General features: G+C 58.4%; 58 protein-coding genes (1 of these 58 only partly in view). 21 read left to right on the forward strand and 37 right to left on the reverse strand.

Going from position 1 to position 57,196, the window contains the following annotated elements:
• Positions 1-132: 132 nt before the first annotated feature.
• The 4 genes from ASD60_RS23155 to ASD60_RS23170 all read right to left on the reverse strand — a co-directional run bounded on the left by ASD60_RS23155 (position 133) and on the right by ASD60_RS23170 (position 3,865).
• On the reverse strand, positions 133-2,835 hold the full coding sequence (locus ASD60_RS23155; RefSeq protein ID WP_056856204.1) for a bifunctional DNA primase/polymerase: 2,703 nt from the start codon (positions 2,833-2,835) through the stop codon (positions 133-135).
• A complete protein-coding gene (locus ASD60_RS23160) occupies positions 2,832-3,035 on the reverse strand; it encodes a TraR/DksA C4-type zinc finger protein (RefSeq protein WP_056856205.1) in 204 nt (67 codons plus the stop codon). Before ASD60_RS23160 ends, ASD60_RS23155 begins: the two co-directional genes overlap by 4 nt.
• Positions 3,028-3,516 carry a phage regulatory CII family protein gene (locus tag ASD60_RS23165; protein WP_056856206.1) on the reverse strand — a complete coding sequence of 163 codons (489 nt, stop codon included), beginning with the start codon at positions 3,514-3,516 and terminating at the stop codon, positions 3,028-3,030. Before ASD60_RS23165 ends, ASD60_RS23160 begins: the two co-directional genes overlap by 8 nt.
• Before the next feature lie 139 nt (positions 3,517-3,655).
• On the reverse strand, positions 3,656-3,865 hold the full coding sequence (locus ASD60_RS23170) for a Cro/CI family transcriptional regulator (protein ID WP_056856207.1): 210 nt from the start codon (positions 3,863-3,865) through the stop codon (positions 3,656-3,658).
• A gap of 118 nt (positions 3,866-3,983) precedes the next feature.
• On the opposite strand from ASD60_RS23170, the gene ASD60_RS23175 reads away from it, so the two are divergent.
• The 12 genes from ASD60_RS23175 (at position 3,984) to ASD60_RS23230 (ending at position 10,367) form a co-directional block, all read left to right on the forward strand.
• Positions 3,984-4,781: a LexA family transcriptional regulator gene (locus ASD60_RS23175; RefSeq protein ID WP_056856208.1), complete on the forward strand. Its 798-nt coding sequence runs from the start codon at positions 3,984-3,986 to the stop codon at positions 4,779-4,781.
• A 145-nt stretch (positions 4,782-4,926) separates the two neighbouring features.
• Positions 4,927-5,127, forward strand: coding sequence for a hypothetical protein (locus tag ASD60_RS23180; protein ID WP_056856209.1), 201 nt, complete (start codon positions 4,927-4,929; stop codon positions 5,125-5,127).
• Complete coding sequence (locus tag ASD60_RS23185; protein WP_056856210.1) at positions 5,124-5,495, forward strand: hypothetical protein; 372 nt, start codon at positions 5,124-5,126, stop codon at positions 5,493-5,495. The genes ASD60_RS23180 and ASD60_RS23185 overlap by 4 nt, the downstream gene beginning before the upstream one ends.
• 10 nt (positions 5,496-5,505) lie before the next feature.
• A complete protein-coding gene (locus tag ASD60_RS23190; protein ID WP_056856211.1) occupies positions 5,506-5,787 on the forward strand; it encodes a phage antirepressor KilAC domain-containing protein in 282 nt (93 codons plus the stop codon).
• Complete coding sequence (locus tag ASD60_RS23195) at positions 5,784-6,167, forward strand: hypothetical protein (RefSeq protein ID WP_056856212.1); 384 nt, start codon at positions 5,784-5,786, stop codon at positions 6,165-6,167. The genes ASD60_RS23190 and ASD60_RS23195 overlap by 4 nt, the downstream gene beginning before the upstream one ends.
• Positions 6,164-6,406, forward strand: a complete 243-nt coding sequence (locus ASD60_RS23200; protein ID WP_056856213.1) for a pyocin activator PrtN family protein — start codon at positions 6,164-6,166, stop codon at positions 6,404-6,406. Before ASD60_RS23195 ends, ASD60_RS23200 begins: the two co-directional genes overlap by 4 nt.
• Before the next feature lie 59 nt (positions 6,407-6,465).
• Entirely contained in the window at positions 6,466-6,807 is a 342-nt protein-coding gene (locus ASD60_RS23205) for a hypothetical protein (RefSeq protein WP_056856214.1), read from the forward strand.
• A 49-nt stretch (positions 6,808-6,856) separates the two neighbouring features.
• The gene (locus tag ASD60_RS23210) at positions 6,857-7,666 is read left to right on the forward strand and encodes a DUF2303 family protein (protein ID WP_056856215.1); all 810 of its coding nucleotides are present in this window, start codon (positions 6,857-6,859) and stop codon (positions 7,664-7,666) included.
• An 80-nt stretch (positions 7,667-7,746) separates the two neighbouring features.
• Positions 7,747-8,247 carry a hypothetical protein gene (locus tag ASD60_RS23215; RefSeq protein WP_056856216.1) on the forward strand — a complete coding sequence of 167 codons (501 nt, stop codon included), beginning with the start codon at positions 7,747-7,749 and terminating at the stop codon, positions 8,245-8,247.
• A complete protein-coding gene (locus ASD60_RS23220) occupies positions 8,244-8,789 on the forward strand; it encodes a hypothetical protein (RefSeq protein ID WP_056856217.1) in 546 nt (181 codons plus the stop codon). The genes ASD60_RS23215 and ASD60_RS23220 overlap by 4 nt, the downstream gene beginning before the upstream one ends.
• A 166-nt stretch (positions 8,790-8,955) precedes the next feature.
• Complete coding sequence (locus ASD60_RS23225; RefSeq protein ID WP_056856218.1) at positions 8,956-9,153, forward strand: hypothetical protein; 198 nt, start codon at positions 8,956-8,958, stop codon at positions 9,151-9,153.
• The gene (locus ASD60_RS23230) at positions 9,120-10,367 is read left to right on the forward strand and encodes a site-specific integrase (RefSeq protein WP_056856219.1); all 1,248 of its coding nucleotides are present in this window, start codon (positions 9,120-9,122) and stop codon (positions 10,365-10,367) included. The genes ASD60_RS23225 and ASD60_RS23230 overlap by 34 nt, the downstream gene beginning before the upstream one ends.
• Positions 10,368-10,452: 85 nt before the next feature.
• Here ASD60_RS23230 and ASD60_RS23235 read toward each other — a convergent pair whose 3' ends face one another.
• Together ASD60_RS23235 and ASD60_RS28540 are read right to left on the reverse strand one after the other, a co-directional pair.
• Positions 10,453-10,974 carry a hypothetical protein gene (locus ASD60_RS23235; protein ID WP_056856220.1) on the reverse strand — a complete coding sequence of 174 codons (522 nt, stop codon included), beginning with the start codon at positions 10,972-10,974 and terminating at the stop codon, positions 10,453-10,455.
• On the reverse strand, positions 10,932-11,219 hold the full coding sequence (locus ASD60_RS28540; protein ID WP_082557653.1) for a type II toxin-antitoxin system TacA family antitoxin: 288 nt from the start codon (positions 11,217-11,219) through the stop codon (positions 10,932-10,934). Before ASD60_RS28540 ends, ASD60_RS23235 begins: the two co-directional genes overlap by 43 nt.
• Positions 11,220-11,687: 468 nt before the next feature.
• On the opposite strand from ASD60_RS28540, the gene mutS reads away from it, so the two are divergent.
• Positions 11,688-14,255, forward strand: coding sequence for a DNA mismatch repair protein MutS (gene mutS / locus ASD60_RS23240; RefSeq protein WP_177336600.1), 2,568 nt, complete (start codon positions 11,688-11,690; stop codon positions 14,253-14,255).
• Between the two features lie 141 nt (positions 14,256-14,396).
• Positions 14,397-14,720: a ferredoxin FdxA gene (gene fdxA, locus ASD60_RS23245; protein WP_056856222.1), complete on the forward strand. Its 324-nt coding sequence runs from the start codon at positions 14,397-14,399 to the stop codon at positions 14,718-14,720.
• Between the two features lie 482 nt (positions 14,721-15,202).
• Here fdxA and rpoS read toward each other — a convergent pair whose 3' ends face one another.
• The 8 genes from rpoS to ASD60_RS23290 form a co-directional block, all read right to left on the reverse strand.
• Positions 15,203-16,210, reverse strand: coding sequence for an RNA polymerase sigma factor RpoS (gene rpoS, locus ASD60_RS23255; RefSeq protein ID WP_056856224.1), 1,008 nt, complete (start codon positions 16,208-16,210; stop codon positions 15,203-15,205).
• A gap of 104 nt (positions 16,211-16,314) precedes the next feature.
• Positions 16,315-17,172, reverse strand: coding sequence for a peptidoglycan DD-metalloendopeptidase family protein (locus ASD60_RS23260; protein WP_056856225.1), 858 nt, complete (start codon positions 17,170-17,172; stop codon positions 16,315-16,317).
• A 211-nt stretch (positions 17,173-17,383) separates the two neighbouring features.
• The gene (locus tag ASD60_RS23265; protein WP_177336601.1) at positions 17,384-18,019 is read right to left on the reverse strand and encodes a protein-L-isoaspartate(D-aspartate) O-methyltransferase; all 636 of its coding nucleotides are present in this window, start codon (positions 18,017-18,019) and stop codon (positions 17,384-17,386) included.
• A 41-nt stretch (positions 18,020-18,060) separates the two neighbouring features.
• A complete protein-coding gene (gene surE, locus ASD60_RS23270) occupies positions 18,061-18,810 on the reverse strand; it encodes a 5'/3'-nucleotidase SurE (protein WP_056856227.1) in 750 nt (249 codons plus the stop codon).
• The gene (gene truD, locus ASD60_RS23275; RefSeq protein ID WP_056856228.1) at positions 18,798-19,856 is read right to left on the reverse strand and encodes a tRNA pseudouridine(13) synthase TruD; all 1,059 of its coding nucleotides are present in this window, start codon (positions 19,854-19,856) and stop codon (positions 18,798-18,800) included. The genes surE and truD overlap by 13 nt, the downstream gene beginning before the upstream one ends.
• Positions 19,853-20,326, reverse strand: a complete 474-nt coding sequence (gene ispF / locus ASD60_RS23280; protein ID WP_034149878.1) for a 2-C-methyl-D-erythritol 2,4-cyclodiphosphate synthase — start codon at positions 20,324-20,326, stop codon at positions 19,853-19,855. Before ispF ends, truD begins: the two co-directional genes overlap by 4 nt.
• Before the next feature lie 41 nt (positions 20,327-20,367).
• On the reverse strand, positions 20,368-21,216 hold the full coding sequence (gene fghA, locus ASD60_RS23285) for an S-formylglutathione hydrolase (RefSeq protein ID WP_056856229.1): 849 nt from the start codon (positions 21,214-21,216) through the stop codon (positions 20,368-20,370).
• An 8-nt stretch (positions 21,217-21,224) separates the two neighbouring features.
• Complete coding sequence (locus ASD60_RS23290) at positions 21,225-22,337, reverse strand: S-(hydroxymethyl)glutathione dehydrogenase/class III alcohol dehydrogenase (RefSeq protein ID WP_056856230.1); 1,113 nt, start codon at positions 22,335-22,337, stop codon at positions 21,225-21,227.
• Positions 22,338-22,444: 107 nt separating this feature from the next.
• Here ASD60_RS23290 and ASD60_RS23295 point away from each other — a divergent pair, with 107 nt between their 5' ends.
• Positions 22,445-23,341, forward strand: a complete 897-nt coding sequence (locus ASD60_RS23295; protein WP_056856231.1) for a LysR substrate-binding domain-containing protein — start codon at positions 22,445-22,447, stop codon at positions 23,339-23,341.
• A 170-nt stretch (positions 23,342-23,511) separates the two neighbouring features.
• Here ASD60_RS23295 and ispD read toward each other — a convergent pair whose 3' ends face one another.
• From ispD to rpsB, 23 genes are all read right to left on the reverse strand, one after another.
• Positions 23,512-24,219, reverse strand: a complete 708-nt coding sequence (ispD, locus tag ASD60_RS23300; protein WP_056856232.1) for a 2-C-methyl-D-erythritol 4-phosphate cytidylyltransferase — start codon at positions 24,217-24,219, stop codon at positions 23,512-23,514.
• Positions 24,216-24,494: a cell division protein FtsB gene (gene ftsB / locus ASD60_RS23305; RefSeq protein WP_056856233.1), complete on the reverse strand. Its 279-nt coding sequence runs from the start codon at positions 24,492-24,494 to the stop codon at positions 24,216-24,218. The genes ispD and ftsB overlap by 4 nt, the downstream gene beginning before the upstream one ends.
• Before the next feature lie 171 nt (positions 24,495-24,665).
• Positions 24,666-25,955, reverse strand: a complete 1,290-nt coding sequence (eno, locus tag ASD60_RS23310; protein ID WP_056856234.1) for a phosphopyruvate hydratase — start codon at positions 25,953-25,955, stop codon at positions 24,666-24,668.
• 156 nt (positions 25,956-26,111) lie between these two features.
• On the reverse strand, positions 26,112-26,957 hold the full coding sequence (gene kdsA, locus ASD60_RS23315; RefSeq protein WP_008057333.1) for a 3-deoxy-8-phosphooctulonate synthase: 846 nt from the start codon (positions 26,955-26,957) through the stop codon (positions 26,112-26,114).
• A gap of 4 nt (positions 26,958-26,961) precedes the next feature.
• Positions 26,962-28,593, reverse strand: a complete 1,632-nt coding sequence (locus ASD60_RS23320; RefSeq protein ID WP_056856235.1) for a CTP synthase — start codon at positions 28,591-28,593, stop codon at positions 26,962-26,964.
• 274 nt (positions 28,594-28,867) lie between these two features.
• Positions 28,868-30,214 (reverse strand): tRNA lysidine(34) synthetase TilS, encoded by a 1,347-nt coding sequence (gene tilS / locus ASD60_RS23325; protein WP_056856236.1) that lies wholly within the window; start codon positions 30,212-30,214, stop codon positions 28,868-28,870.
• A 133-nt stretch (positions 30,215-30,347) separates the two neighbouring features.
• Positions 30,348-31,295, reverse strand: coding sequence for an acetyl-CoA carboxylase carboxyltransferase subunit alpha (locus tag ASD60_RS23330; protein ID WP_056856237.1), 948 nt, complete (start codon positions 31,293-31,295; stop codon positions 30,348-30,350).
• A gap of 139 nt (positions 31,296-31,434) precedes the next feature.
• Positions 31,435-34,956 (reverse strand): DNA polymerase III subunit alpha, encoded by a 3,522-nt coding sequence (gene dnaE / locus ASD60_RS23335; protein ID WP_056856238.1) that lies wholly within the window; start codon positions 34,954-34,956, stop codon positions 31,435-31,437.
• A gap of 77 nt (positions 34,957-35,033) precedes the next feature.
• Positions 35,034-35,660 (reverse strand): ribonuclease HII, encoded by a 627-nt coding sequence (gene rnhB / locus ASD60_RS23340; RefSeq protein ID WP_056856239.1) that lies wholly within the window; start codon positions 35,658-35,660, stop codon positions 35,034-35,036.
• Between the two features lie 11 nt (positions 35,661-35,671).
• Positions 35,672-36,802 (reverse strand): lipid-A-disaccharide synthase, encoded by a 1,131-nt coding sequence (lpxB, locus tag ASD60_RS23345; protein WP_056856240.1) that lies wholly within the window; start codon positions 36,800-36,802, stop codon positions 35,672-35,674.
• A 2-nt stretch (positions 36,803-36,804) separates the two neighbouring features.
• On the reverse strand, positions 36,805-37,581 hold the full coding sequence (gene lpxA, locus ASD60_RS23350) for an acyl-ACP--UDP-N-acetylglucosamine O-acyltransferase (protein ID WP_056856241.1): 777 nt from the start codon (positions 37,579-37,581) through the stop codon (positions 36,805-36,807).
• The gene (fabZ, locus tag ASD60_RS23355) at positions 37,578-38,018 is read right to left on the reverse strand and encodes a 3-hydroxyacyl-ACP dehydratase FabZ (RefSeq protein WP_007907157.1); all 441 of its coding nucleotides are present in this window, start codon (positions 38,016-38,018) and stop codon (positions 37,578-37,580) included. Before fabZ ends, lpxA begins: the two co-directional genes overlap by 4 nt.
• 108 nt (positions 38,019-38,126) lie before the next feature.
• Positions 38,127-39,182, reverse strand: a complete 1,056-nt coding sequence (gene lpxD, locus ASD60_RS23360) for a UDP-3-O-(3-hydroxymyristoyl)glucosamine N-acyltransferase (RefSeq protein WP_056856242.1) — start codon at positions 39,180-39,182, stop codon at positions 38,127-38,129.
• A 3-nt stretch (positions 39,183-39,185) separates the two neighbouring features.
• On the reverse strand, positions 39,186-39,689 hold the full coding sequence (locus tag ASD60_RS23365; RefSeq protein WP_008057318.1) for an OmpH family outer membrane protein: 504 nt from the start codon (positions 39,687-39,689) through the stop codon (positions 39,186-39,188).
• Positions 39,690-39,734: 45 nt separating this feature from the next.
• A complete protein-coding gene (gene bamA / locus ASD60_RS23370; RefSeq protein ID WP_056856243.1) occupies positions 39,735-42,122 on the reverse strand; it encodes an outer membrane protein assembly factor BamA in 2,388 nt (795 codons plus the stop codon).
• 74 nt (positions 42,123-42,196) lie between these two features.
• Entirely contained in the window at positions 42,197-43,549 is a 1,353-nt protein-coding gene (gene rseP, locus ASD60_RS23375) for a sigma E protease regulator RseP (RefSeq protein WP_056856244.1), read from the reverse strand.
• 53 nt (positions 43,550-43,602) lie between these two features.
• Complete coding sequence (ispC, locus tag ASD60_RS23380; RefSeq protein WP_056856245.1) at positions 43,603-44,793, reverse strand: 1-deoxy-D-xylulose-5-phosphate reductoisomerase; 1,191 nt, start codon at positions 44,791-44,793, stop codon at positions 43,603-43,605.
• On the reverse strand, positions 44,790-45,596 hold the full coding sequence (locus ASD60_RS23385; RefSeq protein WP_056856246.1) for a phosphatidate cytidylyltransferase: 807 nt from the start codon (positions 45,594-45,596) through the stop codon (positions 44,790-44,792). The genes ispC and ASD60_RS23385 overlap by 4 nt, the downstream gene beginning before the upstream one ends.
• Positions 45,596-46,351 carry a polyprenyl diphosphate synthase gene (gene uppS, locus ASD60_RS23390; protein WP_056856247.1) on the reverse strand — a complete coding sequence of 252 codons (756 nt, stop codon included), beginning with the start codon at positions 46,349-46,351 and terminating at the stop codon, positions 45,596-45,598. The genes ASD60_RS23385 and uppS overlap by 1 nt, the downstream gene beginning before the upstream one ends.
• A gap of 13 nt (positions 46,352-46,364) precedes the next feature.
• A complete protein-coding gene (gene frr / locus ASD60_RS23395) occupies positions 46,365-46,922 on the reverse strand; it encodes a ribosome recycling factor (RefSeq protein WP_008000041.1) in 558 nt (185 codons plus the stop codon).
• Complete coding sequence (gene pyrH, locus ASD60_RS23400) at positions 46,919-47,662, reverse strand: UMP kinase (protein WP_003198235.1); 744 nt, start codon at positions 47,660-47,662, stop codon at positions 46,919-46,921. The genes frr and pyrH overlap by 4 nt, the downstream gene beginning before the upstream one ends.
• 210 nt (positions 47,663-47,872) lie before the next feature.
• Complete coding sequence (gene tsf / locus ASD60_RS23405; RefSeq protein WP_056856248.1) at positions 47,873-48,736, reverse strand: translation elongation factor Ts; 864 nt, start codon at positions 48,734-48,736, stop codon at positions 47,873-47,875.
• A 192-nt stretch (positions 48,737-48,928) separates the two neighbouring features.
• On the reverse strand, positions 48,929-49,666 hold the full coding sequence (rpsB, locus tag ASD60_RS23410) for a 30S ribosomal protein S2 (protein ID WP_008057307.1): 738 nt from the start codon (positions 49,664-49,666) through the stop codon (positions 48,929-48,931).
• Between the two features lie 371 nt (positions 49,667-50,037).
• Between rpsB and map the strand changes: the two genes are divergently transcribed.
• From map to ASD60_RS23440, 6 genes are all read left to right on the forward strand, one after another.
• Positions 50,038-50,820, forward strand: coding sequence for a type I methionyl aminopeptidase (map, locus tag ASD60_RS23415; protein WP_056856249.1), 783 nt, complete (start codon positions 50,038-50,040; stop codon positions 50,818-50,820).
• Between the two features lie 41 nt (positions 50,821-50,861).
• Positions 50,862-53,564: a [protein-PII] uridylyltransferase gene (locus ASD60_RS23420; RefSeq protein ID WP_056856250.1), complete on the forward strand. Its 2,703-nt coding sequence runs from the start codon at positions 50,862-50,864 to the stop codon at positions 53,562-53,564.
• A gap of 159 nt (positions 53,565-53,723) precedes the next feature.
• Complete coding sequence (gene dapC / locus ASD60_RS23425) at positions 53,724-54,926, forward strand: succinyldiaminopimelate transaminase (RefSeq protein ID WP_056856251.1); 1,203 nt, start codon at positions 53,724-53,726, stop codon at positions 54,924-54,926.
• Positions 54,927-55,055: 129 nt separating this feature from the next.
• Positions 55,056-55,418 (forward strand): ArsC family reductase, encoded by a 363-nt coding sequence (locus ASD60_RS23430; protein ID WP_056856252.1) that lies wholly within the window; start codon positions 55,056-55,058, stop codon positions 55,416-55,418.
• Positions 55,419-55,450: 32 nt separating this feature from the next.
• Positions 55,451-56,485 (forward strand): 2,3,4,5-tetrahydropyridine-2,6-dicarboxylate N-succinyltransferase, encoded by a 1,035-nt coding sequence (gene dapD, locus ASD60_RS23435; RefSeq protein ID WP_056856253.1) that lies wholly within the window; start codon positions 55,451-55,453, stop codon positions 56,483-56,485.
• A 137-nt stretch (positions 56,486-56,622) separates the two neighbouring features.
• On the forward strand, positions 56,623-57,196 hold the 5' end (the start) of the coding sequence (locus ASD60_RS23440; RefSeq protein WP_056856254.1) for an aminotransferase class V-fold PLP-dependent enzyme. Its footprint extends 632 nt past the window's final position; only the first 574 of its 1,206 coding nucleotides appear in the window; its start codon is at positions 56,623-56,625; the stop codon falls past the right edge of the window.

Here is a 57,196-nt window from a genome sequence, read left to right on the forward strand (position 1 = left end):
GCACGCGACACCAAACCCAACACACCCAACACACTGCCCGCAAACCCTTGGAAACAAAGGTCTTAAACTGTGCTGGGTCGCCAAAACCAACCCGACACACACTCGACACACCCAACACACTTTTAGGCGCACTCATGCTGCAGCCGCCTTGACGTGTTCCCAGTTGTCCACGTTCCAGCCGGCCAACTTAGCCTGGGCGCGCCAATCGCTGACCGTCTTGCCCAGATCGGCCGCCTTCAGTGATGGGGGCTGGGAAGCGCCGGGATCGTTCGGAAAGAAGAACGCACCAAACCGCCGATTGCTGCCTTCAGTCCAAGGAATCGATCGGGTCTTATCGACTTCGGAACCGATGAACAGTGAAAACTTCGTCTGGCTCATCACGTGTTCTTTGTTGCGGTGGCACCACTCCAGGAACAGCGAGTAGAGATCGGTCGAAAGGCACACGCCCCACAAATCACGCCCCAGCTCGCCGTACTTCCAAAGGTTTAGGAACGTCTGCCAGCCGGCCCGACTCAATGCCACCAGCCGTTCACGTGCCGCCGTACTCGGTGGCCGGGTACGCTGGTCAAAGTCGCCGAGGTCAATCGACAACAGCCAGCCATACAGCGCCGCGACTCCGCCGTTCTTCAGCTCGTGGCCGATAGCCTTCTGGCGGTCTGGCGGCAGGGTTAGCTCGGGCCACATCACCAGCATCCGCCGGTCGCTTTCGCTGATGGGCCACGGCATGATCTCGTTACTCAGGAACACCGCGTTCATGTGGTTGGCTTCTTCCCAGCCATTAATGAACTTCGACTCCATTCGCACCGTCTTGCCGGTGATCAAATGCTTGATCTTGCCCACCTGGTTGTACCGCTGATCGCGGCTGACAACCTCTTCAAACACCGACCAGAGCTTACGGCTTTGCCAGGCATTGAAGTTGCTTTCGAGCTGGGTCTGTCCAACGGTGGCCGCGTACTGACCGTACAGCATGCCCATCGCATCGGCGAACAGCAGGCTCTTACCCGACCCCTCCATGATCGAGTGCATCAACACGGCCGTGTCCATCTTGGCGCCGAGGTGCTGCAACGGGTACGCCATCCAGCGCGTCAACCACCGCGTGGCATCCTGATCATGGTTGCAAAGGAACGAAATCAGCCAACGCAGGCTCTCACAGGCGGCCTCATCATTGATCGGTTCGAGTGGCAGGCCATCGAACGTGTTGATGTACACGCTCGGATCTTTGGTCATCGTCGGGTCAAACACGATATGGTCAACATCAACCACCCGACGCTCGCTGCTGTTCAACCACAATGGGTAGGTATCACCGAGGGCCATCTTCACCGCGCCCTCGGCCACACGCCGTTTTTTCTCCCGGTCCCAAACGTCCTTCGTGCCATCGATGTACACGTAACGCTCGGTCGGCGGCATGCCAAAAGCACCACCTTTCTTGCCCGACATCCGTCGCGCCTGTTCGATTTCGCGAACATGGTCATCAGAAATCAACTTGCGCCGCTCGGTGTCTTCCAACCACTGCTTCGCCAAGGGTTTGCCGACGCGCGCTTCAAAAGCTGACTTCTTCATCACCCGCGATTGGTCGAAGTCCCAAACATGGGTCGTTCCTTCCACCAACGCAAACCGGCGCAGGACATGATCAAGCGTCAGCACCTCCCCCGCGCCCCCATCAGGAGCCGGAGCGGCCTCGCTGATGGCGTCGTTCGCGCAGCTCGGCTCGGGCATGACATCAGATGGGGTCGGGGGAAGATCACGCGGATCAGGACGGGATGAATGCTGCATGCCCAACATGCGCGCAGCATCCCTCACCGCCTTCGACTGATCCCCGCCGTGCTCGAGCAAACAGAACACCTCAAAGGCGTCGTTCTGATGTCCGTTCGCCAGTGGATCGGCGCCGTGGTGCGAGTAGACCTTGCCTTCATCGCTGATCGTCACGCCCGGCAGACCGGTACTGCTCTGCGGGTACAGCCACTTGCTGCCCCGCTTGATATAGCCGTGGGAGCGAAGCAGCTCTTGCACATCGTGGCAACGATTGAACTCATCGATCACCGATGGCCGATTACCCGTTGCAGGTGCTGGACGCTTGACGACCTTCGCGTGCGGCGCGGCAGGTTTGATCGCCCAAGGGCACGCCCCTTCGGCATCACGCTTGAAGATGTCCCAACCCTGCCAGATATTCAGCAAGTCAGCATTCAGCGTCGGTAGACCATCAGTGGCGCTCGGCGGCGTGCGCCAGATGTAAGGCTTGCCGGTGCCCGGGTGAATCGAAGGCGGGAACACATCCTGCACCAGCCCAGCGCGCAGCTCGAACACCGTGAAACGCTTGTACTCTTCAGCCTCGGCGCGTGCCGCAGCATCACCGGCCTCATCGCCCTGCTCTTTTGCCGCCTTGGCCTTAACCATCAGGCCTTTGTGGATCGAACCATCAGGATCTTTTTCATTGGGCCACGACAGAGAATGCCGGGTCAGCTCAACGCCGTCCGGCACTTTGAAAACCACCCGGAACCGAGCGGGGTTACCGACAATAGTCGGATACACCACCGCCATGGCATCCAGATCGACGCCCAACAGTTCATACAACACATGCCGCGTCCACTGAACGTCATCAACGTCCAACGAGCAGACACGGCTTGGCCCAAGCACGACGCCAAGGTTGTGGTGAGGGTTTCGCTGCCAGAAAGCTTCAGCCTGGGCGGCATCAGTGATAAATCCACCCGGCTTGTTCCACCCCTTACCCTTGGGTCCTTTCTCACCGGGCTCAATAGAGACCAGTGCCAGGCCAAAGGTATCGATGTAACGTTTTGCCCAATTGGCGATGGCTATTCCTTTGCCCGGTTCACTCATCGCCGAGCCTCCCGCAACCCCTGACAGTCAATGCAGGTTTGGCAACCCGCAATCGTCTGCTGTCGAAGTAACGGGATAGATTCGTCGCAGTCCACGCAGAATTCCGCGCTGACGCGATTCGAAGGCGCAAGACGGCTGCGCTGAAGCGCAACGTCGAGCAGGTATTGCGCCTGTTCATTGGCGCGATCGATGTCATCCATTGACACGGTCCTCCATCGCCTGACGTGCACCGGCCATGATGCCGAGTACTTCGCGGATCACGTCCATGCCATGCTTTTCAAGATCAAGGACTTCGTGAAGCTCCCAAACATTGTCGGCAGCGCCGTCGTGCATCTTGGCTACGAACTCACCCGTCTCGCCGAGCAATTTGCCGACGGCTTTCAACGCATCGCGGGTTGCCGGTACCGGTACCGGGCGATACCAGACCGCACCCGCCGGGCGCATCAGCGCATCGAGCAAGCGTGAATCACCCGTCAACCGAATCACGTCTTCAAGTTCGTCCGGGTTCAGCCAGCGACGCTCTTCATCAAGCTTGAGCTTCTTTTGCAGGGTGTCGTTGTCCAACACCATGTCAAAGGCAAGGGCGGTGATTCCGCCCTTGTAGTCACGACCAGCGCGATAGATCGCCTGGCGCAAAGGAAGGACCGGACCCGCGTCCGGCAATAGATCTGTGCGACTCATAACCGTAAATCCCCCGTTTACGGTGTAGCCATAAGACGGGGTAATCCCTATCCTACGACCACGACCGATGTACATGTGCTATGTGTCGTCGTAGCTGGGCTGGGGGATCTTTGGTGAGAGGCCCCAGCCTGGCACCTTTTTAAGCAGCCTTGGGCTTGCGGCGCGATCCGATTGGTCGAATCTCTACCGCCGAACATGCCCCTTTCTCATCAATCCGCACGCGGATATCCCGAGCCGAATTGAGCATTTGAGATACAGCGCTTTGCGATACCCCAATGAGTAACGCCAGCTCTGGTTGAGTCTTTCCCTCGGCAAAATCCTCCAGAGGGATACCTATTTCGTTAGCCATCCACGTTTCCTCGAATGGGCGTTGCGGTATGGATATTAGTGTTACTTCTTTTAAACGGCAAGATAAAAAGACGTATAGCTGTTTTGAAAAAATAAGTCGCCCTTATAAATTGAGAGGCATGATTACTCTCAATCCCTTTGTTGCCGACGACGAGACCAAAAAAGCCGAAGCTGCACGCCTGAAAGCTATTTATCAGGATCGCAAACGGAAGGACTCGACTCTTACCCAGGAAAAAATCGCCGATCTGTGCGAATGGTCTGGGCAAAGCGTCGTCAGCCAGTATTTAAATGGCCGAATCCCTCTGAACCTCGGCGCACTAATCAAATTTGCGAACGTGCTGGGCTTTTCGCTTGATGAGGTCAGCCCCCGCTTGGCTGCCTTTGCCGAAATGCCTCGCCTCCGGTCATCACAGGCACCAGCAGAAAGCCCCCGAAATGCTGATTGGGAACTGCATCCGATTGAGGTGTGGGACGACGACACCCCACTCGGCCCCGATGAAGTAGAGCTGCCGTTTTTCAAGGAAGTGGAATTGTCTGCGGGTAAAGGATCCGAGGTAATGCTTGAGACAAACGGTCGAAAACTACGTTTCGGAAAGCGAACCCTCAAAAGGAAAAGCATCGACCCAGCAGCCGCAGGATGCGTCCCAGTCACCGGAAATAGCATGGAACCAGTACTCCCCGATGGCAGTACTGTCGGCGTAGATACGGCGAACACAACCATTCAAGACGGCAAGATGTATGCGATTGATCACGATGGTCAGCTACGTGTGAAACTTCTCTATCCTCTACCAGGGTCAGGCCTTCGCCTACGCAGCTATAACACCGAAGAGCACCCTGACGAGCGATATGACGGCGATTATGTGCAACAGCACATACGTGTTATCGGCAAAGTATTTTGGTACTCAGTGATGCTCTGAGCCCTCCAGCATCGAAGGCCCTAGCGGGCCTTTTTTTTCGTCTACTAATTTTATTTCGCTGCTTTTATAAGTGTTACTGTTGACTTATTAAATCAGTGATACTAATTTTGCACTGGTATCTACCTCTCACCAAAGAGCACGAGCCATGCAAACCACACAGCACAGCAACACGCGCTGCCCCGTCTACCTGCACCCGTCCGCGTGCAGTACTCGCGCCGCCGTCGAAGCCATCCAGCGCCAAACCGGCCTGCTGGTGATCACCACCGCGAAAGGCCGTAGTGCAGCAGTTGAGCCCACCAGCACCGCCACCGATAGCTCGTGGCCTTTCGGGGGTGACGCAGCATGAATAGCTACCTCATTCCCCTCGCGAAACAAGAGTTATTGCACCAAGTGCTGCAATGCGGCGGCGCTGCCGTGTGCCCGCTCCAGCGGCCAGAGCAAACCATCCACGCGAAATTCGAAGTCGAGCTCACGGACACCACGGCAGTCATCAACGTTGACCTCGGCGGCCACACCGGCGAACTGACCCTCAAACGGGCGGATCGGGCCAACCACCTGCACCTGCGGGATTTCATTCAGGACATCGCCAACGGCCGAATCGAGTCTGCCCAATCCGCGCCACCAGGACAGATCGGCCGTTTGGCGCAAATCGATCAAGCCTTGGTCGACTCGGAAGCGTTGCTAGACCGTGTTCGCAAACTGATTGCCGCCTGAGGACAGCGCCATGAACCGCACCCTGGACGAAACGGCCGCCGTGCTCGGCCTCAAACCCCGGAAGTTTCGCGAGCAACTGCGCGCACTCCGCGTGCTGACCCAAAGCGGCGATCTCGCAAGCCAGCACCGCGATCGTGGCTACCTGTTCTCCGATCCCCGCAGCCGCTGGAATGACAACATCAAAGCCTACAGCCACTACGCCGTGATCATGGTCACAGAGCGCGGCGTGGACTGGCTCGCGAAGCAGCTGAGCATCGGCATCAAGACACATAACAAGGACGCTGCTGCATGACTACCAACTACTACAACGCCTACACCCAAGCGCTCGGCGCCCTTCGACTGATTCCGATCTACCTGGACAGCGTAGGTGTTGTCAGCCGCGCAACGCTCATTGGTGCCGCAAGCGAAGCCATTGACCTGCTCGGCAGCATCCCGTGCCGCACTATCGAACTGGCCGAAGTGTTCCGCTGCGTCAATAACGTCATCCAAGACGGCCAAGTGGCCTACGTGACACCGACCAACTCACCCGAGTACCCGTTCGGCGCCGTCGTAACAGACGCCAAAGGCCAGATCTGCGCAGCCGCCATGGGCAAGAGCAAAGAAGGCCTCGCCGAATTAATCCGCCTCAAGTTGGTGCCCCAATCGGAGGGGTTCGGGGAGGACGCAGCGTGAGCAACACACTCGACCAGCTGCGCCGACAGTTCGCCACGCCCTGCCCGACCTTGTCAGCAGTACGCGAACAGTACTTCACGCACATCCGCACCGACCGCTATCTGCTGGAAGAGATCAAGGCCGGCCGCATCGCGCTTGTCGTGAAGCGCCTGCACGACTCGGCACGAGCAAAGCGCGTGGTTTACCTGCACGACCTGGCCGCCTTCCTCGACGCCCAAGCGGCGAAGCAAGCAGCCTGATTCAACGGTGGCCCCTGCCGCTCGGGGGTAAACAAAACAAACCCAATGAGGCACAGCACATGAAAGCCACAGACACGAATGATTTCTTCAACTCACTCAACGCTGGCGTCTTTGCCCAGCAAATCGGCCAGGCCCTGTCGAACGTCGCCGCCGGCGTTATCGACTACGGCAAGGCCGGTGAAGTGACCATCAAGTTGAAGATGAAGCAAATCGGTCAGAGCAACCAGGTTGCCGTCAGCCACACCCTCGACTTCGCCCAGCCCACCAAACGCGGCAAGTTGCGCGAAGACTCCACGCTGGATACGCCGCTGTATCTCACCCCACAAGGGTTGACGCTGTTTCAAAACGATCCGACAGCCCAGCTCTTCAAGAGTGAAGACACCCCAGTAAACGCTCGCTAACACGCGGCTGCACGCGCCACCAAATCCTCTCACCAAAAAGGAAGCATCAATGCCACTCGCTAAAGACGCACTCGAACACATTCTGGCTCAAGCACACGCAGCCACCGCCCTGCCCCATACACTGGTCCCCGTCACCGCCTTACCTACCGACGTCAAAATTCATAGCTTGGAAGTGTTCCAAGCCCTCCGCTCTCGCTTTCGGGGCACGCTCAACACCAACAGCCTTAGCGACTTCGCCACCTACACCATTTCCCGTAATGGTCCGGAGGCGCAAGGCTTCGTCAATCAAGACGACATGAGCTGCAAGGTGTTCTTCAACCTGGGCGACGAAATCACCCCGGGCCACGCGGACGATGTTGCGATCCTGAAACTCAAACCCACTGCTGCGTACAAGGCACTGCAAGAAATTGCGGGCAAGAAGCTCAGCCAGCGCGACCTGGCCGAATGGATCGAGGATTGGCACCTGAACCTCCAAGCCACACAGGAGGGCGGCAAGTCCATGACCATCAGTGCGGCCGTGGCCAGCGTCCGCAACATCACCATCAAAGCCTCGGCAAGCTCCACCAACAGCGAGCACAACTTCGGCGCATCCCGTAGCGCTATGGACAGCATCGAAGCAGCCAGCGCCGAGAGCCGTATCGAGGCGCTGCATTTTTCGCTGACCCCATACGAAGGCCTGGGCACCCGCGTGTTCACCTTGAAGCTCAGCATCTTGACCGGCGATGACAAACCAACCCTGAAGCTGCGCTGGGCCGGCGAAGAACAGCAGGTCGAAGAGATCGCCCAAGAGTTCAAAACGACACTCGCCAAAGAAGTTGGCGGCGCCGCCACGCTGACCCTAGGCACCTTCAGCGCATAACCACCACTCCACGTAGCAACACTCGCCGCCGGCCTCTCACCAACGATCCCGACGGCGGGCTCTACCGAGGAACACAGCACATGCAAACACAACACCTGATCATCATCGCCACCGGTTCAGCGCTGGGGCTGCTGCTGATGACCCACTTCATCCGTAAAGCGATTCGAAAGGCCTTCGCGCGAGGCGTCACATCCCAAGCCACGTACCACCGGAAACGTGTAGCAGCGTTAACCGCAGACATCACTCGCCTGGTCAATGTAGGCCTTGACCGAGATGAACGCCATCAGCGGGAAATCAGAGCGCTGAAAGCTGATCACCTCGCCACCTACAACCTCTCGCAGCATGCAGTCGTCCCAATCTTTACCGAAAAAGATCAGCAACTCCTCTTGCAAGTGCATGCGTCACTGTCACTGGCTAAACAAACCTGGCGCGTAATGCCCGGCACTGAGCCTATGCAAGCAAAAGCTGAGCGCCAAGCAGCAGCTGCACTGGAACTTGCGGCCCGCATCATGAATACCATTGAGCCAGCACCGGTTTACGAAATGCCGCAGAACGCCGTTCTGCCAGGAGCCGCCGCATGAGCTGGATCCTCACCCACAGCGGCCGCCAGTTCAACCTGCTGAAGCCAACCGCCGCCATGATCAGCCCCCACGATATTGCTCACGCTTTGGCTGGCCTGTGCCGCTTCAATGGGCACACGCACACCCACTACAGCGTGGCCCAACACAGCATGATCGTGTGCGACCTGGTACCGCAAAAGGACCAGCTCGCCGCCCTCATCCATGATGCTACCGAAGCCTACCTGGGCGACGTGACTCGCCCGCTCAAGGAATTGATTCCAGAGTACAAAGCCATCGAGCAACGTGTCTGGCACGCAGTCTGCGAGCGTTTCAACATTGAACCGGCTTTACCCGAGAGTGTCGTCCGCGCCGATCTGGTGGCCCTTGCCACTGAACGCCGCGACCTGATGCCCGAACACGCCGGCGAATGGCATTGCCTGAAAGGCATTCCAACAATGCCCGAGCGCATCACCCCGCTGCCCGCCAAAGAAGCGAGCATTCAGTACTTCTCCCGCCTGATGGAGTTGATGCAGGGTGATCACCGCCGGAGGATGACGGCATGATCCAGCTTCGGCGAACAGCTCGGATACGCCAAGGCCAAATGCCGCCCCTTGATCTGAACGTCATTTGCGACAAATGCGATAAGTCGCGAGCACATGGCAACCACCAACGATGCAGCAAGTTGCGCCAAGCCGAAGGCATCTCACGACGCGCAGGGGAGCAAGCACCATGAGCCTTCCACGCTGGGTAATGATCAACCGCGCATCCGAACTCACTGGCTACAGCGAAGACGCCATACGCCACAAAGTAAAGAACGGTACCTGGGCTCAGGGCCGAATCTGGCGAAAAACACCAGACGGCCGTATCGCAATCAACATGACGGAGTACGACAAGTGGGCCGAGAGCGCACCGCAGGAAGCGGCATAGAAGCCGAGCTGGCCAAGCACAAAGGACTCGAACTCCATGGCGGATACATCCGCGTCGTGTTCATGTGGCGGCGAATCCGATGCCGCGAATCCCTCGGCCTACCGGTAACCAAAGCCAATATCAAACACGCTGCCCTACTCCGGGCGGCAATTACTCACGAGATCAAAACAGGCCGCTTCGACTACAGCCGACACTTCCCAGATTCAAAGAACGCAACCAATTACAGCAGTGTGAAGGACGAACGCCTTGACGCCCTAATGGCACGCTACAAGCCATTGAAGGCCGTTGACCTCACTCCGATGACGGAAGAGAAGTACAGCTACGCGCTCGACATCTGCACCGAACTGCTGGGGCCTGACCGATTGGCGGGCATACTTTTACCTGAAGATATACAGCTACTCAGGACCCAACTGATCGCCACCCGAGCCCCCTCAACCGCAAATCATTACCTCGCCACGTTTGCCGGCTTCCTTGCATGGTGCGAAAACAATAGTTACTGCCGCAAAGGCCTGTCCGCAGCATGCACACGGTTTGCGATGATTGGCCGCGAACCGGATCCATTGACCAAGGGAGAATTTGAACAGTTGATAAGCAAGGGCTGCCTCCATATGCAGGACGCCGCCGCGATCACCCTCGCCGTTTACACAGGCCTTCGCCCGGGCGAGCTATGCGCACTTGCCGTCGAGGACATCGACCTAGTCGCTGGGCAAATCAATATCACCAGGGCAATCACAGCAGACGGCACATTCAAAGTCCCCAAGACCGGTAAGCCTCGGGCAATACTTCTGATGCCGCCAGCGATCGCAGCCTGCAAAACTCTGATGGAGTTAGTTGCCGATCACGCACGACGCGACATCGAGGTCTACATGAACCGACATGAAAGCCGCAGGGAAATGGTAACGCCTCTGCTATCCCCTACAACCCAAGCCAGAAAGAAAGTTATCAACCCTTGGTTCGTCCCCACATCGTGGAACACTAAATGGGCCGCCATTCAGCGTCGATCTGGAATTCGCCCGCGCAGGCCGTATCAAACGCGCCATACCTATGCCTGCTGGTGTCTGACAGCTCGCGGTAACCTTGCATTCATCGCGAAACAAATGGGTCACAAGGACTTCACCATGCTGGTGGAGGTTTACGCTAAGTGGATGGATGATGAGTCTGAAACCGAACTCGTCCACATATGGAAAGGAATTCAAAGGGTTGCTCAACAATAGACCGGTGCTAACACAGCCATCTTAAGCAGCAAATATGGGATACATAGAAACCCCCGCCGGCGAACCGGCGGTTGTCAGGGGCCTGCTAGCGCAGGGAAAGCATCATTGTAAGCGGCGACAGATCAGGGCACTGCTGAAAACCTGCGTGTTTCGCATAGAACTCAGCGAGCTTATCGTCGAGCGGATGAACCAGAACAGCCGAAGTACCAACCGAGTCCGATGCGAGAATGCACCGACGGATGGCGTCTTGCAGGAGGTCAACAGAGTAACCATAACCCTGAGCGGCCATGCTCACGCCCATACGCCCAAGAATGGTAACTGGGTGCGCGTTAGGCGAGTTCCGCTGGAAGCTCTTTGGTACGACGTGTTGCCGAGCAACCGATCCGGCGGACAATGTGTAGTAACCAGCAACGCGATTGGTACCCGCGAAGCAAGTCACATAAACCACCGCTTGCTTGTGGTCTTGAGCTTTCCGAGCACTCTTATGAAGGTAGTCGTTAATCGACGACTCTCCACAGTCGAACTCAGTGAAATCATGGAAATTGTTCAGCTTTACAGGCTTGCTCAGCTCCACCGGGCTGGTCTGGACATCAGTTTCTGTAGACATTTGTTGCTCCTTATTGAGTTGGCATCGAGTGCCTGCTCAAAGCGGTCAAATGCTTCGTCACTGAGAATAAACAACTGTCGATCCATGATTACGTCTTCTGCCCGCTTGCAAGCGGCGTCCAAAATAAAGCTGGTTCGATCTGTTCCCAACAACTCCACTGCCGCATCGATCAGGCTTCGTTTTTTCGTGTCAACCCGCATGTTTATAGGTACGGGCTTTTCACGTTCTAATATTTGAGTATTCATAATTTGGTCTTTCTCCGGGCCTTGCCTAATATGTCTGGTTCTGAATCGCCTCCTTATAGTGGTCGTCGGCCACGCACGTTGCGGTTATCTATGAACATTTTGCGATCCTCGCTTTTTCAATTTGGCCCCCTTTGGGCCTGGTAATAGTGAGGTGCTATACCCCACAAGAAGAATACTAGCATCAGCGTGTATCCGTTGTATAGCTGTATATGCAAATGACTTACAATTTTCTCCTATCCGGTTGAAAGACCTAGCCCTGCAATTACCCCATGCCGTGTTACCCTTGCGTCCATTATTAAGACAAATTTCTCAGTCGGCAGGATGGCTCAAATGTCGTGCTGTTGGGTCGCGATATAGCGAAGTGCCTAGAGCTGCATTCACCTCGTTACTGAAAAACCCAAACCAAAAAGCCCCATTCCTGCCCCACCCACTCGAAAAATTAACGCTAAGTCACTGATGAATAAAGCAATTTCAGACTTAACCAGCCACACGCCGATGATGCAGCAGTACTGGCGCCTGAAAAACCAGCACCCGGACCAATTGATGTTCTACCGCATGGGTGACTTCTACGAGATCTTCTATGAAGACGCGAAGAAGGCCGCCAAGTTGCTGGACATCACCCTGACCGCTCGCGGCCAGTCGGCCGGGCAGGCGATTCCGATGTGCGGGATTCCTTACCATGCCGCCGAAGGTTATCTGGCGAAACTGGTGAAGCTTGGCGAGTCGGTGGTGATCTGCGAGCAGGTCGGAGACCCGGCCACCAGCAAGGGACCGGTAGAGCGTCAGGTGGTGCGGATCATTACGCCGGGGACGGTGAGCGATGAAGCGCTGCTGGACGAGCGTCGTGACAACCTGATCGCCGCCGTGCTGGGCGATGAGCGCCTGTTCGGCCTGGCGGTGCTGGATATCACCAGCGGCAATTTCAGCGTGCTGGAAATCAAGGGCTGGGAAAATCTGTTGGCGGAACTGGAGCGGGTCAATCCGGTGGAGCTGTTGATTCCGGACGACTGGCCAAAAGACCTGCCGGCGGAAAAACGCCGTGGGGTTCGTCGTCGTGCACCGTGGGATTTCGAACGCGACTCGGCGCTGAAAAGTCTTTGCCAGCAGTTTTCCACCCAGGACCTCAAAGGTTTCGGCTGCGAAAACCTGACCCTGGCCATCGGTGCCGCCGGTTGTCTGTTGGCCTATGCCAAAGAAACCCAGCGCACCGCCCTGCCCCACTTGCGCAGCCTGCGCCACGAGCGTCTGGACGATACCGTGGTGCTGGACGGTGCAAGTCGGCGCAACCTGGAGTTGGACACCAACCTGGCGGGCGGTCGCGACAATACGCTGCAATCGGTGGTCGATCGTTGCCAGACCGCCATGGGCAGCCGCCTGCTGACTCGCTGGCTGAACCGCCCGCTACGGGACCTGACGGTTTTGCTGGCACGCCAGACCTCGATCACCTGCCTGCTCGACGGCTACCGTTTCGAAAAGCTGCAACCGCAGCTCAAGGAAATCGGCGACATCGAGCGGATTCTCGCGCGAATCGGCTTGCGCAACGCGCGCCCGCGAGACCTTGCGCGCCTGCGCGATGCCCTCGGTGCACTGCCGGCGCTGCAAGTGGCAATGACCGAACTTGAAGCCCCGCACCTGCAGCAACTGGCGACGATCACCAGCACCTACCCGGTACTGGCCGCGCTGCTGGACAAGGCCATTATCGATAATCCGCCTGCGGTGATCCGAGATGGCGGCGTGTTGAAGACCGGTTACGACAGTGAACTCGACGAGCTGCAATCGCTCAGTGAAAACGCCGGACAATTCCTGATCGACCTCGAAGCCCGCGAAAAGGCCCGCACCGGCCTGTCGCACCTCAAGGTCGGCTATAACCGCATTCACGGTTATTTCATCGAGTTGCCGAGCAAGCAGGCTGAATCGGCACCGGCCGACTACATCCGTCGTCAGACCCTCAAGGGTGCCGAGCGCTTTATCACGCCGGAACTCAAGGCTTTCGAAGACAAGGCACTGTCGGCCAAGAGCCGTGCCCTGGCTCGTGAAAAAATGCTCTACGAAGCCTTGCTTGAAGACCTGATCTCGCAATTGCCACCCTTGCAAGACACCGCCGGCGCCCTGGCCGAGCTGGACGTTTTGAGCAACCTGGCCGAGCGTGCCTTGAACCTCGACCTGAACTGCCCGCGGTTCGTCAGCGAGCCGTGCATGCGCATCACCCAGGGTCGTCATCCGGTGGTCGAGCAGGTTCTGACCACACCGTTCGTGGCCAACGATCTGAGCCTCGACGACAACACGCGCATGCTGGTGATCACCGGTCCGAACATGGGCGGTAAATCCACTTACATGCGCCAGACGGCGTTGATCGTACTGCTGGCGCATATCGGCAGCTTCGTGCCGGCGGCCAGTTGCGAACTGTCGCTGGTCGACCGCATCTTCACCCGGATCGGTTCCAGCGATGACCTGGCCGGTGGCCGCTCGACCTTCATGGTCGAAATGAGCGAGACCGCCAACATCCTGCATAACGCCACCGAGCGCAGCCTGGTGCTGATGGACGAAGTCGGACGCGGCACCAGTACTTTCGACGGTTTGTCCCTGGCCTGGGCCGCCGCCGAGCGTCTCGCGCATTTGCGTGCCTATACGTTGTTCGCCACCCACTACTTCGAGCTGACAGTCCTGCCGGAAGCGCAACCTCTAGTGGCCAACGTGCACCTCAATGCCACCGAGCACAACGAACGCATTGTCTTCCTGCACCACGTGCTGCCGGGGCCTGCGAGCCAGAGCTACGGTCTGGCCGTGGCACAGTTGGCTGGTGTGCCCAGCGAAGTGATCGTCCGCGCCCGCGAGCATCTGAGCCGACTGGAAGACACCGCCCTGCCCCATGAAGCGCCGAAACCTGTCAAAGGCAAACCGGCCGCGCCGCAGCAGAGCGACATGTTCGCCAGCCTGCCGCACCCGGTGCTGGATGAGCTGGCCAAACTCGATCTGGACGACATGACGCCACGTCGTGCACTCGAAATGCTCTATACACTAAAGACACGGATCTAACGCATAGCCTTGCAAGCTGTTAGAATCTCGCGCGGTTTGGGATGCTGCACGCTATAGCCTGGCCTGCAGACTATCGCTCCCAAACCTTGCGACCCCCACGTGAAGGGGCGCAGCAAGCCGCGCCTGAGGAGAAAATTAGAAATGACCTTCGTCGTCACCGACAACTGCATCAAGTGCAAGTACACCGACTGCGTAGAAGTCTGTCCGGTGGACTGCTTTTACGAAGGCCCGAATTTCCTGGTGATTCACCCGGATGAGTGCATCGACTGCGCACTGTGCGAACCTGAATGCCCTGCCGTGGCCATCTTCTCCGAAGATGAAGTGCCTGCCGGTATGGAAAACTTCATTGCGCTGAACATGGAATTGGCCGAAGTCTGGCCAAATATCACCGAACGCAAAGATCCGCTGCCGGATTCGGCTGACTGGGATGGCAAGCCGGGCAAGCTCGAACACCTAGAACGCTGATTACCCCCGCGTTCCCAAAAAAGGCCCCACAAGGGCCTTTTTGCTTTTCTGCAGGCAAAAAAAGGGGCGGTTTGACCCGCCCATTTTTTTCCTTATTCCCTGTGTTCCCTTTCATCGTCCTGATGAATCGCGTCCTGCGATGTCCATTCCCCTCGTCCTTGAAGGGCGTGTCTGTCCGTCGACACAACCCCGATACTAGAGCGTTCCTCGCCAAGAGCAATGACCCTTCTACGCTGGAATTCCCTGTCATATTCCGTCAACTTAAAAATAATCCATTTATTATCAACACGATAACCAGGCATGAAGACAATCATGGCTGTCTGGCGCGGTGTAAAAAAACTGAACACTTACGCAAGAGTAAGCAAAGACTTACATCACCAGACGACAAACCTGCGGTATTACCCTCCTCACTGAAATTCGAATATCCAGATAACAAAAAGCCCCGAACATTCGGGGCTTTTTGTTATCTGCACGGGAAGCGCTTATTGGAACAGCGACTCACTGGAAAGGCCGTTTTTCTCCAGGATTTCCCGCAGACGCTTCAGGCCTTCAACCTGAATCTGTCTGACCCGTTCCCGGGTCAGGCCGATTTCAAGGCCTACGTCTTCAAGGGTGCTGCTCTCGTGGCCACGCAGACCGAAGCGGCGTACCACCACTTCACGCTGCTTGTCGGTGAGTTCGGAGAGCCATTGATCGATGCTCTGGGACAGGTCGTCATCCTGCAACAGTTCACATGGATCGGTTGGACGATCATCGGTGAGAGTGTCCAGCAGGGTTTTATCCGAATCCGGCCCCAGCGAGACGTCGACCGAAGAAACCCGCTCGTTGAGACCCAGCATGCGCTTGACCTCCGCTACCGGTTTTTCCAGCAGGTTGGCGATTTCTTCGGGTGAGGGTTCATGGTCAAGTTTTTGCGTCAGCTCCCGTGCAGCCCGCAGGTACACATTGAGCTCTTTGACCACATGGATCGGCAACCGGATGGTCCGGGTCTGATTCATGATCGCGCGTTCGATGGTTTGACGAATCCACCAGGTCGCATAGGTCGAAAAGCGGAAGCCGCGTTCAGGGTCGAACTTCTCCACCGCCCGGATCAGGCCGAGGTTGCCCTCTTCGATCAGGTCCAGTAGCGACAACCCACGATTGACATAACGCCGGGCGATTTTCACCACCAGCCGCAAGTTACTTTCAATCATGCGTTTGCGCCCGGCCGGATCGCCACTTTGCGACAAGCGCGCAAAATGAACTTCCTCTTCGGGGGACAACAGGGGGGAAAAACCGATTTCATTGAGATACAGCTGCGTGGCATCAAGTGCACGCGTGTAGTCAATGTACTTGTGTTGTTTCAACGATGCGGAGTGTTTGGATTTGGCACGAACGGAAGGTGGAGCCGCCCCTTCATCATTCGACATCGAATCCGTCCCGATGCCGGTCTCCATCAGGAGAACCTCATCGTCGATGTCAAACTCCGGCACTTCTTTACTGAGAGCCATTGTTATAGTCCTTTGGTGAGTTCGACCTCAAGCTCAAGCGGCGCCTTTATCCTTGGCAACGCTGGAGCCTGTCCCCTCTACGCGACGGAACAGGCTGGTAGCGATCAACGGCGTGGCAGGAATTGCAGCGGATCTACAGGTTTACCCTGGCGGCGAATCTCAAAATGCAGTTTCACCCGGTCTGTACCCGTGGACCCCATTTCGGCAATTGTCTGTCCGACCTTGACCTGCTGCCCCTCCCGAACCAACAGCCTGCGGTTATGTCCGTAGGCACTGACGTAGGTTTCACTGTGTTTGATGATGACTAATTCGCCGTAGCCCCTTAAGCCACTCCCGGCGTATACCACCGTCCCATCAGACGCAGCTAAAACAGGCTGTCCCAAATCCCCGGCGATATCAATTCCTTTATTCAAACTACCGTTTGAAGAGAATTTTCCAATCAAAATGCCATTGGATGGCCATCCCCAGCCGGTCGGGGCTGGCCCGGCTGGAGGCAATGGAGCAGGTGTCGGCTTGTTGGCGACGGACGGTACAACCGTGGTCGTGGTCGGGGTGGAACCGTCAACCGGACGCCGAATGACCGTGGTTTTACTCGAGGACGACGGCGATGAACTGGTCGAACTCACTACCGCCGTCGGCGTTGAACCGGTACGACCGTCAAAGCGAATCGTCTGACCCGGGCGAATGGTGTAAGGCGCAGGAATGTTGTTGCGTGCCGCCAGAGCCTTGTAGTCCCACCCGTAGCGGAAGGCGATCGAGAACAGGGTGTCTTTTGGTCGAACCACGTACTGACCGGTTGTCACAGCCGGGCGCTGGGGCGCGGCATTGTTGCGATCGACAACGCGGACATCACTGGATTTGGTGCTGGAACACCCCGCCAGCAAGGTGCTCAAAACAAGGCCAGTCACCAGGCGCTGAAAGCTCGTTGTACCCATACGCTGCGCAATGACTGTGAGACTCACCCGCCGCTCCCTTTGTGGTGGCTGAAAATGTGATTTGCCGTGATCCGGCATGCTGTGTCGCCAGTATAACGGGCCGTGCAGGCTTTACCCTTATTGAAGCGATTTGGGCTTGCGCACACGTTTGCTGCTCGACAAAACAACCCGTTTAACCATTCGACGCCGCTGTAAGACAGAGGCAATCGAAGAGAATTCAGCGCATCGAAACAAATGCTCAGGCCAGTGGCCCATTGAGCAAGGGAACGAAGCGTACATTCCCCAGAACGCGTCTGGAAAAGCCCTGTTCTTCCCTGATGATCAGCAGTAATTGTTGAACCTCTCCAGAGCCGACCGGAATCACCAGACGCCCCCCGGGTGCCAGTTGGTCGAGCAAGGCCTGAGGGACATCGGTGGCCACCGCCGTCACGATGATGCCGTTGTATGGCGCCAACGCTGGCCAGCCCTCCCAGCCATCGCCCCAGCGAAACACCACGTTGCGCAGGTTCAACTCGACCAGGCGTTCCTTGGCCCGGTCCTGCAGCACCTTGATGCGCTCGACGGAAAACACCCGCTCCACCAGTTGCGACAGCACCGCCGTCTGGTATCCGGAACCGGTGCCGATTTCCATGACCTTGTCCAAAGGTCCGGCTTCGAGCAGCAACTCGCTCATGCGAGCCACCATGTAAGGCTGGGAGATGGTCTGGTTATGGCCAATCGGCAGCGCCGTGTCCTCATAGGCCCGGTGCGCCAGTGCCTCGTCGACGAACAGGTGACGTGGCGTACGACGGATGACTTCCAGCACCTTGGCGTTGGAAACCCCTTCTTCATAAAGTCGCTGGATAAGCCGCTCGCGGGTCCGTTGCGAGGTCATGCCTATGCCGCGATGCAGCATATCGTCTTGTCCGCGAGTCATCAGCGCAGCCCCTCCAGCCAGCCATCGAGACTTCTGAAGGCATCATTGAAGGTGCGATCCAGTTGCAGTGGCGTGATGGACACGTAACCTTGCATTACCGCGTGGAAATCGGTGCCCGGACCGCCGTCTTCTGCATCTCCGGCAGCGGCGATCCAGTAACCGGACTTGCCGCGCGGGTCGACGACTTTCATCGGCGCAGCGGCGCGGGCGCGATGCCCGAGGCGGGTCAGCTGGATGCCGCGGATGTGCTCCAGTGGCAAGTTGGGAATGTTCACATTCAGTACCGTGCGCGGTGGAAGGTCGAGATCGACGTGGGCCTCGACCAGCTTGCGCGCAAAATACGCCGCCGTGGGAAGGTTATCGACCTGACGAGAGACCAACGAAAAGGCAAACGCAGGACGCTCCAGGAAACGCCCTTCCAACGCTGCCGCCACCGTGCCGGAATACAACACATCGTCACCCAGGTTGGCGCCCAGGTTGATTCCGGAAACCACCATATCCGCTTCACGGTCCAGCAAGCCGTTGAGGCCCAGGTGCACGCAATCGGTCGGAGTGCCGTTGATGCTGATAAAACCGTTGGCCAGCGTCTGCGGGTGCAACGGCCGGTCGAGCGTCAGCGAACTGCTGGCGCCGCTTTTGTCCTGGTCCGGGGCGATAACCACGCATTCGGTGTAATCCGCCAGCGCAGCATAAAGCGCGGCGAGACCGGGTGCGGTTACCCCATCGTCGTTAGAAATCAGAATACGCATGGGCTGTCCGTCTGCCCCACCGGCACCAGATCAACAAGCTCGCGCACCAATACAGTGGCGAAGCATCCGGCCGGCAGGACGAATTCCAGTTGCAGAATGTCAGGCTCGGGATAATGCCACGTCAACCCACCAATGGGCAGCCGCAGGATGCGACGTTCGTGGCTCATACCGGCGTTAATCAACCAATCGCGAAGATCTGCCTCGCGCGCAGCGATTGCCTGCTCCAGTTCATGGACAACGCCCGTGGCCGGCGAGTCACCTTCGCCCCACTGCGGCCCTGTCGGATGCAAGTCAAGAATCGCCAGGCGTGGGTCGCTGCACTCGGCAACACCTGCCGGAAAAAAACTGCGGCTATCGGTGAACGCCAGCAAGTCACCGACCTGTGCACGCTGCCAGGTGCCGTCGGCGACACGCGCGGCCAAGACCTGGTTGAACAGAAAACTGCGGGCCGTGGACAGCAGACGCGAACGCACGTTGCGTTGTTCCGGCAAGGCCTTGCGTGCGGCCCAGGCACGGGCGTCAACTACGTTACCGCCGTCATGCCCGAAGCGCTGCGCACCGAAATAATTGGGGATGCCCTGCCGGGTGATCAGTTGCAGGCGCTGTTCGATGGCAGCCTTGTCACCGGCGAACTGGGTAAGCCGCAGCGTGAAACCGTTGGCCGAGTGCGCACCGCGTTGCAGCTTGCGCTTGTGCCGGCTGGTCTTGAGAATTTTCAGCGTGTCGTTTTCTGCGGCCGACAGATCCGGATCGGCCTTGCCCGGCAGTTGCACGCTGAACCACTGACGCGTCAGCGCCTGGCGATCCTTGAGCCCGGCATAACTGACCGTGCGCAAAGGTACACCTGCTGCCTTGGCAATCCGTCGTGCCGCCTCTTCAGTATTCAGACCGCGCTTTTCCACCCAGATCCACAGGTGTTCGCCGTCGCCACTCAAGGGAATATCAAGGACTTCGTCGACCTGGAAATCTTCAGCGATGGCTTTCAGTACCGCGGTGCCCAGGGGCTCACCGTAGGCGCGCGGGCCAAGCAATTGCAGTTCGTTCATGCGCGCAGCAACAAGGCAACGGAATGCACGGCGATGCCTTCTTCGCGACCGACAAAGCCGAGCTTTTCGGTGGTGGTAGCTTTTACGTTCACTTGATCCAACTCAACTTGAAGATCCGCGGCAATCAGCGCACGCATCGATTCGATATGCGGAGCCATTTTCGGCGCCTGGGCGACGATGGTGTTATCGACGTTGCCAACCTTCCAGCCTTTGGCGTGGATCAGTGCGACGACATGACGCAATAGCGCACGGCTGTCGGCACCCTTGAATTGCGGGTCGGTGTCCGGGAAATGCTTGCCGATATCACCCAGCGCAGCAGCGCCGAGCAAGGCATCGCTCAAGGCGTGCAGCAGGACGTCACCGTCGGAATGAGCGAGCAGCCCGAAGCTGTGTGCGATGCGCACGCCGCCCAGAGTAATGAAATCGCCTTCAGCGAAACGGTGCACATCATAGCCGTGGCCAATACGCATAAAAAAACGCCCCGATTTTTGTCAGGGCGTGATTCTACCTGCTATTGACCTGCTAGAGCATGCGCGTGATGCCGCAAGTGATCATCGATAAAGCTGGCGATGAAGAAATAGCTGTGGTCGTAACCGGGCTGCAGGCGCAACGTCAGTGGATGACCGGCCAGTTTGGCCGCCTGTTGCAAGGCTTGCGGCTTGAGCTGAGTGGCGAGGAAATCGTCGCGATCACCTTGGTCCACCAGCAGCGGCAGCTTCTCGTCAGCCTCGGCAATCAAGGCACAGGCATCCCATTCGCGCCATTTCGAACGGTCCTCTCCCAGATAACGGGAAAAGGCCTTCTGCCCCCACGGGCAGTCCATCGGATTGTTGATCGGCGAAAACGCCGACACTGACAGATATCGCCCCGGATTGCGCAAGGCACATACCAGCGCACCGTGACCGCCCATGGAGTGACCGCTGATGCCGCGCTTTTCGGATGCGGGGAAATGCGCCTCAACCAAAGCGGGCAATTCCTGCACAACATAGTCATGCATCCGATAGTGCCGCGACCACGGTTCCTGCGTGGCATTCAGATAAAACCCGGCACCGAGACCAAAGTCCCACGCACCATCAGGATCCCCCGGTACATCAGGACCGCGAGGGCTGGTGTCTGGTGCGACGATGATCAGCCCCAGTTCGGCGGCCATGCGCAGGGCGCCGGCCTTTTGCATGAAGTTCTCGTCAGTGCAGGTCAGGCCGGACAGCCAGTACAGCACCGGCAGCTTGCCACCCTGCTCCGCTTGCGGCGGCAGGTACACGGCAAACACCATGTCACAGCCGAGCACTTCGGAGCGATGGCGATAGCGTTTGTGCCAGCCGCCAAAACTCTTCTGGCAGGAGATATTTTCCAGGCTCATGGCAGACCTCAGAAATGGATGACAGAGCGGATGCTTTTTCCTTCATGCATCAGGTCGAAAGCCTTGTTGATATCTTCCAGGCCCATGGTGTGGGTGATGAAAGTATCCAGCGGGATCTCGCCGGTCTCAGCCATTTCCACGTAGCTTGGCAACTCGGTACGGCCACGTACGCCACCGAACGCCGAACCGCGCCAGACGCGGCCGGTGACCAATTGGAACGGACGGGTGGCGATTTCCTGACCGGCACCGGCCACACCGATGATCACCGACTCGCCCCAACCCTTGTGGCAGCATTCAAGCGCAGCACGCATCAGTTGCACATTGCCGATGCACTCGAACGAGAAGTCGACGCCGCCATCGGTCATGTCGACGATGACTTCCTGGATCGGACGGTCGAAGTCTTTCGGGTTTACACAATCGGTTGCACCCAGCTGTTTGGCGATCTCGAATTTGGCCGGGTTGATGTCGATGGCAATGATCCGACCAGCCTTGGCTTTCACCGCACCGATGATGGCAGAAAGACCGATGCCGCCAAGGCCGAAAATGGCCACGGTATCACCGGGTTTCACCTTGGCAGTGTTGAGCACCGCACCAATACCGGTGGTGACACCGCAACCCAGCAGGCAAACTTTTTCCAGCGGCGCTTCCTTGGCAATTTTGGCGACGGAGATTTCCGGCAGCACGGTGTACTCGGAAAACGTCGAGGTGCCCATGTAGTGGAAAATCGTTTCGCCCTTGTAGGAGAAACGCGAAGTGCCGTCAGGCATCAGGCCTTTGCCCTGGGTTGCGCGAATCGCCTGACACAGGTTGGTCTTGCCCGACAGGCAGAATTTGCACTGGCGGCATTCCGGGGTGTACAGCGGAATGACATGGTCGCCGACCGCCACGGAAGTCACACCTTCGCCGATCGCTTCGACAATCGCCCCGCCTTCGTGACCCAGAATCGACGGAAAGATGCCTTCCGGATCAGCGCCCGACAACGTGTAGGCGTCGGTATGGCAGACACCCGAGGCCACCACGCGCAGCAAGACTTCACCGGCTTTGGGCATGGCGACATCGACCTCAACGATCTCCAGAGGTTTCTTGGCCTCGAAGGCAACGGCAGCGCGCGACTTGATCATGGTGATGCTCCAGTGAATAAAAACGAGACAAGGAGTGTAATACAGCGCCTTACGGTGAATAATCAGGACAAATGCAAAACATTATTGCCATGCAGGGATAATCTTTGATGTCCGACAACCGCTGGGAAGGCATCGACGAATTCGTCGCCGTCGCTGAATGCAGCCAGTTCACCGCTGCCGCCGAGAGATTGGGCGTTTCTTCCTCACACATCAGTCGACAGATCGTACGCCTTGAAGAGCGCGTGCAAACCCGACTGCTTTACCGCAGTACACGGCGGGTGACACTGACCGAAGCCGGACAGACTTTTCTGCAACATTGCCAACGCCTGCAGGATGGACGCGAAGAAGCGCTGCGCGCGGTCAGCGATCTGACCAGCGAACCCAAAGGCATGTTGCGCATGACCTGCGCGGTGGCTTACGGCGAACGCTTTATCGTGCCGCTGGTTACCCGTTTCATGGGGCTTTATCCGCAACTGCGGATTGACATCGAATTGAGCAATCGCCAACTCGATTTGGTGCATGAAGGCCTCGACCTGGCGATCCGCCTCGGCCGCTTGCAGGACTCAAGACTGGTCGCCACCCGCCTCGCACCACGGCGAATGTTTCTCTGCGCCGCACCGTCCTACCTTGAACGGTACGGCCGCCCACACAGCTTGTCGGAACTGAGCCGTCACAACTGCCTCATCGGCAGCTCTGATCTGTGGCAGCTGGAACAGCACGGGCGGGAATATTCGCAACGGGTGCAGGGAAACTGGCGCTGCAACAGCGGGCAAGCTGTGTTGGATGCTGCGCTACAAGGCGTCGGGTTGTGTCAGTTGCCGGATTACTACGTGCTGGAGCATCTGAAAAGCGGTGCGTTGATTTCTCTGCTGGAGGCGCATCAACCGCCAAACACAGCAGTGTGGGCGCTTTATCCACAGCAGCGGCATCTGTCGCCGAAAGTGCGCAAGTTGGTGGATTATTTGAAGGAAGGGTTGGCCGAAAGGCCGGAGTATCGAAGCTAGACGCTCAACTGCGTGCCAGCAAGAGATCGAGTGCCTGGACTACCGCAATCGCGAGCAGGCTCACTCCTACAGTGGACGGGGGGAGACACACAAATCTTGTGTAAACCAATGAACCTTGTAGGAGTGAGACCGGCTTGCCGGCGATTGGGGCAATACTGAATTCAAGTCAATCAGTGACGATTGGCCCAGCGCTGTCTCAACCATTCAAGATCTTCGGGACGTGTGACCTTGAGATTGTCGGAACGCCCTTCGACAAGGCGTGGCGATGAACCAGCCCACTCCATAGCCGACGCTTCATCAGTGATCACAGCATCCGCCACCAGACTGTCCGCCAACGCCCGATGCAACGCACCAAGTCGAAACATCTGCGGCGTGTACGCTTGCCAGATCACGCTGCGGTCCACGGTTTCGACGACACGTCCGTGTTTATCGACCCGTTTGAGCGTATCCCGCGCTGGAACCGCCAGCAACCCGCCTACCGGATCGTCAGCCAGTTCAGCCAGCAATTTGTCGAGATCGTCACGACTGAGATTCGGTCGCGCCGCATCGTGAACCAACACCCAATCTTCGTCATCGGCACCTTGTGCATGCAGATGCAGCAGGGCATTGAGTACCGAACCGGAACGCTCGGCGCCGCCCTCGACCCGCGTTATACGCGCATCGCCAGCACAAGCCAGGTTAGGCCAATAAGGATCATCGACAGCAAGACTGACCACCAGGCCTTTGAGGCATGGATGATCGAGGAAACAGCCGAGGCTGTGTTCGAGAATTGTGCGCCCGCCCAGTTGCAAGTATTGCTTGGGACGGTCCGCGGCCATACGGGCACCGACGCCCGCGGCAGGAATCACGGCCCAGTAGGCCGGTAACGTCGGGTTCATTGGGCCAACTGGTAAAGGGTTTCACCGTCCTTGACCATGCCCAACTCGTGACGAGCCCGCTCTTCAACGGTCTCCATGCCTTTTTTCAATTCGCTGACTTCAGCGTCCATCACCCGATTGCGCTCAAGCAACACCTGATTCTCAGCTTGCTGATCCGCGATCTGCTGCTTCAGCTCGGCCACTTGCGCCAGACTGCCATTACCCACCCACAGGCGGTACTGCAGGCCAGCCAGCAACAGGAGCAAGACGAGGAACAACCAATTGGGACTGCGCATCGAATATCAGGTATCCAGTGAAAAAAGACAGCCACACCACAACATGAAGCTACTGATAGCACGAAGCCTGGAAAACCCAGGCTTGTGCTGATAAGGCATCAGATTAGTGGCAAAAACCACGCCGTAGCGATTTTTCCGACACAATCCGCTGACTTTTTTTACCCGTACGACTTAGCCGCGGAATTCGCTGCGGCCGTTGTACTTGGCTTTGCCGTTCAACTGCTCTTCGATACGCAGCAGTTGGTTGTACTTGGACACGCGGTCGGAGCGGCACAGGGAACCGGTCTTGATCTGGCCAGCCGAGGTGCCCACGGCCAGGTCGGCAATGGTCGAATCCTCGGTTTCGCCCGAGCGGTGCGAGATCACGGCGGTGTAACCGGCGGCCTTGGCCATCTGGATGGCTTCCAGGGTTTCAGTCAGGGTGCCGATCTGGTTGAACTTGATCAGGATCGAGTTGGCGATCTTTTTATCGATGCCTTCTTTCAGGATCTTGGTATTGGTCACGAACAGGTCGTCGCCTACCAGTTGGGTCTTCTCGCCGATCTTGTCGGTGAGGATTTTCCAGCCAGCCCAGTCGGACTCGTCCAGGCCATCTTCGATGGAGATGATCGGGTAACGCTCGGTCAGGCCTTTGAGGTAGTCGGCGAAACCTTCAGCGGTGAACACCTGGCCTTCGCCGGACAGGTTGTACTTGCCGTCTTCGTAGAATTCGCTGGCCGCGCAGTCCAGGGCCAGGGTCACGTCGGTGCCGAGTTTGTAGCCGGCGTTGGCCACAGCTTCGGAGATCACTTTCAGTGCGTCTTCGTTGGAAGCCAGGTTCGGTGCAAAACCACCTTCGTCACCGACGGCAGTGCTCAGGCCACGGGCCTTCAGTACGGCTTTGAGGTGGTGGAAAATCTCGGTGCCCATACGCAGACCTTCCGAGAAAGACTTGGCGCCAACCGGCTGAACCATGAATTCCTGGATGTCGACGTTGTTATCGGCGTGCTCGCCACCGTTGATGATGTTCATCATCGGAACCGGCATCGAGTAGACACCCGGGGTGCCGTTCAGGTTGGCGATGTGGGCGTACAACGGCAGGTCCTGGTCTTGTGCTGCCGCCTTGGCCGCAGCCAGGGAAACGGCGAGGATCGCGTTGGCGCCCAGGGTGGCCTTGTTTTCAGTACCGTCGAGCTTGATCATCGCCAGGTCGAGGGCTTTCTGGTCACTTGGGTCCATGCCTTTCAACAGGTCCTTGATCGGACCGTTGATGTTGGCTACGGCTTTGAGAACGCCCTTGCCCAGGTAACGGCTCTTGTCGCCATCACGCAGCTCGAGCGCTTCACGCGAGCCAGTGGAAGCACCGGACGGCGCGCAAGCGCTGCCGATGATGCCGTTATCGAGAAGCACATCCGCTTCCACGGTGGGATTGCCACGGGAGTCGAGAACTTCACGACCTTTGATGTCGACGATTTTAGCCATTGTTGTAAACACTCCAAAGTTGACGAAAACGACGCAGCTAGAGGAAATCTTTTACCGTCGGCAAGCGATGTGCAGCGGGCAGTCTTGCGGACGATAAGGCTCAGGCCCGAGGGCCTGAGCGTTAATTCGTGCGGTACTTTACCGGAGAAATGAGGATTACGCGGTTTCTACCGTCGGAAAACTCTTAACCAGTTCGTCCAGAGCTTTGAGCTGGGCCAGGAATGGCTCCAGTTTGTCCAGACGCAAGGCACAAGGGCCATCGCATTTGGCGTTGTCCGGGTCCGGGTGGGCTTCCAGGAACAGGCCGGCCAGAGACTGGCTCATGCCGGCTTTCGCCAGGTCGAGGACCTGGGCACGACGGCCGCCGGCGGAGTCGGCGCGACCACCGGGCATTTGCAGCGCGTGGGTCACGTCGAAGAACACCGGGTACTCGAACTGCTTCATGATGCCGAAGCCGAGCATGTCGACGACCAGGTTGTTGTAGCCGAAGCTCGAACCACGCTCGCAGAGGATCAACTGATCGTTACCGGCTTCGACGCACTTGTTCAGGATATGTTTCATTTCCTGTGGCGCGAGGAATTGGGCTTTCTTGATATTGATCACGGCGCCCGTTTTGGCCATTGCGACCACCAGGTCGGTCTGGCGCGACAGGAAGGCCGGCAACTGGATGATGTCGCAGACTTCAGCGACGACCGCGGCCTGCTCAGGCTCGTGGACGTCGGTGATGATCGGCACGCCGAAGGCTTGCTTGATGTCCTGGAAAATCCGCATGCCCTCTTCCAGGCCGGGGCCACGGTAAGAGGTCACGGAGGAACGGTTGGCCTTGTCGAAGCTGGCCTTGAACACGTAAGGGATACCCAGTTTCTGGGTAACCTTTACGTACTCTTCGCAGACCTGCATCGCCATGTCGCGGCTTTCCAGCACGTTCATGCCACCAAAAAGCACCATTGGCTTGTCGTTGGCAATCTCGATATCGCCTACGCGGATGATCTTCTGCGCCATCGGTTTACGCCTTCTTCTGGTGTTGAGCCAACGCTGCCTTGACGAAACCGCTGAACAACGGGTGACCGTCGCGTGGTGTCGAGGTGAACTCCGGGTGGAACTGGCAAGCCACGAACCATGGATGATCCGGTGCTTCAACCACTTCAACCAGCGCGCCATCACCGGAACGACCGGAGATTTTCAGGCCGGCTTCGATGATTTGCGGCAGCAGGTTGTTGTTCACTTCATAGCGATGACGATGACGTTCGACGATCACGTCCTTGCCGTAGCAACCGTGAACCAGCGAACCCGGCTCCAGCAGGCAATCCTGCGCGCCGAGGCGCATGGTGCCGCCCAGGTCGGAAGCTTCGGTACGGGTTTCGACGGCGCCAGTGGCGTCTTCCCACTCGGTGATCAGACCCACGACCGGGTGACCGCTTGCACGATCGAACTCGGTGGAGTTGGCGTCTTTCCAGCCCATGACGTTACGAGCGAACTCGATCACCGCCACTTGCATGCCCAGGCAGATGCCCAGGTACGGAACCTTGTTTTCACGAGCGTATTGAACGGCAGTGATCTTGCCTTCCACGCCACGCAGGCCGAAGCCGCCCGGAACCAGGATGGCGTCGACGCCTTCGAGCAGCGCGGTGCCCTGGTTTTCGATGTCTTCGGAATCGATGTAGCGCAGGTTGACCTTGGTACGGTTGCTGATACCGGCGTGACTCATCGCTTCGATCAGCGACTTGTAGGCATCGAGCAGCTCCATGTACTTGCCGACCATGGCGATGGTGACTTCGTGCTCAGGGTTGAGCTTGGCGTCGACCACGGCTTCCCACTCGGACAGATCGGCACCGCCACATTGCAGACCGAAACGCTCGACGACGAAATCGTCCAGGCCCTGGGAGTGCAGGATGCCCGGGATCTTGTAGATGGTGTCGGCGTCTTCCAGCGCGATCACCGCACGTTCTTCAACGTTGGTGAATTGCGCGATCTTGCGACGGGAAGAGACATCGATCGGGTGATCGGAGCGGCAGACCAGCACGTCAGGCTGCAGGCCGATGGAGCGCAGTTCCTTGACCGAGTGCTGGGTTGGCTTGGTCTTGGTTTCGCCGGCAGTGGCGATGTACGGCACCAGTGTCAGGTGCATCAGCATCGCGCGCTTGGCGCCGACTTCGAAACGCAACTGGCGGATGGCTTCGAGGAACGGTTGGGATTCGATGTCACCCACGGTGCCACCGATCTCGACCATTGCCACGTCGGCATCGCCTGCACCCTTGATGATGCGGCGCTTGATTTCGTCGGTGATGTGCGGAATCACCTGGATGGTTGCACCCAGGTAGTCACCACGGCGCTCTTTGCGCAGCACATGCTCGTAGACACGGCCAGTGGTGAAGTTGTTGTTCTGGGTCATGGTCGTGCGGATGAACCGCTCGTAGTGGCCCAGGTCCAGGTCGGTCTCGGCGCCGTCGTGGGTGACGAACACTTCACCGTGCTGGAACGGGCTCATGGTGCCCGGGTCGACGTTGATGTACGGGTCCAGCTTCAGCATGGTGACCTTAAGTCCCCGCGCCTCCAGGATGGCCGCCAATGATGCCGATGCAATGCCTTTCCCCAATGAAGAAACAACACCGCCCGTGACGAATATGTAGCGCGTCATGAAAAACCCTAGAAGTCTGCGTTAAAGCGGTCCGAGCCGCCGGGGAAAGCGAAGGAAGGCCGAAGCCCCCGATCACCTGCATTAATCACAGTGCACCTTTCAAAAAAACCGCCGCGTTGGGACAGACCGGAAGATGAAACACCGGTACGTTGCTCGCTACACATTTTTTGGAATCGCCCAGCAAAGACTGCTTGGTAATCGGCAACTCCTGCAATTCAGGCGAATCCACAGAAGTTGTATCAAGAAGGGAGCGTAGTCTACCGGAAAGCCCCTTTCAGCTCAAACCTTGATCTTCGATCGGCGGCTGCCAATGCAATTTCCATTCTCCTGCCTTGCCACCCGCCAGGCCCTGAAGGTTCGCCACCGCCAGCAATTGCTCGCCCTTGAACAGCAGCGGCAATCTGCCGCGCACGAACTGCGGCACACCCCGCTCATTGAACAAACGCTTGAGATCGCGATGACCGCGGTGCGGCAATTCCATGATTTCGCCACCTTCACGATAGCGGATCTGCAAAGGGCCATCGGGCAATTGCCCCGTCAGCGTGAGCACGCCGTTGCCGGGCAATGCCAACGGCAGCGCGGGGTCAGGCCAGTTTCCGGCATCGGGCACCGGCCTCAACCAGATGCCCGACAACCACCACAGGCGCCCACCCGCCCGATGCAATTCGCCATCTGCCAGGCGCCAGATCGGTCGGGCATCGTGCGCTGCATCACGCAAATTGTCCCAACCCGACCAATGGTCACTGTCGGGCAACCTTGTCCGCGGCTCAAGCCAGTGACTGAGCGCGTTGCGTTGCCGGGCAGCGGATAGTTTTTCCAGCGCTACCAGCTCCAGAGACGGCAAGCCCAGCCAATCGAAATCACTTGGCGTGATCGCCTGGCTCAAGTCGATTTGCGCAAGATCATCGAGTAACCCCTGCGCCTCGCTCAGATGCGCAGCACTGCGGGCCATGGTCGCCATCGCTTGCGGCCAGCGCTCCGACAGCACCGGGAACACCTGATGGCGCAGGTAGTTGCGCGAGTACTGCCGATCCTGATTGGAAGGATCCTCGATCCAGCTCAAATGGTTTTCGCTGGCATAGGCTTCCAGCTCGGCCCTCGTGACATCGAGCAATGGCCGCAGTAGATGGCCCTTGCCCAATACACGCTGGCGCGGCATTCCCGACAACCCTCTCACCCCTGCCCCACGCAACAACCGGAACAACAGGGTTTCCGCCTGATCATCGCGGTGTTGCGCGGTCAGCAGTATTTCATTGGCTTGAGTGATCTGGTTGAAGGCGGCATAGCGCGCCTCCCGGGCCGCACGCTCCAGGCTGGCGCCGGGTTGCACCTGTACGTGCACGACGTGTAGTGGCACACCCAAGGCATCACAAACCGACCGACAATGCTCCGGCCACGCATCAGCCACAGCTTGAAGGCCGTGATGAACATGAATGGCGCTTAGCGTCGGCAGGGATTCGGTTTTTGCGAGGTGTACGAGAAGGTGCAACAAAACGGTGGAGTCGAGACCACCAGAGAAGGCGATGCACCAAGCGGAGGCGTTGCGCCAAGCGGAGGCGTTGCGCCAGCGCTTCAGATTCAGCAAGAGTCTGGAAGGCAAATCAATTCCGGGCCGATCCATATATGTCCCTTTGCACAAATCAAATGTGGGAGCGAGCCTGCTCGCGATAGCGGTAGAACAGCCAACAGATTTGTTGAATGTTAAACCCTTATCGCGAGCAGGCTCGCTCCCACATGGGTACAGCGTGATCTGATTACAGACCGTAGCTCATCAGGCGCTCGTAACGACGGTCGAGCAGCGCCTTGTGATCAAGCTTCTTGAGCATTGCCAGTTGCGAGCTCAGCTCGGCACGGATCGAAGCAGCCGCAGCGGCCGGATCACGGTGTGCGCCACCCAGAGGCTCGCCAATCACCTTGTCGACGATACCCAGGCCTTTGAGACGCTCGGCGGTGATGCCCATCGCTTCGGCGGCATCCGGCGCTTTCTCGGCGGTTTTCCACAGAATCGAAGCGCAACCTTCCGGCGAAATCACCGCGTAGGTCGAGTACTGCAGCATGTTCAGTTGATCGCACACGCCGATGGCCAGCGCGCCACCGGAACCACCTTCACCGATGACGGTAGCGATGATCGGGGTTTTCAGGCGCGCCATGACGCGCAGGTTCCAGGCGATCGCTTCGCTCTGGTTGCGCTCTTCAGCGTCGATGCCCGGGTAGGCACCCGGGGTGTCGATGAAGGTCAGGATCGGCATCTTGAAGCGTTCGGCCATCTCCATCAGGCGGCAAGCCTTGCGGTAGCCTTCCGGACGCGGCATACCGAAGTTGCGGCGAACCTTCTCGCGCACTTCACGGCCTTTCTGGTGGCCGATGATCATCACCGGCTGGTCGTCCAGACGAGCGATACCGCCGACGATGGCAGCGTCGTCGGAGAAGTGGCGGTCACCGTGCAACTCGTCGAACTCGGTGAAGATGTGTTCAATGTAGTCCAGGGTGTAAGGACGTTTCGGGTGACGCGCCAGACGAGCGATCTGCCAGCTGGTCAGCTTGCCAAAGATATCTTCGGTCAGCGTCTTGCTCTTGTCCTGCAGGCGGGAGATCTCATCGCCGATATTCAGCGAATTGTCATTACCGACCAAGCGCAACTCTTCGATCTTGGCTTGCAGGTCGGCGATCGGCTGTTCGAAATCTAGAAAATTCGGGTTCATAGGCGTCCGTCTTGGGTCGAGTCCCAAGTGATCTTGGGCCGGCCGGTTGTCTATTCGCGCCCTACCTTAAGGGAGAGGCGCGCTGAGGTCGAGATTAAAAATTCAGGTTGCGGGCAGGCGTTCTGATATTACCTGCCGGTCAACGGTATTGGAGGAAGACGTTGTCTCGCCCGAACTGGTCACGCAGGGCTTGAATCAACGCATCCGCCGGATCGATTCGCCAGCCTTCGCCGAACTGCAGCAAGGCCTTCGCATCGGGACTGGTGTAGTCCATGGTGATCGGGCACGCGCCGCGGTGACGTTTGAGCAGTTCACCCAGCCAGCGTAGCTGATCGCCCTTGAGATCCTTGGCGTGCAGTTTCAAACGCAGGCTCTCGGCCAGGTTGGTGCGCGCATCTTCCATGCTCATCACCCGCTTGACCCGCAGCTTCAGGCCACCGGAGAAGTCGTCGTTGCTGACCTCGCCTTCGACCACCACCATCGCGTCGGTCTGCAACAGCGACTGTGCAGCATGGAACGCCTCGGAAAACAGCGAGGCTTCAATCCGGCCGGAGCGGTCGTCGAGGGTGATGAAGCCCATCTTGTCGCCCTTTTTGTTTTTCATCACCCGCAAGGCGATGATCATCCCGGCGACGGTCTGGGTGTCGCGCGCCGGCTTCAGATCGATGATGCGCTGGCGGGCGAAACGGCGGATTTCACCTTCGTATTCGTCGATCGGGTGGCCGGTCAGGTACAGGCCGAGGGTGTCTTTCTCCCCTTTCAGGCGTTCCTTGAGAGTCAGCTCTTTGGCCTTGCGATGGTTGGCGTAGACGTCAGCGTCTGCCTCGACAAACAGACCGCCAAACAGGTCGGAGTGACCGCTGTCCTGAGTGCGTGCGGTTTGCTCGGCGGCCTTGATCGCTTCTTCCATGGCCGTCAACAGCACCGCACGATTGCGGTCGATATTGGCCTGATAGGCTTTCTGTTCATCATGGAAATACGGGCCAAGACGATCCAGCGCACCGCTGCGAATCAAGCCGTCGAGGGTACGCTTGTTGATGCGCTTGAGGTCAACCCGGGCGCAGAAGTCGAACAGGTCCTTGAACGGGCCGTGCTGACGCGCTTCGGTAATCGCCTCCACCGGGCCTTCACCCACACCCTTGATCGCGCCGAGACCGTAAATGATCCGGCCTTCGTCGTTCACCGTGAACTTGAACTCCGAGGTGTTCACATCCGGCGCATCGAGGCGCAGCTTCATCGTGCGCACTTCTTCGATCAAGGTCACGACCTTGTCGGTGTTGTGCATGTCCGCCGAAAGTACCGCGGCCATGAATGGCGCCGGGTAATGCGCTTTCAGCCACGCGGTCTGGTACGACACCAGGCCGTAGGCGGCGGAGTGGGATTTGTTGAAGCCGTAACCGGCGAATTTTTCTACCAGGTCGAAAATGTTACCGGCGAGGTCCGCATCGATGTTGTTGGTCGCACAACCTTCAATGAAGCCGCCACGCTGCTTGGCCATTTCCTCGGGCTTTTTCTTACCCATGGCTCGACGCAGCATGTCCGCGCCGCCAAGGGTGTAGCCGGCCATGACCTGGGCGATCTGCATCACCTGTTCCTGATACAGGATGATGCCGTAAGTCGGCGCCAATACCGGCTTCAGACCTTCGTACTGGTAGTCCGAGTGCGGGTACGCCAGTTCGGCGCGACCGTGTTTACGGTTGATGAAGTCGTCCACCATGCCCGATTGCAGCGGGCCAGGACGGAACAACGCTACCAGTGCAATCAAGTCTTCCAGGCAGTCGGGCTTGAGCTTTTTGATCAGCTCTTTCATGCCGCGCGATTCAAGCTGGAACACGGCCGTGGTTTCGGCTTTTTGCAGCAGCGTGTAGGTCGGCTTGTCGTCCAGCGGGATGAACGCGATATCCAGCGGCGGTTCGTTGACCTTGGCGCGGTCGCGGTTGATGGTTTTCAACGCCCAGTCGATGATCGTCAGGGTCCGCAGGCCGAGGAAGTCGAACTTCACCAGGCCGGCGGCTTCCACGTCGTCCTTGTCGAACTGGGTCACCAGGCCGTCACCGGCCTCGTCGCAATAGATCGGCGAAAAGTCGGTCAGTTTGGTCGGCGCGATTACCACACCACCGGCGTGCTTGCCGACGTTACGCACAACGCCTTCGAGCTTGCGCGCCATTTCCCAGATTTCCGCCGCTTCTTCATCGACCTTGATGAAGTCGCGCAGGATTTCTTCCTGTTCGTAGGCTTTTTCCAGGGTCATGCCGACTTCGAACGGAATCATCTTCGACAGACGATCCGCCAGGCCATAGGACTTGCCCTGCACCCGCGCCACGTCGCGGACCACCGCTTTGGCCGCCATGGAACCGAAGGTGATGATCTGACTTACCGCGTTGCGGCCGTACTTCTCGGCGACGTAGTCGATCACCCGGTCGCGACCGTCCATGCAGAAGTCGACGTCGAAGTCGGGCATGGAAACCCGTTCCGGGTTAAGGAAACGTTCGAACAGCAGGTCATATTCCAGTGGGTCGAGGTCGGTGATCTTCTGCACGTAGGCCACCAGCGACCCGGCACCCGACCCCCGGCCAGGCCCTACCGGCACGCCGTTGTTCTTGGCCCACTGGATAAAGTCCATCACGATCAGGAAGTAACCGGGGAACCCCATCTGGATGATGATATCCAGCTCGAAATTCAGCCGATCGACATAGACCTGGCGTTTGGCTTCGTAGTCTTCGGTGGTGTCCTTGGGCAGCAGGACGGCGAGCCGTTCCTCCAGACCATCGAAGGACACCTTGCGGAAATACTCATCGATGGTCATGCCATCGGGGATCGGGAAGTTGGGCAGGAAGTGCGTGCCCAGCTTCACTTCGATATTGCAGCGCTTGGCGATCTCGACGGTGTTTTCCAGCGCTTCGGGAAGGTCGCTGAACAGCTCGGCCATTTCCTCGGCGCTTTTGAGGTATTGCTGATCGCTGTAGTTCTTCGAGCGCCGCGGATCGTCCAGGGCGCGGCCCTCACCGATACAGACGCGGGTTTCGTGGGCAGCGAAGTCTTCCTGCTTGATAAAGCGCACATCGTTGGTCGCCACCAGTGGCGCACCGATCTTCTCGGCCAGGGCGACGGCGCCGTGCAGTTGCTCTTCGTCATTCGGCCGATTGGTGCGCTGGATTTCCAGATAGAAGCGATCCGGGAATACCGCCATCCACTCCCGCGCCAGGGCTTCAGCTTCGTCGGGGTTGCCACTGAGCATGGCCTGGCCGATTTCGCCTTCCTTGGCCGCCGACAGCATGATCAGGCCTTCGCTGGCCTCGGCTACCCACTCACGCTCGACAATGACCGAGCCATTGCGCTGTCCCTCGATAAAGCCACGGGAGATCAACTCGGTCAGGTTGCGATAGCCCACGGCGTTCATCACCAGCAGGCTGATCCGGCTCAGAGCATTGTCCGGATCCTTGTTCGACAGCCACAGGTCGGCGCCGCAGATCGGCTTGATCCCGGCACCCATGGCATTTTTATAGAATTTGACCAGGGAACACATGTTGTTCTGGTCGGTGACCGCAACGGCGGGCATGTTCATGCCGACCAGGGTCTTGACCAGCGGTTTGATCCGTACCAGACCGTCGACCAGGGAGTATTCAGTGTGCAGGCGTAGGTGAACGAATGAAGCCGGCATAGTGATCCTGTCTGTGAACATGAAAACAACAAGGCCCGGATTGTACCGGGCCTTGGTAAAAAAAATCAGCCTTGCGACTAGCTCTCTATGACGATTTCCAACGCCTCATACGCCATACGCACCGGAGCGAACGAACGCCGGTGAATAGGCGTAGGCCCCAAGCGTGCCAGCGCTTCCAGATGAACGGGTGTCGGGTAGCCTTTGTGGCCGCCGATGCCATAACCCGGATAGATCAACTCGAATGCACTCATTTCCCGGTCGCGGCTGACCTTGGCCAGAATCGACGCTGCCGCGATGGCCGGCACCTTGCCGTCACCCTGTACCACCGCTTCGGCGCGCATCGGCAGTTTCGGGCAGCGGTTGCCATCGATCATCGCCAGTTTCGGCTGGATATGCAGCCCGGCGACGGCACGCTGCATGGCCAGCATGGTGGCGTGCAGAATATTCAGTTCATCGATTTCTTCGACTTCAGCGCGAGCGATGCACCAGCTCAAGGCTTTTTCGCAGATCTCATCGTAAAGCTTCTCGCGCCGGGCTTCGGTGAGTTTCTTCGAGTCGTTCAGGCCGAGGATCGGCCGATTCGGATCGAGAATCACGGCAGCCGTGACCACCGCACCACAGAGCGGACCTCGGCCGACTTCGTCGACACCGGCTACCAGTTCTTCAGCTTCCGCGACCAAGGAGAAATCCAGCCCCATCTGCATGCTTGTCTTACTCATTGTACTTCGCCGATCAGTTTGAGCACGGCATCCGCCGCCTGGTTGGAGGCATCCAGACGAAGGGTCCGGTGAATTTCATCGAAACCACGGGTCTGCTCTTCGCCACCCTCGATCAGCGGCGACAAGGTCTGGGCCAGGGCTTCGACGGTCGCGTCGTCCTGCAGCAGCTCGGGCACCAGCAAACGCTGGGCCAGCAGGTTCGGCAGGGAAACGTAGGGGCTTTTCACCATGCGCTTGAGAATCCAGAACGTCAGCGGTGCCAGGCGGTAAGCCACCACCATCGGCCGCTTGTACAGCAAGGCTTCAAGGGTCGCGGTTCCGGAAGCGATCAATACCGCATCGCAGGCGGCCAGGGCCAGATGCGACTTGCCGTCGAGCAAGGTCAGTGGCAGATCGCGGCCAGCCAACAGCTCTTCAAGCTGCGCCCGGCGTTGGGGGTTGGCGCAAGGTACGACGAATCGCACGCCCGGACGCAGCGCCCTCAGGCGTTGTGCCGTGTCCAGAAACAACGCACCAAGACGCCCCACTTCGCCGCCACGACTGCCGGGCATCAGGGCAACCAACGGCCCGTCAGGCAAGCCAAGCTCGGCCCGCGCAGCAGCGCGGTCGGCTTCGAGCGGAATGGCATCGGCCAACGTGTGCCCGACGAACCGCACCGGCACGCCCTTCTCTTCGTAGAATTTGGCCTCAAACGGAAACAGCGTCAGCATCAGATCGCAGCCTTCGCGAATCTTCAGCACCCGCTTCTGTCGCCAGGCCCATACCGACGGGCTGACGTAGTGCACGGTCTTGATCCCGGCCTGACGCAACTTGAGTTCGATATTGAGGTTGAAGTCCGGCGCATCGATACCGATGAACACGTCCGGCTTCGCAGCGATCAAGTCGGTGACCAGCTTCTTGCGACGTGCCAGCAACTCGCGCAACCGACCCAGGACTTCCACCAGCCCCATCACCGAAAGGCGTTCCATCGGGAAATACGAGGTCAGGCCTTCGGCCTGCATCAGTGGACCACCCACACCGATGAACTCGACCGCCGGGTGACGAGCCTTGAGCGCACGCATCAGACCCGCGCCAAGAATGTCACCGGAAGCCTCACCCGCTACCAGCGCAATACGCAGATTGGCCATGGTTAGCGGGTGATGCCGCGGGTAGACGACTGGATGGAGTCTCGGAACACCGCGACTTCCGGGAACTGGATCGAAGGCTCGGCCAGTTCGGCGAGCGCCTGCTCAACCGTCAGTCCCTGGCGGTAAACCACCTTGTAGGCCCGACGCAGCGCATGGATTGCGTCTTCGCTGAAACCGCGACGGCGCATGCCTTCGAAGTTCATGCTGCGAGCTTCGGCCGGGTTGCCGAATACCGTGACATACGCTGGAACGTCCTTGCCGATGGCCGTGCCCATGCCGGAAAAGCTGTGGGCGCCAATGTGGCAATACTGGTGGACCAGGGTAAATCCGGACAGGATTGCCCAGTCTTCAACGTGCACGTGGCCAGCCAGCGCTGTGTTGTTGACCAGAATGCAATGGTTGCCGATGACGCTGTCGTGACCGATATGTGCATAGGCCATGATCAGGTTGTGATCGCCCAGGGTGGTTTCCGAACGATCCTGAATGGTCCCACGGTGAATCGTCACGCCTTCGCGGATGACGTTGTGGTCACCGATCACCAGACGGGTTTCTTCGCCTTTGTATTTCAGATCAGGCGTGTCCTCACCTACCGAAGAAAACTGGTAGATGCGGTTGTGCTTGCCGATTCGGGTCGGGCCTTTGAGAATCACGTGCGGCCCGATCACTGTCCCCTCGCCGATTTCCACACCTGCGCCGACGATCGACCAAGGGCCGACCTCGACACCGTCGGCCAGAACAGCCGTCGGATCGATGATTGCGCGAGGGTCAATCAAACTCATAGTTTGCGTTCCGCACAGATGATTTCAGCCGAGCAGACCGGCTTGCCGTCGACCGAAGCCTGGCATTCGAATTTCCAGATCTGACGCTTGCAGCTCAGGAACTTGGCTTCGAGGATCAACTGATCACCCGGCAGCACAGGCTGGCGGAAACGCAGCTTGTCGGAACCGACGAAGTAGTAAAGCGTGCCATCGGCCGGCTTCACGTCGAGCATTTTGAAACCAAGGATCCCGGCAGCCTGAGCCATCGCTTCGATGATCAGAACGCCCGGCATGATTGGATGCGCAGGGAAGTGACCGTTGAAGAAAGGTTCGTTGATGCTGACATTCTTGTAGGCGCGAATGCGCTTGCCTTCCACATCCAGATCCACGACCCGGTCCACCAGCAGGAACGGGTAACGGTGAGGCAGGTATTCGCGAATCTCGTTGATGTCCATCATTTCGGGGGGAAGCCTATGTAAAGATTGGGAGCGCGCGATTGACGCACACTCCTCTAGCAAATCAAGGACGCAGTCTAGCGGCTGTGTACACTTGATATGGAAATGGTATCAGCCATCTGATGAAGCATTACCGCCAGGGGTCACTTCCCCTGCTTGCTTTTCCAGCTGTCGCAAACGTCGCGCGATGTCATCGAGCTGACGCAGGCGTGCCGCGCTTTTGCGCCATTCGGCTGCTGGCTGCATCGCCGTACCGGATGAATAGGCGCCCGGCTCGGTGATCGAGTGGGTCACCATGGTCATGCCAGTGATGAATACGTTGTCGCAAATATCGATATGCCCCACCAGCCCTACGCCACCGGCAAGCATGCAGTGCTTGCCGATCTTGGTGCTGCCGGAAATCCCCACACAGGCGGCCATCGCGGTGTGATCACCGACCTGAACGTTGTGGGCGATCTGAATCTGGTTGTCGAGCTTTACCCCGTTACCAATGATGGTATCGGCCAGCGCGCCACGGTCGATAGCGGTATTTACGCCGATTTCCACGTCATCGCCGATCAGGACGCCACCAATCTGGGCGATTTTCTGCCAAATGCCTTTTTCGTTGGCAAAACCGAAGCCTTCACCACCGAGTACGGCACCAGACTGAATCACTACCCGCTTGCCGATGCGCACGTCGTGATACAAGGTCACGCGCGGAGCCAGCCAGCCACCTTCGTCGATCACGCTACGAGCACCAATAAAGCAGTGCGCGCCAACGGTGGTACCGGCAGCAATTTGCGCGCCGCTTTCGATCACGGCAAATGCACCGATACTCGCCGCCGGGTCAACCACCGCATCCGCCGCAATCATCGCTGTTGGATGAATACCGGTTGCAGCCTTGGGCTTGGGGTCGAACAAGTGCGAAATACGCGCGTAGGCTGCATACGGATCAGGCACCACCAGTGCATTACCGGAAAACCCTTCGGCGTCGGCGGCTTTCAGCAACAGCGCTGCAGCCTGGCTGCCTGCCAGGTATTTACGGTACTGGGGGTTTGCGAGAAAGCTCAACTGAGTTGGGCCAGCCTCCTGCAAAGTGGCTAGCCCAGTGATTTCTTTCTCCGGATCGCCACGCAGTGTGGCGCCGAGGAACTCGGCCAATTGGCCGAGCTTAATAGTCGCGGTCATGGATTACTTCAGCTGATTCATGCGCTCGATAACCTGGCGCGTGATGTCGTACTGAGGCTTGACATCAATCACGGCGCCACGCTCGAAGACCAGGTCAAAAGCACCTTTCTTGATGACTTCTTCCACTGCGCTATCGAGTTTCGGCTTGAGCTGCTTCAGCATTTCACGGTCGGCAACAGCCTTGGCTTCGTTCAGCTCCTTGGACTGGAACTGGAAGTCACGAGCCTTTTGCTTGAATTCAAGCTCCAGACGCTCACGCTCGCCTTGCTGCATTTTGTCGCCACCGGCCATCAGACGATCCTGAATACCCTTGGCGCTGCTTTCCAGAGTTTTGAGCTTGCTCAGCTGGGGACCGAACTTTTTCTCGGCATCCACGGCGTACTTCTTGGCCGCATCGGATTCCAGCAGGGCCATCTGATAGTTCAGAACGGCGATTTTCATGTCGGCAAATGCCGGGCCTGCTACCAGTACGGAAGCCAGGAGAACCAATTGAGTCAACTTACGCACGATGCACTCCTACAAAATCCATTGTCGTTATCTTGGGGCAGACGCTTAGAACGTCTGACCGAGGGAGAATTGGAACACTTGAGTTTCAGCTTCATCCGGTTTCTTGACTGGCATGGCCAACGCGAAACTCAAAGGACCCAGTGCGGTGACCCATGTCACACCTACACCAACGGAACTGGCCAAATTACTCAGGCTGATATCGTTGCACTTGGTATTGGACTTCGTGCCATCCGCGTTTGTGGTATCCGAGCAGGACGAATCGAATACGTTACCGACATCCCAGAATACCGAAGTGCGCAGGGAACGCTGATCCTTGACGAACGGCAGCGGGAACAGAACTTCCACACCACCCTGGATCAGGACATTACCACCAAACGGCAGCGGGTCCTGGTCCGGGTCAAATTGAGTACCAGCGTTACCGGTAATGGCCTGACCGCGGCTCGGGGTACTGCGAGGACCCAAAGTGCTGTCCTTGAAGCCACGAACCGAGTTGAAACCACCAGCATAGTAGTTTTCATAGAATGGCAAGCCGTCGGTCGAACCGTAACCATCGCCATAACCCAGTTCGGTATGCAGGCGCATGGTGTAGTTCTCGCTCAATGGCTGGAACAGTTGGCCACGGTAGTCGAGCTTGAAGAACGACAGATCGCTGCCCGGTGTTGTGGTTTCCAGTACCAGGCTCTGGGAATGGCCACGTGTCGCCAGTACGCCTTTGTTCAACGTGGACTCGGACCAACCGGCCGAAGCCTTGAAGTTCAGGTACTTGTCGCCTTCCTGCTCAACGAAGTCGAAGATCTCGTCAACGGTGTAGACACCGGTCTTGATTTCGTCCTGTTGAGCCGTCAGACCGAAGGTCAGACGCGAAGTCTCGCTGATCGGGTAGCCGACGCTGACGCCCGCGCCCAGGCTGTCTACGGAGTAGCTGGCCACGTCGACGTCGAGGTCGTCGTAGTCGGTGGTGCGATAGAAAGCGTTGTAACCCAGGCTTACACCATCAGCAGTCCAGTAGGGGTCGACATAACCGAAGTTATAGCGGCTCTGGTATTCGCTGCGGGTCAAGCCGATGCTGACCTTGTTACCGGTACCGAGGAAGTTGTTCTGGGTGATCGAACCACCGAGGATCAGGCCCGCGCTCTGGGCGAAACCGACGCTGGCGGTAATCGAACCGGAAGCTTGCTCTTCCACACTGTAGTTGACGTCGACCTGGTCATCGACACCCGGCACAGCCGGCGTCTCGACGTTGACTTCCTTGAAGAAGCCCAGACGTTCCAGACGGGTCTTGGACTGGTCGATCAGATAGGTCGACGCCCAGCCACCTTCCATCTGACGCATTTCACGACGCAGCACTTCGTCTTCGGACTTGGTGTTGCCGCGGAAGTTGATGCGGTTCACGTAGGCACGCTTGCCCGGATCGACCGCGAAGGTGATGTCTACGGTGTGGTCTTCATCGTGAGGCTGTGGCACGCCGTTGACGTTGGCGAAGGTATAGCCTTCGTTACCCAGTCGACGGGTGATCAGTTCGGAAGTGGTGGTCATCAGCTTGCGCGAGAATACCTGGCCTTTCTGTACCAGCAGCAGGGACTTGACCTGGTCTTCCGGCACCTTCAGATCGCCGCTCAGTTTCACATCACGAACGGTGTACTTGTCGCCTTCGTTGATGTTGACGGTGATGTAGACGTGTTTCTTGTCCGGCGTAATAGACACCTGGGTCGAAGCGATATCCATGTTGATATAGCCACGGTCCAGGTAGTAGGAACGCAGACGTTCCAGGTCACCGGAAAGCTTTTCACGGGCGTACTTGTCATCGTTCTTGAAGAACGACAGCCAGTTGGTGGTCTTGAGTTCGAACAGGTCGATCAGGTCTTCGTCAGGGAAGACGGTGTTGCCCACCACGTTGATGTGCTGGATCGCCGCAACGGTGCCTTCGTTGATGTTGACCTTCAGGCCGACGCGGTTACGCGGCTGCGGCACCACTTCGGTGTCGACGGTAGCGGAATAGCGGCCCTGAGCGACGTACTGGCGCTGCAGTTCATTACGCACGCCTTCGAGGGTGGCACGCTGGAAGATTTCGCCTTCGGCCAGACCGGACTGCTTCAGGCCCTTCATCAGGTCTTCAGTGGAGATCGCCTTGTTACCTTCGATCTCGATACTGGCAACCGACGGACGCTCGACTACCGTAATGACAAGGACGTTGCCATCGCGGCCCAGCTGGATATCTTGAAAGAACCCGGTTTTGAACAGCGCACGAGTGGATTCCACCAGGCGACGATCATCCGCCTGTTCACCGACGTTCAACGGCAAAGCACCAAAGACGCTACCCGCGGAGACCCGCTGGAGGCCATTGACGCGAATATCAGAGATAGTGAAGGACTCGGCGTGAACTTCGGCGATCATCAATACGGTGAGAACCGCAGTTAGCAGCAGACGTTTCATGAAGTCCTTTCTTATTCCAACTGGCAATAAACAAACTGCCGCAAAATGCGGCAGATTCGCAATTCAGCGAAGTGTTACAGACGACCCAGATCATTGACCAGAGCAAGCAACATCACTCCGACCACCAAACTGATACCGATCTGTATCCCCCAACCTTGCACCCGATCCGACAAGGGACGACCACGCGCCCACTCGATCAGATAAAACAACAAATGCCCCCCATCCAGCACAGGAATGGGCAGCAAATTCAGAACCCCCAGGCTAATACTCAGATAAGCAAGGAAATTCAGGAAATCAGCAACACCCGACTGGGCCGAAGCGCCCGCCACTTTAGCAATGGTTATCGGTCCACTCAAGTTTTTTACCGAGAGCTCACCGAACAACATTTTCTTCAGTGAATCGAGAGTCAGCAGGCTCATGGTCCAGGTGCGTTTGGCCCCTTCGCCAATTGCGGCCAGAGGCCCGTAACTAACCTCGCGGATCATTTCCGGCGGCCAGTCGACCGCTTTCACCCCAGCCCCAAGATAGCCACTGGGCGCCTTGCTCTCGCCGCGGGCAGCGAGCGTCACCGGGACGTCGATTTGAGCACCATCGCGCTCAACCCGCAGCATGATTTTGGTATCAGGACGCAAACGCACGGTGTCGACCACCTGTTGCCAGTCGTCCAGCGACTTGCCATCGAGCGCCAGCAAGCGGTCACCCATTTTCAGCCCGGCGGCCTGCGCCGGACCTTTCGGATCCAGTTCAGCCAGGACCGGCGGCAGTGCCGGACGCCACGGACGAATCCCCAGCGAACGGATCGGATCCGGTTCATCAGCACCCTTGAGCCATTTGTCCAAAGCCAGCTCACGAGGCGAATCCATCGAAGAGCCCTGATCGCGAACCAGCACTTGCAATGAACCGCTCTCCCCAAGGCGACGGACCAATTGCAAATTCACCGCCGCCCAACCGGAGGTCGGTTCGCCGTCGATGGAAATGATCTCCTGGCCAGCAGTCAAGCCCGCCCTGGCGGCGATACTGCCGGACTCCACGGCGCCGATGACCGGGCGCACCTGCTCGCTGCCGAGCATGGCCAACACCCAGAAAAACACTAACGCCAACAGAAAGTTGGCAATAGGGCCGGCCGCCACGATAGCAATACGCTGGCGAACCGACTTGCGATTGAAGGATTGATCGACCTGATCAGCCGGAACCTCGCCCTCACGCTCATCGAGCATTTTTACGTAGCCACCCAGCGGGATGGCAGCCACCACGAACTCGGTGCCTTGCTTGTCGTGCCAGCGCAGGAGCGGCATGCCGAAGCCTACGGAGAAACGCAGCACTTTGACCCCGCAGCGACGCGCGACCCAGAAATGGCCGAACTCGTGGAAGGTAACCAGCACACCCAAAGCCACCAGGGTGCCGACAATCATATAGAGCGCGCTCATCTACTTTCTCCGCATTCCTATCCGGTGCCGCATGGGCCAACGCGTTGCAGCACTCACCGCCCGTGACGACTCAACCACTGTTCAGCCAGCAGACGCGCTTTCGCATCCGCCGTGAACACTGCCTCAAGATCATCGACTGCCACTACAGGCTCAAGATTCAAGGTTTCTTCGATGATACTCGCGATTTCCGGGTAACGAACCCGTCCGTCGAGAAACGCGGCCACAGCTACCTCATTCGCAGCATTGAGCATCGCCGGAGCACTGTTGCCCGCCTCTGCCGCCAGCCGCGCCAGACGCAGGCAAGGGAAGCGCTCTTCGTCCGGCGCCTGGAAATCCAGGCGCGCGATGGCAAACAAGTCCAGCGGCGGCACCCCTGAATCGATCCGCTCCGGCCAGGCCAGCGCGTTGGCGATCGGCGTGCGCATGTCCGGGTTACCCAATTGCGCCAAAACCGAACCATCGATGTAGTCGACCAGCGAATGAATCACGCTTTGCGGGTGAATCACCACCTCGACCTGGGATGGCTTGGCATCGAACAGCCAACAGGCCTCGATCAGCTCAAGCCCCTTGTTCATCATGCTGGCCGAATCGACCGAAATCTTGCGCCCCATCGACCAGTTAGGGTGGGCGCACGCTTGCTCAGGTGAAACATGCGCCAACTCAGCCATGGGCGTCTGTCGGAACGGACCACCGGAGGCCGTCAGTAAAATCCGACGTACACCGACCGAGCTCAGACCCCGTGCAAAATCCACTGGCATGCATTGGAATATCGCATTGTGCTCACTGTCGATCGGCAGCAATACCGAGCCACTTTTACGCACCGCCTGCATGAATAACGCACCGGACATGACCAGCGCTTCTTTGTTGGCGAGGAGAATCTTCTTGCCTGCCTCGACCGCTGCCAGCGTCGGGCGCAGCCCTGCCGCACCGACAATGGCCGCCATGACTGCATCCACTTCAGGATCGGCAGCCACCTGACACAAGCCTTCCTCCCCCACCAGCACCCGGGTCGACAGGCCTGCCGCACGCAAATCATCCTGCAAGCTGCGTGCAGCGCCAGCTTCCGGCACAACAGCAAATCGAGGCGTATGCCGCACGCACAATGCCAGCAATTCACTCAAACGAGTGAATCCGCTCAGGGCATAGGCTTGATAGCGCTCGGGATGGCGAGCGATGACGTCGAGGGTGCTCAAACCGATCGAGCCGGTCGACCCCAGAACCGTAATCTGCTGGGGACGGCTCATGGTGCCGCCATCCACAACAGCACGGCGAATACGGGAATGGCTGCCGTCAGGCTGTCAATCCGGTCCAGCACGCCGCCATGCCCCGGCAGCAGATTGCTGCTGTCCTTGATCCCGGATTGGCGCTTGAACATGCTTTCGGTCAGATCGCCCACAACCGAAATAAACACAATCACAGCAGCGCAGATCAGGCCCTTGAACAGTTCAGCTACGGTCCAGTCACGCACAAAGCCGACAATCACGGTGATGACCAGACTCAAGGCCAGGCCGCCATAGACACCTTCCCAACTCTTGCCAGGACTGACCTGCGGTGCCAGCTTGCGCTTGCCGAAAGCCCGGCCGGAAAAGTAGGCGCCGATATCAGCCCCCCAGACCAGCACCATCACCGCCATGATCAGCCAGTTGCCCAAAGGCTGCTGCTTGATCTGAACCAGGCCTTGCCAGGCCGGCAGCAGGATCAGCAGGCCGATCACCAGCTTGCAGGCCGCGCTGGCCCAATGCTCGCTGGAGCGCGGGTACGTCAGCACCAGATAGGTTGCAACGCCCCACCACAGTACCGAAGCCCCCAGCACCCAAGGTGCAAGCCCGGGCAGGATGTACATGATAAACAGCATCAACGCGACGACAGCGGCATAGGCAACGCGTGCAGGCTGGGCAGTGAAGCCCGCCAGACGCGCCCACTCCCAGGCACCGAGGGTCACGACCAGCCCGATGAACAGCGCAAAACCGGAGCCTTCGAGCAGGAAAAAACCGCCCAAGGCAATCGGCAGCAGGATCAGCGCGGTGATGATTCGTTGTTTAAGCATTAAACCCGGGCTCCAGCCTCGACCTGCTCGCTCGTTTTACCGAAGCGACGCTGGCGGGATGCGAAATCGGCCAGTGCATTACGCATGGCATCGTGTTTGAAGTCCGGCCAGAACAGGTCGGAGAAATACAACTCGGCGTAAGCCAGCTGCCACAGCAGGAAGTTGCTGATGCGATGCTCGCCACCGGTACGGATGCACAAGTCCGGCAACGGCAGGTCGCCGGTCGCCAGACAGGTTTGCAGCAAATCCGGGGTGATGTCTTCCGGACGCAGGTGCCCGGCCTGGACTTCACGCGCCAGACGCTGGGCGGCCTGCGCGATATCCCACTGACCACCGTAGTTGGCCGCGATCTGCAGGACGAAACGGTTGGCGCCCGCGGTCATGGTTTCGGCTTCACGCATGGCAGCCTGAAGCTCCGGATGAAAGCGCGAACGATCACCGATGATACGCAGGCTGATGTTGTTGTCGTTGAGGCGCTTGGCCTCACGACGCAATGCCTTGAAGAACAGATCCATCAAGGCACTGACCTCATCGGCCGGGCGCTGCCAGTTCTCACTGGAGAACGCAAACAGGGTCAAGACCTCGACCCCCGACTCCGCACATACCTCGATGACCGCACGAACCGCATCGACACCCGCTTTATGCCCGGCGACACCCGGCATAAAGCGTTTTTTCGCCCAGCGATTATTACCATCCATGATGATCGCGACATGGCGCGGCACCGCGGTGGGCGCAATCTGCTTGGTCTTTTCCATGAAAACTCGACCCTTATACGGCCATCAGGTCTTTTTCTTTCTGCGCCAGATCCGCGTCGATTTTAGCCACGAACTTCTTGGTCAGATCATCGATTTCGCCAGTGGCGCGACGTTCTTCGTCTTCGCTGATCTCTTTTTCCTTGACCAGGTCCTTGAGCTGGCTGTTCGCATCACGACGGATGTTGCGCACGGCAACACGGGCGTCTTCTGCAACATCGCGAGCCTGCTTGGTGAAGCCCTTGCGGGTTTCTTCAGTCAGGGCCGGCATGGAGATCAGCAACAACTCACCCAGGTTGGTCGGGTTGAGGTTCAGGCCGGCGCTACCGATTGCCTTGTCCACAGCACCCAGCATGTTGCGCTCGAAGGCAACGACTTGCAGGGTGCGCGCATCTTTGACGGTGATGTTGGCGACTTGCTTGATCGGCGTGTCGGAGCCGTAGTAAGGCACCATCACACCTTCCAGAATGCTTGGGTGCGCCTGGCCGGTACGGATACGGCCGAAGTTGTGCGCCAGCGACTCCACGGATTTCTGCATGCGCTCTTGAGCGTCTTTCTTGATTTCGTTGATCATTGTTGAACTTCCTCGATCAGGGTTCCTTCAGCGCCACCATGTACGATATTAAGCAGGGCGCCGGGTTTGTTCATGTTAAATACGCGCAGCGGCATCTTGTGATCGCGACACAGGCAGATGGCCGTCAGATCCATCACACCCAGCTTGCGATCCAGCACTTCATCGTAGGTCAGATGATCGAACTTCTCGGCGTGCGGGTCTTTGAATGGATCTGCGGTGTACACACCATCGACCTTGGTTGCCTTGAGTACGACATCAGCGTCGATTTCGATTGCGCGCAGGCAGGCAGCCGAATCCGTAGTAAAGAACGGGTTACCAGTACCGGCCGCGAAAATCACGACTTCCTTGGAGTTCAGGTGACGCATGGCTTTGCGGCGATCGTAGTGATCGGTCACACCTACCATGGAAATGGCCGACATCACGATGGCGGAGATATTGGCACGTTCAAGCGCATCGCGCATGGCCAGAGCGTTCATCACAGTGGCCAGCATGCCCATGTGGTCGCCCGTTACCCGATCCATGCCGGCCGCGCTCAGCGCCGCACCGCGGAACAGGTTGCCACCGCCGATCACCAGACCGACCTGCACACCGATGCCGACCAGCTGGCCGACTTCCAGCGCCATGCGATCCAGGACTTTCGGATCGATCCCGAACTCTTCCGAGCCCATCAGGGCCTCGCCGCTAAGTTTGAGTAGAATGCGTTTATAGCGAGCCTGATAACCACTGCCCTGCTGAGCCATTGCGAATCTCTCCTGCGGCGTATTTTAAAAAATTCTTTGCGAGCTGTTTTCAGCTGGCGTTCACTCTAGCTTGGCGCTGCTTCAGCGCCATCGGAACATGGCTTTGTAAGCCAGTTCCAAAGGGAAACCAATAAAAATTGGCAGCCCATCTGAAAAGAGGCTGCGCGCGTGAGCGGGCAGCCTCTTCAGGGCGACAGTTAAAAAACCGTCTTATTGCTTGGCAGCAGCCAGTTGGGCAGCAACTTCTTCTGCGAAGTTGTCCACTGGCTTCTCGATGCCTTCGCCTACTTTGAAGTAGGTGAAGGAAACGATTTCAGCACCGGCTTTCTTGGCCAGCTCGCCAACCTTGATTTCAGGGTTCTTGACGAACGCCTGCTCAACCAGGCTTGCTTCGGCCAGGAACTTGCTGATACGGCCTTTGACCATGTTCTCAACAATGTTTTCTGGCTTGCCTTTGATTTTTTCTTCGTTCAGCTGCAGGAACACAGCCTTTTCACGCTCGATGGCTTCGGCGGAAACTTCCGAAGGCAGCAGGAACTCAGGGTTGCTGGCTGCTACGTGCATAGCGATGTCTTTGGCCAGGTCAACGTCGCCGCCTTTGAGCACAACGACAACACCGATCTTGTTACCGTGCAGGTAACCACCAACAACATCACCCTCAACGCGAACCAGGCGACGGATGTTGACGTTTTCGCCAACTTTGGCCACCAGGGCTTCACGAGCCGATTCCTGAGCGGCGATCAGCGGAGCTGCGTCGGTCAGTTTTTCGGCGAAGGCTTTTTCGACGCTGGCGGCAACGAAGTTCTTGAAGTCGTCTTGCAGGGCCAGGAAGTCGGTCTGCGAGTTCACTTCCAGCAGCACGGCGGACTTGTCGTCAGCCTTGAGGGCGATAGCGCCTTCAGCGGCAACGTTGCCGGCTTTCTTGGCGGCCTTGATGGCGCCCGAAGCACGCATGTCATCAATGGCTTTTTCGATGTCGCCGCCAGCCTTGGTCAAGGCCTTTTTGCAGTCCATCATGCCTTCGCCAGTACGCTCGCGCAGTTCTTTGACCAACGCTGCAGTAATCTCTGCCATTTCAAAATTCCTCTTGGATAGGTTATCAACCATTCCACCCGATCGAACGGGCGTTCAATTCTTCCCGAACCACCCTTGTAAGCTGCTGCACGTTACAAATGCTGTAGCTGCGCCGCCGACAAATGGTTTTCGAGGTGGCAAAAAGGGGGCCAAGCCCCCTTTTTGCTTACTGAGTCAACGCCAGGGCGTCAATTACTCAGCTGCAGCTGCCGGAGCTTCTTCAACGAAAACTTCGGTGCCGCCAGCAACGTTGTTGCGACCACGGATAACAGCGTCAGCCATCGAACCCATGTACAGCTGGATAGCGCGGATTGCGTCATCGTTGCCTGGGATGATGTAGTCAACGCCTTCCGGGCTGCTGTTGGTATCGACTACGCCGATAACCGGGATGCCCAGCTTGTTGGCTTCGGTGATCGCGATGCGCTCGTGATCAACGTCGATAACGAACAGAGCGTCTGGCAGACCGCCCATGTCCTTGATACCACCCAGGGAACGATCCAGCTTTTCCAGGTCACGGGAGCGCATCAGCGCTTCTTTCTTGGTCAGCTTGGCGAAAGTACCGTCTTCGGCTTGTACTTCAAGGTCACGCAGACGCTTGATGGAAGCACGGATGGTCTTGAAGTTGGTCAGCATGCCGCCCAACCAGCGGTGATCGACGTACGGCGAACCGCAACGTGCTGCTTCTTCAGCAACGATCTTGCCAGCGGAACGCTTGGTGCCGACGAACAGAATCTTGTTTTTGCCCTGGGCCAGACGCTCTACGAAAGTCAGAGCTTCGTTGAACATTGGCAGGGTTTTTTCAAGGTTGATGATGTGGATCTTGTTACGCGCGCCGAAAATGTATTTACCCATTTTCGGGTTCCAGTAACGGGTCTGGTGACCGAAGTGCACACCGGCCTTCAGCATATCGCGCATGTTGACTTGGGACATGATAGTTCCTTAATAAGTCGGGTTTGGCCTCCACGTATCCCAATGACCAACCAGCAGCATCAGCTGAAGGCACCCAGGTCATCGTGTCGACACGTGTGTGGATTTAGGCTTTTCGGGGCATCCCCGGAAAGCGGCGCATTTTATATCACAGGGCAGGGAAAAACGGAACCCGGATTCTGAAAACCTGGCAACCAGGGCACTCCCGCCCTTGGAATCCGCCCAGAATGCACCATTCTATAGAGAGAAGCGATGCACAGAGGCGCGGATTTGCGCTGATCGTCTGATAGAATCGCGTTTTTCAGGGCTGCGAAGATCGATCGCGCAACGCCCTTTTCGTAAAGAAAGCGCCATCGAGCGCAGAGAGAGCCTGTATGACCGTCACCCTCAAAACTCCCGAGGACATCGCAAAAATGCGCATCGCCGGCAAACTGGCCGCCGATGTGCTGGAAATGATTGCCGAACATGTCAAACCGGGCGTGACCACCGAAGAACTCGACCGCATCTGCCACGACTACATCGTCAACGAGCAGAAGGCCATTCCGGCCCCGCTCAACTACAAGGGCTTTCCTAAATCCATCTGCACATCGATCAACCACGTGGTCTGCCACGGGATCCCGAACGAGAAGCCGCTGAAGGATGGCGACACCCTGAACATCGACGTCACCGTCATCAAGGACGGTTACCACGGCGATACCAGCCGCATGTTCCACGTCGGCAGCGTGCCGGTCTGGGCCGAGCGCCTGTCGCAAGTGACCCAGGAATGCATGTACAAGGCCATCGAACTGGTCAAACCCGGCTGCCGCCTGGGCGATATTGGTGAAGTGATTCAGAAGCACGCTGAAAAGAACGGCTTCTCGGTGGTTCGCGAGTTCTGCGGCCACGGTATCGGCAAAGTGTTCCACGAAGAGCCGCAGATCCTGCACTACGGCCGCGCCGGCACCGGCATGGAACTGAAGGCCGGCATGACCTTCACCATCGAGCCGATGATCAATCAGGGTCGCGCCGACACCAAAGTGCTGGGCGACGGCTGGACCGCGATCACCAAGGACCGCAAGCTCTCGGCTCAGTGGGAACACACCCTGCTGGTGACCGAAACCGGCTACGAGATCTTCACCCTGCGCAGCGATGACACCATCCCCCGCGTCTCGGCCTGATCCCGTTACCGTACCCAGCCTATAGAAAGGAAAGCCAAACGATGCCGCAGGTGGACCCCGAACTCTTCGACCGCGGCCAGTTCCAGGCTGAACTGGCCCTGAAGGCAAGCCCTATCGCTGCTTTCAAGAAGGCCATCCGTCAGGCCCGCGAAGTGCTCGATGCACGTTTTCGCAGCGGCCGGGATATCCGTCGGTTGATCGAGGATCGCGCCTGGTTCGTCGATAACATCCTGCAAAAGGCCTGGGAACAGTTCGACTGGAGTGAAGACGCCGACATCGCGCTGGTCGCGGTCGGCGGCTACGGCCGTGGTGAATTGCACCCCTATTCCGATATCGACCTGTTGATTTTGCTCGACAGCGCCGACCACGAAGTTTTCCGTGATTCCATCGAGCGTTTTCTGACGCTGCTGTGGGACATTGGCCTGGAAGTGGGTCAGAGCGTTCGCTCAGTCGACGAATGCGCCGTCGAGGCCCGAGCCGACCTGACGGTGGTGACCAATCTCATGGAGAGCCGGACCATTACCGGCCCCGAACATCTGCGCCAGCGCATGCTTGACGTCACCAGCACCGCGCACATGTGGCCAAGCAAGGACTTCTTCCTGGCCAAGCGCGCCGAGCAGAAGGCCCGCCACCACAAATACAACGACACCGAATACAACCTGGAACCCAACGTCAAGGGTTCGCCCGGCGGCTTGCGTGATATCCAGACGATTCTATGGTTCGCCCGTCGCGAGTACGGCACCCTGAACCTGCGTGCCTTGGCCGGAGAAGGTTTCCTGGTCGAAAGCGAGAACGCCCTGCTTGCCTCTTCCCAGGAATTTCTGTGGAAGGTGCGTTACGCCCTGCACATGCTCGCCGGTCGCGCCGAAGACCGCCTGCTGTTCGACCACCAGCGCACCATCGCCGGTCTGTTGGGGTTTGAAGGTGACGACGCCAAGCAAGCCGTCGAAAACTTCATGCAGCAGTATTTCCGCGTGGTCATGAGCATTGCCCAGCTCAGCGACCTGATCATCCAGCACTTCGAGGAAGTCATCCTCGCGCCGGAGGATGAGGCGCCGCCGCAACCGATCAACTCGCGATTCCAGTTGCACGACGGCTACATCGAGGCGCGCAACGACAATGTGTTCCGCCGCACACCGTTCGCCATGCTGGAAATCTTCGTACTGATGGCGCAGCAGCCGGAAATCAAAGGCGTACGCGCCGACACCATTCGCCTGCTGCGTGAAAATCGTCATCTGATCGACGACGACTTCCGCAACGATATCCGCAACACCAGCCTGTTCATCGAGCTGTTCAAATGCAAGATCGGTATCCATCGCAACCTGCGCCGGATGAACCGCTACGGCATCCTCGGGCGTTATTTGCCGGAGTTCGGTTTCATCGTCGGGCAGATGCAACACGACCTGTTTCACATCTATACGGTCGATGCCCACACGCTGAACCTGATCAAACACCTGCGCAAGTTGCAGTACACCCAGGTATCGGAAAAATTTCCGCTGGCCGCCAAGCTCATGGCCAAGCTGCCCAAGCCGGAGCTGATCTACATGGCCGGGCTGTACCACGACATTGGCAAGGGCCGGCATGGTGATCATTCGGACATCGGTGCCGTGGACGCCGAGGCCTTTTGCCAGCGCCACCAGTTGCCGCTGTGGGACAGCCGCCTGATCGTCTGGCTGGTCCAGAACCACTTGATGATGTCGACCACCGCCCAGCGCAAGGACTTGTCCGACCCGCAGGTGATCCACGATTTCGCGCAGACCGTCGGCGATGAAACCCGCCTCGACTACCTGTACGTGCTGACCGTCGCCGACATCAATGCCACCAACCCGACGCTGTGGAACTCCTGGCGCGCCAGCCTGTTGCGCCAGCTCTACACCGAGACCAAGCGTGCGCTGCGTCGCGGCCTGGAGAACCCGGTGGATCGCGAAGAGCAGATTCGCCAGACCCAGAGCGCCGCCCTGGACATTCTGGTACGCGGCGGTACCGATCCGGATGACGTCGAGCAGTTGTGGGCACAATTGGGCGATGACTATTTCCTGCGTCACACCGCCGGCGATGTCGCCTGGCACAGCGATGCGATCCTCCAGCAGCCGGCAGATGGCGGGCCGTTGGTGCTGATCAAGGAAACCACCCAGCGGGAATTCGAGGGCGGTACGCAGATCTTCATCTATGCACCGGACCAGCACGACTTCTTTGCCGTGACCGTGGCCGCAATGGACCAGCTCAACCTGAACATCCATGACGCCCGGGTCATCACCTCCAGCAGCCAGTTCACCCTCGACACCTACATCGTGCTCGACACCGACGGCGACTCGATCGGCGACAACCCGGCTCGGGTCAAGCAGATCCGCGACGGCTTGACCGAAGCCCTGCGCAATCCGGATAACTACCCGACCATCATCCAGCGTCGGGTGCCGCGCCAGCTCAAGCATTTCGCCTTTGCCCCACAAGTCACGATCCACAACGATGCGCAGCGCCCGGTCACCGTGCTGGAACTGACCGCACCTGATCGTCCCGGCTTGTTGGCACGAATCGGTACGATTTTTCTGGAGTTCGACCTGTCGCTGCAGAACGCCAAGATCGCGACCCTCGGCGAGCGCGTGGAAGACGTGTTTTTCATCACCGACGCCAACAACCACCCGCTGTCCGACCCGCTGCTGTGCAGCCGGTTGCAGGATGCGATCGTCGAGCAGTTGAGCGTCAATCAGGAACCCGATATCAAACTGTCGCGCATCAGCATCTGACTTAACAACGGCCCGCCCCTCTGTAGGAGCGAGCCTGCTCGCGATGGACCCGAGGACGCCACGGGGTAACAGCCCCCCAGTGTCATCGATGACGACCATCGCGAGCAGGCTCGCTCCTACAGGGATCAGCGCCGCCCCAACACCGAACGAGATTTATCGATGAACAACGCTCTGTCCCAGCTCCAGCCCTACCCGTTCGAGAAACTCCGCGCCCTGCTTGGCAGCGTCACACCCAACCCCGACAAACGCCCTATCGCGCTGTCGATCGGCGAACCGAAGCACCGTTCGCCAAGCTTCGTTGCCGAAGCCCTGGCCAGCAATCTGGAAAAAATGGCGGTATACCCGACCACCCTCGGTGTTCCGGAGCTGCGTGAAGCCATCGCCGCCTGGTGCGAGCGGCGTTTCGGCGTGCCCGACGGCTGGATCGATCCGGCGCGCAACGTGCTGCCCGTCAACGGTACCCGCGAAGCGCTGTTCGCGTTCACCCAGACCGTGGTCAACCGTGGCGACGACGCGCTGGTCGTCAGTCCGAACCCGTTCTACCAGATCTACGAAGGCGCGGCGTTCCTCGCCGGGGCCAAGCCGCATTACCTGCCATGCCTGGACGAGAATGGCTTCAATCCAGACTTCGAGGCTGTGTCGCCAGACATCTGGAAACGCTGCCAGATCCTGTTCCTGTGCTCGCCAGGCAATCCGACTGGTGCATTGATCCCGGTCGACACGCTGAAGAAGCTGATCGCCCTGGCCGACCAATACGACTTCGTGATCGCCGCCGACGAGTGCTACAGCGAACTGTACTTCGACGAACAAACCCCTCCGCCAGGCCTGCTCAGCGCCTGCGTGGAACTGGGTCGCAAGGACTTCAAGCGCTGCGTGGTGTTCCACAGCCTGTCCAAGCGTTCCAACTTGCCTGGTTTGCGTTCGGGCTTCGTCGCAGGTGACGCCGACATTCTCAAAGGCTTCCTGCTCTATCGCACCTATCACGGCTGCGCAATGCCGGTGCAAACGCAACTGGCCAGCGTTGCCGCATGGAACGACGAAGTGCATGTGCGCGCCAACCGTGCGCTGTATCGCGAGAAATATGATGCGGTGTTGGAGATTTTAAGCCCGGTCATGGATGTGCAGCGCCCGGACGGTGGTTTTTACTTGTGGCCGAACGTCGAGGGTGATGACGAAGCGTTCTGTCGTGATTTGTTCGCGCAGGAACATGTAACGGTGGTGCCAGGTTCTTATCTGTCCCGTGAAGTCGATGGCGCCAATCCGGGTGCGGGGCGTGTGCGCCTGGCATTGGTTGCACCGTTGGCGGAGTGTGTCGAAGCGGCAGAACGGATTCGAGCGTTCATCATTCGCCATCGCCTGTAAAGTCAATGGCCCGAACAGCGCAATGCCGTCCGGGCCGCAGACAAACCCGAGCCCGGCCGACGCGAAACCGTCCGGTCATGGCATAATCCGTCACCTTTTTTCTCCAGCACCTGTAAAGGGGGCAATTCCTTGACCGTTTCAAGTAAAACGTTGCACCTTTTCGGCATCAAGGCCTGCGACACCATGAAAAAGGCGCGCACCTGGCTCGATGAACACGCTGTCAGCTATGACTTTCATGATTACAAGGCGCTCGGAATCGACCGGGAACACCTGACCCAATGGTGCAACGAGCACGGCTGGGAAGTGATGTTGAACCGCGCAGGCACGACCTTTCGCAAGCTCGACGACGAACGCAAAGCCGATCTCGACCAGTCGAAAGCCATTGAACTGATGCTCGCACAACCTTCGATGATCAAGCGCCCGGTGCTCGATCTCGGTGACCGAACCCTGATTGGCTTCAAGCCAGATATCTACGCGGCCGCGCTCAAGTAAGCAGCCCGTTTCAATTTGTTAGAGGTATCAACATGTCCACTACCCTGTTCAGCCTGGCCTTTGGTGTCGGCACTCAAAACCGTGAAGGCGCATGGCTGGAAGTGTTCTACGCGCAGCCGTTGCTCAACCCGTCGGCCGAACTGGTCGCCGCCATCGCGCCGATCCTGGGCTACAGCGAAGGCAATCAGGCCATCGCATTCACCACGGCTCAGGCCTCGCAACTGGCCGAAGCCGTCAAAGGCGTCGACGCTGCCCAGGCTGCCCTGCTGACCCGTCTGGCCGAGAGCCACAAGCCACTGGTCGCCACCTTGCTGGCTGAAGACGCGCAACTGTCTTCGACCCCTGAGGCGTACCTCAAGCTGCACTTGCTGTCCCATCGTCTGGTCAAGCCGCACGGCCTGAACCTGGCTGGCATCTTCCCGTTGCTGCCGAACGTGGCCTGGACCAGCCAGGGCGCGATCGACCTGGGCGAACTGGCCGAGCACCAACTGGAAGCGCGCCTGCGTGGCGAGCTGCTGGAAGTGTTCTCGGTGGACAAGTTCCCGAAAATGACCGACTACGTGGTACCGGCCGGCGTGCGCATCGCTGACGCGGCGCGTCTGCGTCTGGGTGCCTACGTGGGCGAAGGCACCACCGTGATGCACGAAGGCTTCATCAACTTCAACGCTGGCACCGAAGGCCCGGGCATGATCGAAGGTCGCGTCTCGGCTGGCGTGTTCGTCGGCAAGGGTTCGGACCTGGGCGGCGGTTGCTCGACCATGGGCACCCTGTCGGGCGGCGGCAACATCGTGATCAAGGTCGGTGAAGGCTGCCTGATCGGCGCCAACGCCGGTATCGGCATTCCATTGGGTGACCGCAATACCGTTGAGTCCGGCCTGTATGTGACCGCTGGTACCAAAGTGGCGCTGCTGGACGAGAAAAACCAACTGGTCAAAGTGGTGAAGGCTCGTGAACTGGCCGGCCAGGCCGACCTGCTGTTCCGTCGCAATTCGGAAACCGGCGCTGTGGAATGCAAAACCCACAAATCGGCTATCGAACTGAACGAAGCGCTGCACGCTCACAACTAAGCAGCGCATCATCGCCCCTCTGTAGGAGCATGGCTTGCCCGCGATGCTTTTGGCGGTCCAAAGGCCCCATCGCGAGCAAGCTTTGCTCCCACAGTAGTGCGGTGTAACCCCGCCCATGTTCACCAGGGCCCGATAACATGCTGATTCCCTCTCCCTGGCGCGCCGATTTTCCAGCCATCGCCGCCCTGCAACGGCAAGGCCAGACTTATCTGGACAACGCCGCCACCACGCAAAAACCTCAAGCCCTGCTGGATGCCCTGGCGCATTACTATGCCAACGGCGCAGCCAACGTGCATCGGGCACAACATTTGCCCGGCGCCCACGCCACCCAGGCGTTCGAGGACAGCCGCCGCAAAGTCGCGCAATGGCTCAATGCCGCCGACAGCGGGCAGATCATCTTTACCCATGGCGCGACGTCCGCGCTGAATCTGCTGGCTTATGGCCTGGAGCATCTATTCCATCCGGGCGACGAGATTGTCATCAGCGCCCTGGAGCATCACGCCAACCTGCTGCCGTGGCAGCAACTGGCGCACCGCCGTGAGCTGAAACTGGTGGTCCTGCCACTGGATGCCGACGGTGTGATCGATCTTGAAGCCGCCACCGGCTTGATCGGTCCGCGCACGCGTCTGTTGGCCGTCAGCCAATTGTCCAACGTGATCGGCGCCTGGCAGCCTTTGCCTGCGCTGCTGGCAATGGCCAAGGCGCACAACG

This window comes from Pseudomonas sp. Root562 (genome assembly GCF_001427125.1).
Classification (GTDB): domain Bacteria; phylum Pseudomonadota; class Gammaproteobacteria; order Pseudomonadales; family Pseudomonadaceae; genus Aquipseudomonas.

Bases quoted from the DNA above. Each gene is read 5' to 3' on its own strand.
- rseP (WP_056856244.1), bottom strand. From the start codon at position 43,549: ATGAGCGCGCTCTATATGATTGTCGGCACCCTGGTGGCTTTGGGTGTG.
- ASD60_RS23420 (WP_056856250.1), top strand. From the start codon at position 50,862: ATGCCGCAGGTGGACCCCGAACTCTTCGACCGCGGCCAGTTCCAGGCT.
- pyrH (WP_003198235.1), bottom strand. From the start codon at position 47,662: ATGGCTCAGCAGGGCAGTGGTTATCAGGCTCGCTATAAACGCATTCTA.
- fabZ (WP_007907157.1), bottom strand. From the start codon at position 38,018: ATGATGGACATCAACGAGATTCGCGAATACCTGCCTCACCGTTACCCG.
- ASD60_RS23155 (WP_056856204.1), bottom strand. From the start codon at position 2,835: ATGAGTGAACCGGGCAAAGGAATAGCCATCGCCAATTGGGCAAAACGT.
- rpsB (WP_008057307.1), bottom strand. From the start codon at position 49,666: ATGTCCCAAGTCAACATGCGCGATATGCTGAAGGCCGGTGTGCACTTC.
- lpxB (WP_056856240.1), bottom strand. From the start codon at position 36,802: ATGGCCAATCTGCGTATTGCGCTGGTAGCGGGTGAGGCTTCCGGTGAC.
- ASD60_RS23170 (WP_056856207.1), bottom strand. From the start codon at position 3,865: ATGGCTAACGAAATAGGTATCCCTCTGGAGGATTTTGCCGAGGGAAAG.
- map (WP_056856249.1), top strand. From the start codon at position 50,038: ATGACCGTCACCCTCAAAACTCCCGAGGACATCGCAAAAATGCGCATC.
- bamA (WP_056856243.1), bottom strand. From the start codon at position 42,122: ATGAAACGTCTGCTGCTAACTGCGGTTCTCACCGTATTGATGATCGCC.
- ASD60_RS28540 (WP_082557653.1), bottom strand. From the start codon at position 11,219: ATGAATACTCAAATATTAGAACGTGAAAAGCCCGTACCTATAAACATG.
- ASD60_RS23220 (WP_056856217.1), top strand. From the start codon at position 8,244: ATGAGCTGGATCCTCACCCACAGCGGCCGCCAGTTCAACCTGCTGAAG.
- dapC (WP_056856251.1), top strand. From the start codon at position 53,724: ATGAACAACGCTCTGTCCCAGCTCCAGCCCTACCCGTTCGAGAAACTC.
- rnhB (WP_056856239.1), bottom strand. From the start codon at position 35,660: ATGCAGATGGGGCTGGATTTCTCCTTGGTCGCGGAAGCTGAAGAACTG.
- ASD60_RS23215 (WP_056856216.1), top strand. From the start codon at position 7,747: ATGCAAACACAACACCTGATCATCATCGCCACCGGTTCAGCGCTGGGG.
- fghA (WP_056856229.1), bottom strand. From the start codon at position 21,216: ATGAGCCTGGAAAATATCTCCTGCCAGAAGAGTTTTGGCGGCTGGCAC.
- ASD60_RS23195 (WP_056856212.1), top strand. From the start codon at position 5,784: ATGACTACCAACTACTACAACGCCTACACCCAAGCGCTCGGCGCCCTT.
- ASD60_RS23190 (WP_056856211.1), top strand. From the start codon at position 5,506: ATGAACCGCACCCTGGACGAAACGGCCGCCGTGCTCGGCCTCAAACCC.
- ASD60_RS23225 (WP_056856218.1), top strand. From the start codon at position 8,956: ATGAGCCTTCCACGCTGGGTAATGATCAACCGCGCATCCGAACTCACT.
- ASD60_RS23205 (WP_056856214.1), top strand. From the start codon at position 6,466: ATGAAAGCCACAGACACGAATGATTTCTTCAACTCACTCAACGCTGGC.
- lpxA (WP_056856241.1), bottom strand. From the start codon at position 37,581: ATGAGTTTGATTGACCCTCGCGCAATCATCGATCCGACGGCTGTTCTG.
- truD (WP_056856228.1), bottom strand. From the start codon at position 19,856: ATGAACGAACTGCAATTGCTTGGCCCGCGCGCCTACGGTGAGCCCCTG.
- rpoS (WP_056856224.1), bottom strand. From the start codon at position 16,210: ATGGCTCTCAGTAAAGAAGTGCCGGAGTTTGACATCGACGATGAGGTT.
- ASD60_RS23175 (WP_056856208.1), top strand. From the start codon at position 3,984: ATGATTACTCTCAATCCCTTTGTTGCCGACGACGAGACCAAAAAAGCC.
- ispF (WP_034149878.1), bottom strand. From the start codon at position 20,326: ATGCGTATTGGCCACGGCTATGATGTGCACCGTTTCGCTGAAGGCGAT.
- dnaE (WP_056856238.1), bottom strand. From the start codon at position 34,956: ATGCCGGCTTCATTCGTTCACCTACGCCTGCACACTGAATACTCCCTG.
- ASD60_RS23320 (WP_056856235.1), bottom strand. From the start codon at position 28,593: ATGACGCGCTACATATTCGTCACGGGCGGTGTTGTTTCTTCATTGGGG.
- ASD60_RS23165 (WP_056856206.1), bottom strand. From the start codon at position 3,516: ATGAGTCGCACAGATCTATTGCCGGACGCGGGTCCGGTCCTTCCTTTG.
- surE (WP_056856227.1), bottom strand. From the start codon at position 18,810: ATGCGTATTCTGATTTCTAACGACGATGGGGTAACCGCACCCGGTCTC.
- fdxA (WP_056856222.1), top strand. From the start codon at position 14,397: ATGACCTTCGTCGTCACCGACAACTGCATCAAGTGCAAGTACACCGAC.
- ispC (WP_056856245.1), bottom strand. From the start codon at position 44,793: ATGAGCCGTCCCCAGCAGATTACGGTTCTGGGGTCGACCGGCTCGATC.
- ASD60_RS23290 (WP_056856230.1), bottom strand. From the start codon at position 22,337: ATGATCAAGTCGCGCGCTGCCGTTGCCTTCGAGGCCAAGAAACCTCTG.
- frr (WP_008000041.1), bottom strand. From the start codon at position 46,922: ATGATCAACGAAATCAAGAAAGACGCTCAAGAGCGCATGCAGAAATCC.
- dapD (WP_056856253.1), top strand. From the start codon at position 55,451: ATGTCCACTACCCTGTTCAGCCTGGCCTTTGGTGTCGGCACTCAAAAC.
- eno (WP_056856234.1), bottom strand. From the start codon at position 25,955: ATGGCTAAAATCGTCGACATCAAAGGTCGTGAAGTTCTCGACTCCCGT.
- ispD (WP_056856232.1), bottom strand. From the start codon at position 24,219: ATGAACCCGACGTTACCGGCCTACTGGGCCGTGATTCCTGCCGCGGGC.
- tsf (WP_056856248.1), bottom strand. From the start codon at position 48,736: ATGGCAGAGATTACTGCAGCGTTGGTCAAAGAACTGCGCGAGCGTACT.
- ASD60_RS23160 (WP_056856205.1), bottom strand. From the start codon at position 3,035: ATGGATGACATCGATCGCGCCAATGAACAGGCGCAATACCTGCTCGAC.
- ASD60_RS23235 (WP_056856220.1), bottom strand. From the start codon at position 10,974: ATGTCTACAGAAACTGATGTCCAGACCAGCCCGGTGGAGCTGAGCAAG.
- ASD60_RS23265 (WP_177336601.1), bottom strand. From the start codon at position 18,019: ATGACCTCGCAACGGACCCGCGAGCGGCTTATCCAGCGACTTTATGAA.
- ASD60_RS23210 (WP_056856215.1), top strand. From the start codon at position 6,857: ATGCCACTCGCTAAAGACGCACTCGAACACATTCTGGCTCAAGCACAC.
- ASD60_RS23180 (WP_056856209.1), top strand. From the start codon at position 4,927: ATGCAAACCACACAGCACAGCAACACGCGCTGCCCCGTCTACCTGCAC.
- ASD60_RS23295 (WP_056856231.1), top strand. From the start codon at position 22,445: ATGTCCGACAACCGCTGGGAAGGCATCGACGAATTCGTCGCCGTCGCT.
- ASD60_RS23185 (WP_056856210.1), top strand. From the start codon at position 5,124: ATGAATAGCTACCTCATTCCCCTCGCGAAACAAGAGTTATTGCACCAA.
- lpxD (WP_056856242.1), bottom strand. From the start codon at position 39,182: ATGACCGCGACTATTAAGCTCGGCCAATTGGCCGAGTTCCTCGGCGCC.
- ASD60_RS23330 (WP_056856237.1), bottom strand. From the start codon at position 31,295: ATGAACCCGAATTTTCTAGATTTCGAACAGCCGATCGCCGACCTGCAA.
- uppS (WP_056856247.1), bottom strand. From the start codon at position 46,351: ATGGAAAAGACCAAGCAGATTGCGCCCACCGCGGTGCCGCGCCATGTC.
- ASD60_RS23385 (WP_056856246.1), bottom strand. From the start codon at position 45,596: ATGCTTAAACAACGAATCATCACCGCGCTGATCCTGCTGCCGATTGCC.
- ftsB (WP_056856233.1), bottom strand. From the start codon at position 24,494: ATGCGCAGTCCCAATTGGTTGTTCCTCGTCTTGCTCCTGTTGCTGGCT.
- tilS (WP_056856236.1), bottom strand. From the start codon at position 30,214: ATGGATCGGCCCGGAATTGATTTGCCTTCCAGACTCTTGCTGAATCTG.
- kdsA (WP_008057333.1), bottom strand. From the start codon at position 26,957: ATGGCGCAGAAGATCATCCGCGTAGGCGATATCGAGATTGCCAACGAC.